At 67.0% G+C, this 55,275-nt stretch carries 54 protein-coding genes (1 of these 54 cut by a window edge); 28 read left to right on the top strand and 26 right to left on the bottom strand.

Features of this window, described 5'->3' with window-relative positions; all coding sequences use genetic code 11:
- Window positions 1-192: the 5' portion of a Grx4 family monothiol glutaredoxin gene (gene grxD / locus ACZK5G_RS07765; protein ID WP_005408852.1), read on the bottom strand. 129 nt of this gene lie to the left of the window's left edge; the window shows 192 of its 321 coding nt (coding positions 1-192); the start codon lies at window positions 190-192; its stop codon lies beyond the left edge, outside the window.
- Window positions 193-313: 121 nt separating this feature from the next.
- Here grxD and ACZK5G_RS07760 point away from each other — a divergent pair, with 121 nt between their 5' ends.
- Window positions 314-892: a superoxide dismutase gene (locus tag ACZK5G_RS07760; RefSeq protein WP_164079887.1), complete on the top strand. Its 579-nt coding sequence runs from the start codon at window positions 314-316 to the stop codon at window positions 890-892.
- Window positions 893-1,006: 114 nt separating this feature from the next.
- Here ACZK5G_RS07760 and ACZK5G_RS07755 read toward each other — a convergent pair whose 3' ends face one another.
- From ACZK5G_RS07755 to purE, 3 genes are all read right to left on the bottom strand, one after another.
- Window positions 1,007-1,348, bottom strand: a complete 342-nt coding sequence (locus ACZK5G_RS07755; protein ID WP_004152082.1) for a carboxymuconolactone decarboxylase family protein — start codon at window positions 1,346-1,348, stop codon at window positions 1,007-1,009.
- 112 nt (window positions 1,349-1,460) lie between these two features.
- Window positions 1,461-2,609: a 5-(carboxyamino)imidazole ribonucleotide synthase gene (locus ACZK5G_RS07750; RefSeq protein ID WP_478465919.1), complete on the bottom strand. Its 1,149-nt coding sequence runs from the start codon at window positions 2,607-2,609 to the stop codon at window positions 1,461-1,463.
- On the bottom strand, window positions 2,606-3,109 hold the full coding sequence (gene purE, locus ACZK5G_RS07745) for a 5-(carboxyamino)imidazole ribonucleotide mutase (protein WP_005412808.1): 504 nt from the start codon (window positions 3,107-3,109) through the stop codon (window positions 2,606-2,608). Before purE ends, ACZK5G_RS07750 begins: the two co-directional genes overlap by 4 nt.
- 58 nt (window positions 3,110-3,167) lie before the next feature.
- Between purE and ACZK5G_RS07740 the strand changes: the two genes are divergently transcribed.
- The 4 genes from ACZK5G_RS07740 (at window position 3,168) to ACZK5G_RS07725 (ending at window position 5,780) form a co-directional block, all read left to right on the top strand.
- On the top strand, window positions 3,168-3,437 hold the full coding sequence (locus ACZK5G_RS07740; protein ID WP_032128883.1) for a Trm112 family protein: 270 nt from the start codon (window positions 3,168-3,170) through the stop codon (window positions 3,435-3,437).
- A complete protein-coding gene (gene nadC, locus ACZK5G_RS07735) occupies window positions 3,434-4,285 on the top strand; it encodes a carboxylating nicotinate-nucleotide diphosphorylase (protein ID WP_049463565.1) in 852 nt (283 codons plus the stop codon). Before ACZK5G_RS07740 ends, nadC begins: the two co-directional genes overlap by 4 nt.
- 75 nt (window positions 4,286-4,360) lie before the next feature.
- Window positions 4,361-5,362, top strand: a complete 1,002-nt coding sequence (locus tag ACZK5G_RS07730) for a DUF2272 domain-containing protein (RefSeq protein ID WP_478465918.1) — start codon at window positions 4,361-4,363, stop codon at window positions 5,360-5,362.
- Window positions 5,363-5,429: 67 nt separating this feature from the next.
- Window positions 5,430-5,780 (top strand): DUF3301 domain-containing protein, encoded by a 351-nt coding sequence (locus tag ACZK5G_RS07725; protein WP_478465916.1) that lies wholly within the window; start codon window positions 5,430-5,432, stop codon window positions 5,778-5,780.
- An 85-nt stretch (window positions 5,781-5,865) separates the two neighbouring features.
- Here ACZK5G_RS07725 and ACZK5G_RS07720 read toward each other — a convergent pair whose 3' ends face one another.
- The 7 genes from ACZK5G_RS07720 to ACZK5G_RS07690 form a co-directional block, all read right to left on the bottom strand.
- On the bottom strand, window positions 5,866-6,318 hold the full coding sequence (locus tag ACZK5G_RS07720; RefSeq protein WP_019659028.1) for a ClpXP protease specificity-enhancing factor: 453 nt from the start codon (window positions 6,316-6,318) through the stop codon (window positions 5,866-5,868).
- An 84-nt stretch (window positions 6,319-6,402) separates the two neighbouring features.
- Window positions 6,403-7,038, bottom strand: coding sequence for a glutathione S-transferase N-terminal domain-containing protein (locus tag ACZK5G_RS07715; RefSeq protein WP_032128879.1), 636 nt, complete (start codon window positions 7,036-7,038; stop codon window positions 6,403-6,405).
- Window positions 7,039-7,172: 134 nt separating this feature from the next.
- A complete protein-coding gene (locus ACZK5G_RS07710; protein ID WP_478465915.1) occupies window positions 7,173-7,922 on the bottom strand; it encodes a cytochrome c1 in 750 nt (249 codons plus the stop codon).
- Window positions 7,915-9,174 carry a cytochrome b gene (locus ACZK5G_RS07705; protein ID WP_032128877.1) on the bottom strand — a complete coding sequence of 420 codons (1,260 nt, stop codon included), beginning with the start codon at window positions 9,172-9,174 and terminating at the stop codon, window positions 7,915-7,917. Before ACZK5G_RS07705 ends, ACZK5G_RS07710 begins: the two co-directional genes overlap by 8 nt.
- Entirely contained in the window at window positions 9,174-9,794 is a 621-nt protein-coding gene (gene petA / locus ACZK5G_RS07700) for a ubiquinol-cytochrome c reductase iron-sulfur subunit (RefSeq protein ID WP_010486121.1), read from the bottom strand. The genes ACZK5G_RS07705 and petA overlap by 1 nt, the downstream gene beginning before the upstream one ends.
- Before the next feature lie 200 nt (window positions 9,795-9,994).
- Entirely contained in the window at window positions 9,995-10,921 is a 927-nt protein-coding gene (locus ACZK5G_RS07695) for a lytic transglycosylase domain-containing protein (protein ID WP_478465913.1), read from the bottom strand.
- Window positions 10,922-10,967: 46 nt separating this feature from the next.
- Window positions 10,968-11,936: a helix-turn-helix transcriptional regulator gene (locus ACZK5G_RS07690; protein WP_478465911.1), complete on the bottom strand. Its 969-nt coding sequence runs from the start codon at window positions 11,934-11,936 to the stop codon at window positions 10,968-10,970.
- A gap of 80 nt (window positions 11,937-12,016) precedes the next feature.
- Here ACZK5G_RS07690 and ACZK5G_RS07685 point away from each other — a divergent pair, with 80 nt between their 5' ends.
- Together ACZK5G_RS07685 and miaB are read left to right on the top strand one after the other, a co-directional pair.
- Entirely contained in the window at window positions 12,017-12,637 is a 621-nt protein-coding gene (locus ACZK5G_RS07685; RefSeq protein WP_012510589.1) for a glutathione S-transferase family protein, read from the top strand.
- A gap of 202 nt (window positions 12,638-12,839) precedes the next feature.
- Window positions 12,840-14,258 (top strand): tRNA (N6-isopentenyl adenosine(37)-C2)-methylthiotransferase MiaB, encoded by a 1,419-nt coding sequence (miaB, locus tag ACZK5G_RS07680; protein ID WP_049463570.1) that lies wholly within the window; start codon window positions 12,840-12,842, stop codon window positions 14,256-14,258.
- A gap of 79 nt (window positions 14,259-14,337) precedes the next feature.
- On the opposite strand, the gene ACZK5G_RS07675 is transcribed toward miaB, so the two are convergent.
- From ACZK5G_RS07675 to ACZK5G_RS07665, 3 genes are read right to left on the bottom strand one after another with little or no spacing between them, the layout of a single operon-like run.
- Window positions 14,338-15,450: an ABC transporter permease gene (locus ACZK5G_RS07675; protein WP_478465909.1), complete on the bottom strand. Its 1,113-nt coding sequence runs from the start codon at window positions 15,448-15,450 to the stop codon at window positions 14,338-14,340.
- Complete coding sequence (locus ACZK5G_RS07670; protein ID WP_049399907.1) at window positions 15,447-16,370, bottom strand: ABC transporter ATP-binding protein; 924 nt, start codon at window positions 16,368-16,370, stop codon at window positions 15,447-15,449. The genes ACZK5G_RS07675 and ACZK5G_RS07670 overlap by 4 nt, the downstream gene beginning before the upstream one ends.
- Window positions 16,371-16,390: 20 nt before the next feature.
- Window positions 16,391-17,347 (bottom strand): HlyD family secretion protein, encoded by a 957-nt coding sequence (locus ACZK5G_RS07665; protein WP_032130231.1) that lies wholly within the window; start codon window positions 17,345-17,347, stop codon window positions 16,391-16,393.
- Between the two features lie 483 nt (window positions 17,348-17,830).
- Here ACZK5G_RS07665 and ACZK5G_RS07660 point away from each other — a divergent pair, with 483 nt between their 5' ends.
- From ACZK5G_RS07660 to ACZK5G_RS07630, 7 genes are all read left to right on the top strand, one after another.
- Window positions 17,831-18,817 carry a PhoH family protein gene (locus ACZK5G_RS07660; RefSeq protein WP_019337148.1) on the top strand — a complete coding sequence of 329 codons (987 nt, stop codon included), beginning with the start codon at window positions 17,831-17,833 and terminating at the stop codon, window positions 18,815-18,817.
- Window positions 18,814-19,299 (top strand): rRNA maturation RNase YbeY, encoded by a 486-nt coding sequence (ybeY, locus tag ACZK5G_RS07655; protein WP_049399905.1) that lies wholly within the window; start codon window positions 18,814-18,816, stop codon window positions 19,297-19,299. Before ACZK5G_RS07660 ends, ybeY begins: the two co-directional genes overlap by 4 nt.
- Before the next feature lie 41 nt (window positions 19,300-19,340).
- Complete coding sequence (locus tag ACZK5G_RS07650) at window positions 19,341-19,949, top strand: hypothetical protein (RefSeq protein WP_478465907.1); 609 nt, start codon at window positions 19,341-19,343, stop codon at window positions 19,947-19,949.
- Window positions 19,949-20,536: a hypothetical protein gene (locus ACZK5G_RS07645; protein ID WP_478465905.1), complete on the top strand. Its 588-nt coding sequence runs from the start codon at window positions 19,949-19,951 to the stop codon at window positions 20,534-20,536. The genes ACZK5G_RS07650 and ACZK5G_RS07645 overlap by 1 nt, the downstream gene beginning before the upstream one ends.
- A 64-nt stretch (window positions 20,537-20,600) precedes the next feature.
- Window positions 20,601-21,482, top strand: coding sequence for an HlyC/CorC family transporter (locus tag ACZK5G_RS07640; RefSeq protein WP_005408827.1), 882 nt, complete (start codon window positions 20,601-20,603; stop codon window positions 21,480-21,482).
- Window positions 21,479-22,735, top strand: coding sequence for a lipoprotein N-acyltransferase Lnb domain-containing protein (locus ACZK5G_RS07635; RefSeq protein ID WP_478465904.1), 1,257 nt, complete (start codon window positions 21,479-21,481; stop codon window positions 22,733-22,735). Before ACZK5G_RS07640 ends, ACZK5G_RS07635 begins: the two co-directional genes overlap by 4 nt.
- 6 nt (window positions 22,736-22,741) lie before the next feature.
- A complete protein-coding gene (locus ACZK5G_RS07630; RefSeq protein ID WP_012510579.1) occupies window positions 22,742-23,764 on the top strand; it encodes a magnesium and cobalt transport protein CorA in 1,023 nt (340 codons plus the stop codon).
- 74 nt (window positions 23,765-23,838) lie between these two features.
- Here the strand turns inward: ACZK5G_RS07630 and ACZK5G_RS07625 are convergent, their stop codons facing one another.
- The 4 genes from ACZK5G_RS07625 to ACZK5G_RS07610 form a co-directional block, all read right to left on the bottom strand.
- Complete coding sequence (locus ACZK5G_RS07625; protein ID WP_478465903.1) at window positions 23,839-25,203, bottom strand: NAD-dependent succinate-semialdehyde dehydrogenase; 1,365 nt, start codon at window positions 25,201-25,203, stop codon at window positions 23,839-23,841.
- Window positions 25,204-25,286: 83 nt separating this feature from the next.
- Window positions 25,287-26,129: an ABC transporter permease subunit gene (locus ACZK5G_RS07620; RefSeq protein WP_008267688.1), complete on the bottom strand. Its 843-nt coding sequence runs from the start codon at window positions 26,127-26,129 to the stop codon at window positions 25,287-25,289.
- Window positions 26,126-27,058 (bottom strand): ABC transporter permease subunit, encoded by a 933-nt coding sequence (locus ACZK5G_RS07615; RefSeq protein WP_032130238.1) that lies wholly within the window; start codon window positions 27,056-27,058, stop codon window positions 26,126-26,128. Before ACZK5G_RS07615 ends, ACZK5G_RS07620 begins: the two co-directional genes overlap by 4 nt.
- A complete protein-coding gene (locus ACZK5G_RS07610; protein ID WP_132809742.1) occupies window positions 27,055-28,191 on the bottom strand; it encodes an ABC transporter ATP-binding protein in 1,137 nt (378 codons plus the stop codon). The genes ACZK5G_RS07615 and ACZK5G_RS07610 overlap by 4 nt, the downstream gene beginning before the upstream one ends.
- 273 nt (window positions 28,192-28,464) lie before the next feature.
- On the opposite strand from ACZK5G_RS07610, the gene ACZK5G_RS07605 reads away from it, so the two are divergent.
- Window positions 28,465-29,865 (top strand): flavin-containing monooxygenase, encoded by a 1,401-nt coding sequence (locus ACZK5G_RS07605; protein WP_478465901.1) that lies wholly within the window; start codon window positions 28,465-28,467, stop codon window positions 29,863-29,865.
- Window positions 29,866-29,904: 39 nt separating this feature from the next.
- Here ACZK5G_RS07605 and ACZK5G_RS07600 read toward each other — a convergent pair whose 3' ends face one another.
- The 3 genes from ACZK5G_RS07600 to ACZK5G_RS07590 form a co-directional block, all read right to left on the bottom strand.
- Window positions 29,905-31,014 carry a polyamine ABC transporter substrate-binding protein gene (locus ACZK5G_RS07600; protein ID WP_004151739.1) on the bottom strand — a complete coding sequence of 370 codons (1,110 nt, stop codon included), beginning with the start codon at window positions 31,012-31,014 and terminating at the stop codon, window positions 29,905-29,907.
- A gap of 91 nt (window positions 31,015-31,105) precedes the next feature.
- On the bottom strand, window positions 31,106-32,503 hold the full coding sequence (locus ACZK5G_RS07595; RefSeq protein WP_478465899.1) for a glutamine synthetase family protein: 1,398 nt from the start codon (window positions 32,501-32,503) through the stop codon (window positions 31,106-31,108).
- Window positions 32,500-33,261, bottom strand: coding sequence for a gamma-glutamyl-gamma-aminobutyrate hydrolase family protein (locus ACZK5G_RS07590; protein ID WP_478465897.1), 762 nt, complete (start codon window positions 33,259-33,261; stop codon window positions 32,500-32,502). Before ACZK5G_RS07590 ends, ACZK5G_RS07595 begins: the two co-directional genes overlap by 4 nt.
- A 161-nt stretch (window positions 33,262-33,422) precedes the next feature.
- Here ACZK5G_RS07590 and ACZK5G_RS07585 point away from each other — a divergent pair, with 161 nt between their 5' ends.
- Entirely contained in the window at window positions 33,423-34,700 is a 1,278-nt protein-coding gene (locus ACZK5G_RS07585) for an NAD(P)/FAD-dependent oxidoreductase (RefSeq protein ID WP_329810192.1), read from the top strand.
- Between the two features lie 213 nt (window positions 34,701-34,913).
- Complete coding sequence (locus ACZK5G_RS07580; protein WP_343205448.1) at window positions 34,914-36,524, top strand: MASE1 domain-containing protein; 1,611 nt, start codon at window positions 34,914-34,916, stop codon at window positions 36,522-36,524.
- 112 nt (window positions 36,525-36,636) lie between these two features.
- Here ACZK5G_RS07580 and ACZK5G_RS07575 read toward each other — a convergent pair whose 3' ends face one another.
- The gene (locus ACZK5G_RS07575) at window positions 36,637-37,023 is read right to left on the bottom strand and encodes a hypothetical protein (protein WP_258015752.1); all 387 of its coding nucleotides are present in this window, start codon (window positions 37,021-37,023) and stop codon (window positions 36,637-36,639) included.
- 201 nt (window positions 37,024-37,224) lie between these two features.
- Between ACZK5G_RS07575 and ACZK5G_RS07570 the strand changes: the two genes are divergently transcribed.
- Window positions 37,225-38,568: a diguanylate cyclase gene (locus tag ACZK5G_RS07570; RefSeq protein WP_032127881.1), complete on the top strand. Its 1,344-nt coding sequence runs from the start codon at window positions 37,225-37,227 to the stop codon at window positions 38,566-38,568.
- A gap of 85 nt (window positions 38,569-38,653) precedes the next feature.
- Window positions 38,654-39,115: a bacteriohemerythrin gene (locus ACZK5G_RS07565; RefSeq protein ID WP_004151683.1), complete on the top strand. Its 462-nt coding sequence runs from the start codon at window positions 38,654-38,656 to the stop codon at window positions 39,113-39,115.
- Here the strand turns inward: ACZK5G_RS07565 and ACZK5G_RS07560 are convergent.
- On the bottom strand, window positions 39,096-40,397 hold the full coding sequence (locus tag ACZK5G_RS07560; RefSeq protein ID WP_032127882.1) for an MFS transporter: 1,302 nt from the start codon (window positions 40,395-40,397) through the stop codon (window positions 39,096-39,098). The two genes, ACZK5G_RS07565 and ACZK5G_RS07560, sit on opposite strands and share 20 nt — an antisense overlap.
- A gap of 147 nt (window positions 40,398-40,544) precedes the next feature.
- Between ACZK5G_RS07560 and ACZK5G_RS07555 the strand changes: the two genes are divergently transcribed.
- Window positions 40,545-41,186, top strand: coding sequence for a hypothetical protein (locus ACZK5G_RS07555; RefSeq protein WP_478465895.1), 642 nt, complete (start codon window positions 40,545-40,547; stop codon window positions 41,184-41,186).
- A gap of 153 nt (window positions 41,187-41,339) precedes the next feature.
- Here the strand turns inward: ACZK5G_RS07555 and ACZK5G_RS07550 are convergent, their stop codons facing one another.
- Window positions 41,340-42,836, bottom strand: coding sequence for an aldehyde dehydrogenase (locus tag ACZK5G_RS07550; RefSeq protein WP_478465893.1), 1,497 nt, complete (start codon window positions 42,834-42,836; stop codon window positions 41,340-41,342).
- Window positions 42,837-42,940: 104 nt separating this feature from the next.
- Here ACZK5G_RS07550 and aptA point away from each other — a divergent pair, with 104 nt between their 5' ends.
- From aptA to ACZK5G_RS07515, 7 genes are all read left to right on the top strand, one after another.
- The gene (gene aptA / locus ACZK5G_RS07545) at window positions 42,941-44,293 is read left to right on the top strand and encodes an omega-aminotransferase AptA (RefSeq protein ID WP_478465891.1); all 1,353 of its coding nucleotides are present in this window, start codon (window positions 42,941-42,943) and stop codon (window positions 44,291-44,293) included.
- A 63-nt stretch (window positions 44,294-44,356) separates the two neighbouring features.
- Window positions 44,357-45,235, top strand: a complete 879-nt coding sequence (locus ACZK5G_RS07540) for a ParB N-terminal domain-containing protein (protein WP_478465890.1) — start codon at window positions 44,357-44,359, stop codon at window positions 45,233-45,235.
- A 118-nt stretch (window positions 45,236-45,353) separates the two neighbouring features.
- Window positions 45,354-46,640, top strand: coding sequence for a DUF445 domain-containing protein (locus ACZK5G_RS07535; RefSeq protein ID WP_478465888.1), 1,287 nt, complete (start codon window positions 45,354-45,356; stop codon window positions 46,638-46,640).
- A 291-nt stretch (window positions 46,641-46,931) separates the two neighbouring features.
- The gene (locus ACZK5G_RS07530; protein WP_478465886.1) at window positions 46,932-49,157 is read left to right on the top strand and encodes a TonB-dependent siderophore receptor; all 2,226 of its coding nucleotides are present in this window, start codon (window positions 46,932-46,934) and stop codon (window positions 49,155-49,157) included.
- Window positions 49,158-49,264: 107 nt separating this feature from the next.
- Entirely contained in the window at window positions 49,265-49,579 is a 315-nt protein-coding gene (locus ACZK5G_RS07525; protein ID WP_478465884.1) for a DUF3649 domain-containing protein, read from the top strand.
- Window positions 49,576-51,216, top strand: coding sequence for a PepSY-associated TM helix domain-containing protein (locus ACZK5G_RS07520; RefSeq protein WP_478465883.1), 1,641 nt, complete (start codon window positions 49,576-49,578; stop codon window positions 51,214-51,216). The genes ACZK5G_RS07525 and ACZK5G_RS07520 overlap by 4 nt, the downstream gene beginning before the upstream one ends.
- On the top strand, window positions 51,213-51,542 hold the full coding sequence (locus ACZK5G_RS07515; protein ID WP_049399886.1) for a DUF3325 domain-containing protein: 330 nt from the start codon (window positions 51,213-51,215) through the stop codon (window positions 51,540-51,542). Before ACZK5G_RS07520 ends, ACZK5G_RS07515 begins: the two co-directional genes overlap by 4 nt.
- Window positions 51,543-51,761: 219 nt before the next feature.
- On the opposite strand, the gene rlmKL is transcribed toward ACZK5G_RS07515, so the two are convergent.
- Window positions 51,762-53,900, bottom strand: coding sequence for a bifunctional 23S rRNA (guanine(2069)-N(7))-methyltransferase RlmK/23S rRNA (guanine(2445)-N(2))-methyltransferase RlmL (rlmKL, locus tag ACZK5G_RS07510; RefSeq protein WP_049423319.1), 2,139 nt, complete (start codon window positions 53,898-53,900; stop codon window positions 51,762-51,764).
- 145 nt (window positions 53,901-54,045) lie between these two features.
- Window positions 54,046-54,573 carry an alpha/beta hydrolase gene (locus ACZK5G_RS07505; RefSeq protein WP_014036558.1) on the bottom strand — a complete coding sequence of 176 codons (528 nt, stop codon included), beginning with the start codon at window positions 54,571-54,573 and terminating at the stop codon, window positions 54,046-54,048.
- Window positions 54,574-54,645: 72 nt separating this feature from the next.
- Here ACZK5G_RS07505 and ACZK5G_RS07500 point away from each other — a divergent pair, with 72 nt between their 5' ends.
- Window positions 54,646-55,212 (top strand): N-acetylmuramoyl-L-alanine amidase, encoded by a 567-nt coding sequence (locus ACZK5G_RS07500; protein WP_478465881.1) that lies wholly within the window; start codon window positions 54,646-54,648, stop codon window positions 55,210-55,212.
- Window positions 55,213-55,275: the final 63 nt, after the last annotated feature.

Genomic DNA, 55,275 nt, shown 5'->3' with positions numbered 1-55,275 from the left:
GCGCGGCAGGTTGGCACGGATCTCGGGCTCTTCCAGCACGTTGACGGTGCGCAGGGTGACCGCGCCGGCCGCCATCAACGCCTGTACGGCGCGGCTGGAGAAGCCGCACATCGGGTATTGCGGGGTGCCCTTCATGAACAGCACGAGCGGGTAACGATCGACCTCGGCCTGGATTTGCTGCATTACCGCCACAACCACACTCCTTGCTTCGCCGGACAAACCGACCGTGATGGTCGGCTAGACTGCCCACGGTAGCCGCCATTGTAAGCGGATGGAACCGGCTGCCGCCGCCCCCCTGGCCACGAACCTGTCCATGCCTGTCGAATTGCCTGCCCTGCCCTACCTCTCCGGCTCCCTGCAGCCGCACCTGTCCGCACAGACCGTGGAACTGCATCACGGCCGCCACCATCGCGCCTATGTGGATGCGGTCAATGCCGGCATCCTCGGCACCGAGTGGGAGGAAGCGTCGCTGGAGGAGATCGTCCGCCACGCCCAGGGCACGCTGTTCGATGCCGCTGCACAGGCCTGGAATCACAGCTTCTACTGGCAGTGCCTGCGCCCGCGCGGCGGCGGTGAGCCGCAGGGGCGGCTGGGCGAGCTGGTCAAGCGCCAGTTCGGCGACGTGCAGCGCCTGCGCGAGGAATTCAACCGCACCGCACTGGGCTTGTTCGGCTCGGGCTGGGTGTGGCTGGTGCAGCATCCGGGCGGGCAGCTGGGCCTGCAGGCCACCCGAAACGCCGGCACGCCATTGACCGGCGAAAGTACGCCGCTGCTGTGCTGCGACGTATGGGAGCACGCTTACTACACCGACTACCAGAATGATCGCGCGCGCTATCTGGACGCGTTCTGGCAGATGGTCAACTGGGAATTCGCCGAGAGCCAGCTGCGCTGAGGCAGCGGCTCCGCCACGGGGTAGTGCCGGCCGCTGGCCGGCATCCCCATACGCGCACGACCATACCCGATCCGCCCGCCAGCGGCCGGCACTACCGGGAAACAGTACGGAGCTTCACGCGCTCTCGTGCGCGGCCACCGCGTCCATCACCCGTGCCGAGTACACCAGCGCGGCGCCTGCATTGAGCGACACTGCCACGCCCAGCGCCTCGGCGATTTCCTCGCGGCTGGCGCCGTGCTTCAGCGCTGCATCCACATGCACGGTGATGCAGCCGTCGCAGCGGGTGGTCACTGCCACCGCCAGCGCGATCAGCTCGCGGGTCTTGGCATCCAGGTGGTTGGTCTGCGCGCCGGCATTGGCCAGGGTGGCATAGCCCTTGACCGTATCCGGCGAGAGCTTGCCGATCTCGCCGATGCGGCCCTTCAGTTCCTTGCGGTAGGCATTCCAGTCGAGCATGGTCGTGACTCCTGTGAAAGGAGCTCCACGCTATCACCGGGAATGTTGCGCCGATGCCTGCACCGGCGCGCCACATCGTTGCATTGCCGGCCAGCGGCCGGCGCTACCGGGTTCAGCGGTTGCGCAGCGCGTGTACCGCCGGCGCCACCTGGGCCTGGCGACCCAGCTCCAGACCCACCTGGTCCAGTGCATCGGCCAGTGCATCAGCAGCATCATCGCGCAGCGTGGCATGACCGACCTTGCGGCCCTCACGCGGCTCCTTGCCGTAGTCGTGCCAGTGGCCGCTGGCCTGGGCCAGCACCGGCGCGGGGTCCGGCATCGCGCCCAGCCAGTTCAGCATGCAGGCATGGCCGAGCATGCGGGTGCTGCCCAGCGGCAGGCCCAGCACAGCGCGCAGGTGATTCTCGAACTGCGAGGTCTCGCTGCCTTCGATGGTCCAGTGGCCGGAGTTGTGCACGCGCGGCGCCATCTCGTTGGCCAACAGCTCGCCATCGCGGCAGAACAGCTCCAGCGCGAACACGCCGACATACTGCAGGTGCTCGGCGACGCGACGGGCATAGCCGATCGCGGCCTCGTGCTCGGCGGCCGACAACACGGCCGGCGCCACGCTGGCCGACAGCACGCCGTCGACGTGCCAGTTGCCGGTGACCGGCCAGGCCTCGAAGCTGCCATCGCGGCCACGCACGGCAACCACGCTGACCTCGCGCTGGAAGGCCACGAAGCCTTCCAGGATCAGACCAGTACGCTCGACCTGCGCACCCAGCGCATCCCATGCGGCATCGATGTCGGCCTCGCTGCGCAGGCGGAACTGCCCCTTGCCATCGTAACCGAGGCGGCGGGTCTTGAGGATGCACGGCAGACCGAACTCGGCAGCCTTCGCGGCCAACTCGTCACGGCTGCGGATGTCAGCGAAGGCCGGCAGCGGAATGCCCAGCTGCTGGAACAGGGTCTTCTCGCTCAACCGGTCCTGGGCCACGGCCAGTGCGGCCGGCGGCGGGTAGACCGGCACGCGGTCGGCCAGGAACTGCGCGCTGTCGGCCGGCACGTTCTCGAAATCGAACGTGACCACGTCGACCTTGGCCGCGAAATCCGCCAGCGCCTGGCGGTCATCGAAGGCACCGACGGTGAGCGACGCCAGCGGGCCGCTGCAGGCGTCGGCTGCGGGGTCGTACAGTTCGAAGCGCAATCCCAGCGGCGCACCGGCCAGTACCATCATGCGGGCGAGCTGGCCGCCGCCCAGAATGCCGACGGTCAGGCTCATTGGCGCGGATCGTCGTGGGCCATCACGTCTTCGGTCTGGCGTGCGCGGAACGCGTCGAGCGCCTGGCCGATCGCCGGCTGGTCACTGGCCAGCATCGCGGCGGCGAACAGCGCGGCGTTGGAGGCGCCAGCATTGCCGATGGCGAAGGTGGCGACCGGGATGCCGGCTGGCATCTGCACGATCGACAGCAGCGAATCCATGCCGTTGAGGGCCTTGGACTGCACCGGCACGCCCAGCACCGGCACGGCGGTCTTGGCGGCGATCATGCCCGGCAGGTGCGCGGCCCCGCCGGCACCGGCGATGATCGCGCGCAGGCCACGCGGGCCCGCCTGCTCGGCGTAACTGAACAACACATCCGGCGTCCGATGCGCGGACACTACCTTCACTTCGAACGGAACACCCAGAGCTTCAAGCTTCTGGGCGGCGTGCTGCATGGTTTCCCAGTCGGAACGGGAACCCATGACGATGCCGACAAGCGGCGCGATCGGGTTGGGGGTCATTGGCCGTCACCTGCCTTAAAGACGTATTCTAGCCATCTTCCACGCAAGACGAAGAACCATGGATCGCAAGCTGCTCGACCTGCTGGTGTCACCGGACACCCGCCAGCCCCTGTCCCTGCTGGATGGCAAGGGCCTGGAAGCCCTCAACAAGGCCATTTCCACCGGCGCGGTGAACAAGGCCGATGGCAACCCGCTGGCGCAGCCGCTGCGCGAAGCGCTGGTCACCCGCGACCGCAAGCAGGTGTTCCGCGTTGACGACGGCATCCCGGTGCTGCTGGCCGAGGAAGCCATCCCGACCGCCCAGATCGCCGACTTCCCGGCCGCATGAGCGCGCTGCCGACGCCGGATGCGGCCGTTGTCGCCGCCGATGTCGCGCGTGCGCTGGCCGAGGACCTGGGCAGCGGCGACGTCACCGCCGCCCTGCTGCCCGACCAGGCCGACAGCGCCTACCTGCTGTGCAAGCAGGACGGGGTGATCGCCGGCCGCCCCTGGTTCGACGCCACCCATCGCGCGCTCGACCCGGACGTGCGCATCGAATGGCATGTCTCCGAGGGCGACACGGTCACCGCCGGCACCGTACTGGCGCTGCTGCACGGGCGCAGCCGCAGCCTGGTGAGCGCCGAGCGCACTTCGCTGAACTTCCTGCAGACGCTGTCCGGCACCGCCACGACCACCGCGCGCTACGTGGCGGCTGTGGCCGGCACCGGCACGCGCATCCTCGACACCCGCAAGACCCTGCCCGGCCTGCGCCTGGCGCAGAAGTACGCGGTGCGCTGCGGCGGTGGAGAGAACCATCGTTTCGGCCTGTACGACACGGTGATGCTGAAGGAAAACCACATCCGCGCTGCCGGTTCACTGGCCGCAGCCGTGGCTGCCGCACGCCGGCAATGGCCTGGGTTGCCGCTGGTGGTCGAGGTCGAGGATCTTGCGCAGCTGCGCCAGGCGCTGGAGGCTGGTTGCGAACGCATCCTGCTGGATGACTTCAGCCCCGACCTGCGCCGCGAGGCGGTGCGCATCACGGCGGGCCGCATTCCGCTGGAAGTGTCCGGCAGCGTGGGCCTGGGTGGCCTGCGTTCGATCGCCGAGGACGGCGTCGATTGCATCTCCATTGGCGGCCTGACCAAGCACGTGCAGGCGATTGATCTGTCGCTGAAGCTGGGCCCGCCGCCGGGCTGAGGCCTGACCCGGTTCTCACACCCGGCGTTCACGACAGCGCTGCGACGCTGCGGTCATCCCCCACAGGAGCCGCGCATGCGCCGGATGCTCTTGCCTGCCTGCCTGCTGCTGGCAGCCGCCCCCTTGTCCGCGGCTGCCGCCGAAGCCTGCGATGTACCCCCACGCTTTGGCCTGAGCCCCTTGGCGGTGGCCATCCGCAACACCGCCTGCAACGAGCATCGGCTCTGGTATCGGCCTTTCATCGACCGCGATGGGCGCGCCGCCAGCCTCAGCGTCACCGAAGCAGAAAGCGACCACCTTGCCGACAACGGTCTGATCGCCTGGCGGCGCGTGGCCGGCTACTGGCGTGACAGCGGCACGCTCAACGCGATGGGCAGCATCGCGGGCGCCAGCAGCTGTCTGGCACCTCTGGGCACGCGCTACACCGACAGCGACTGCCGCGCCTTCCTGGTCGACAATCCGTGGTCGGCGGCGTTCATTTCCTGGGTGATGGTGCGTGCCGGCGTCCCTGGCTTCAACACCTCGCCGCGCCATATCGACTACATCCGTACCGCCTACCAGGGCGGCCCGTCAGGCGTGCCCTACCGGCTGGTCGACCCGGCCACGGCCAAGCCAGCGCCGGGCGACCTTCTGTGCTTCCTGCGCGACCGCAGCAGCACGCTCAGCTACAGCGGGCTGGTACAGGCACTGGGCAATGGCTCGGTCGGCCACTGGAAGTCGCATTGCGAAGTGGTGGTCGCGGCCAATCTCGGCGGCGACCAGACGCTGTACCTGGTCGGCGGCAATGTGATGAACACCGTGGCGATGCGCCTGCTGCCGCTGGACCGCACCGGACTGATCAAGCTGCCGCCCGCGCGCGAACGCAACAGCACCGGCATCGACCCCAGCTGCACGCCGGGCCGCGAGGACGAATGCAGCTTCAACCGCCAGGACTGGGCAGCACTGCTGCAGTTGACCGCCACATCACCGCTGGTGATGCCCTCGCCCACTGCGACGCCGATGCAGCCCGCCCCGACACCGCAACCGGTCATCGTGCCCGCGCAACCGGTATCCAGCGAACCGCAGCCGCGGCGGTGAATCCAGCGCTTGATCCAGCGCTCGTTCGCCGCCATCTTTGCGGAATCGACCTCTGACGGCTGACGCCATGCCCACCCTGCTGCTGTTGCTGATTGCCGGCGGAATCATCTACTTCTTCTGGAACGCTGCGCGTTCGGCCGCCGAGCGCGCGGTCGAGCTGGGACGCAATGCCTGCTGCGCAGCCGACGTGCAATGGCTGGACCAGGCGGTGCATGCCACCGGCCTGCGCCTGTCGCGCGGCGAGGATGGCCGGCTCGGTTTCGAGCGCACGTTCAAGTTCGAGTATTCCTACGATGGCATCGATCGCCACGTGGGCCGCATGGTGCTGCGCGGCGACCAGTTGATCTCGTTCACTGGCCCGGGCGCGGCGCGGATCAGCCAGATCCGGCCGGATGCGGAGGATGCCGAGGATGTCTAAGGGCTTTGAGTGCCGACCAACGGTCGGCACCCACCGGTAAATCCTGTAAAGGAAAACGCCGCCCATCGGGGCGGCGCCAGAGGGATTACTTGACCACGCGCAGGTTCGGGCGACCCTTGGGCGGCGGACTGGCCGGCGGGGTATCGTCCGGCGGCGTGCCTTCCTCATGCAGCAGTTCGTCGCTGGTCGGCGCAGTTTCGCTGCCTGGAATGTCATCCGGCAGTGCCATGCCCTGCCCGGTCTCGCGGGCGTAGACGGCCAGCACGGCGCTGATCGGCACCTGCACCGGGTAGCTGGTGCCGGAGAAGCGCGCCGAGAAGCTCACCATCTCGTTGTCGATCATCAGCCGCACGACAGCGCGTTCGGCGATGTTGAGCACAACCCGGCCATCCTTGACCGCCGAAGGCGGGACCTGCACGCCGGGGACGCCGGCGTCGACCAGGATGTGCGGGGTCAGCTGGTTGTCGTTGATCCATTCCACCAGCGCCCGCAGCAGGTACGGGCGGTGGCTGGTCATGTGGAAGAAGTCTTCGGTCATGCGTGAAGTGTACGCGCCCGGCGCCCCGCCGGGGCGGATCGCCTGCACGCCGGTCGGCGTGCAGACGGGTAAAGCAAGACGGGATCAGCCCGGCAGATCGCGCAGCTTCTTTTCCTGGTCGGTCAGGCTGCGGACAAAACCCGGGTGGCGGAAGATGCGGTTGCCGTAGTCTTCAATCGCCTTGCCGTCCTTCGGCAGCGGCACATCCAGCGACTGCAGGCGCCAGATGATCGGCGCCATCGCGCAGTCGGCCAGGCTCATTTCCGGGTTGAGGAAGAACTTGCTGGCCTTGAACAGTGGCAACGAGGCCGTCAGCAGTTCTTTCAGGCGCTTGCGACCGGCCTCGGCCTGGGTCTTGTTGCCCAGCTGGATGGCCTGCACCTGCGGTACCCAGTCGTGCTCGATGCGCAGCATGGCCAGGCGGATCCGTGCACGCGACAGCGGATCGACCGGCATCAGTGGCGGATGCGGATAGCGCTCGTCCAGGTATTCGCTGACCACCGACGCCGCGTACAGCACCAGCTCGCGCTCGACCAGGGTCGGCACCGAGTGGTACGGATTGAGATCGATCAGGTCTTCAGGCGGGTTCTGCGGATCGACCGGAACGAAGTCGAACGTGACCCCTTTCGCCGCCAGCACCAGACGTACACGGTGGCACAGCACATCGTCGTTCGAGGAAAACAGCGTCAGTGTATTGCGCATGCGTACGCTCGCCGCCATCAAAGGCTCTCCCACGACAGGAGACCGCCTGCCGCATCGGCGCCGCCGGCACCGTGCCAGCGGTCGACTCCTCCCCGAGTGTGCAACCGACCATCACAAAAGCCAATAGGCCCGTGTGATGGTCGGCGGCAGAATCAGTGAACGTCCTTCCAGTATTCCTTCTTCAGCAGGTACAGCAGGAAGGTCAACAGGGCCAGGAACAGGATCACCCACACGCCCAACTGCTGGCGCTTGAGCGCGGCCGGTTCACCGGCGTATTCGAGGAAGTTGGTGATGTCCCGCACGGCCTGGTCGTACTGGCCGGCATCCACCGAACCGGGCGTTTCGATGCGCAGGCCGGTCACCGGCGGGTCCATGCCGGGGGCCTCGGGCTTGCCATGCACGGCATGCTGCAGGCCCTGCATTTCCCACAGCGGGTTGGGCATGGAGGCGTTCGCGAACAACGCGTTGTTCCAGCCCAGCGGCCGGCTGGTATCAAGGTAGAACGACTTGAGATAGGTGTAGACCCAGTCACTGCCGCGCACGCGCGCGATCAGGCTGAGGTCCGGCGGCATCTTGCCGAACCACTTCTCGGCGTTCTCCTTGGGCATCGCCACCGGGATCGGGTCGCCGATCGCCGAGCCGGTGAAGTTGAGGTTGTTCATCACCTCTTCCTCGGTCAGGCCCAGGTCCTGCGCCATCCGCGAATAGCGCAGGTACTTCAGCGCATGGCAGCCGGAGCAGTAGTTCATGTACAGCTGCGCGCCGCGCTGCAGCGAGGCGCGGTCACCGAGATCGTTGCCGGCCTGCAGCAGCTTGGTGCCGCCCTCGGCGGCGGAGGCCAGGAAACTGCCCAGCATCAGGGCGGCCGTCAGGGCCAGCCGGACCATCCAGCGTTCAGTCATGGGTGGTCACCCTCTCCGGTACCGGCTTGGTCCTGTCCAACCTTGTCCATAGCGGCATGGTGATGAAGAACGCGAAGTACAGGAAGGTCAGCACCCGCCCGATGTAGGTCTCGTGCACATCGGTGCCGGGGCCGGAACCGATCACGCCCAGCCAGACGAAGCACACCGCCAGTACGCCCAGCATCACCTTCGAGATCCAGCCGCGGTAGCGCACCGATTTCACCTTCGCCTTGTCCAGCCACGGCACCAGGAACAGGATCGCGATGGCCGAGAACATCACCAGCACGCCGCCCAGCTTGTTCGGCACCACGCGCAACATCGCGTAGTACGGCGTGTAGTACCAGACCGGCTTGATGTGCTCCGGGGTCACCAGGCGGTTGGCCTCGGTGAAGTTGTCGTGCTCCAGGAACAGGCCGCCGAAACCGGGCGCGAAGAAGATGATGAAGGCGGCGATGATCAGCAGGAAGCCGGCACCGACGCCGTCCTTGAGCGTGTAGTACGGGTGGAACGGAATGCCGTCGGCCGGCGCGTTCGGCGACCAGCGGTTGCCCTTCGGCCCCTTCTTGATCTCCACGCCGTCTGGGTTGTTCGACCCCACTTCGTGCAGCGCGCCCAGGTGCAGCACCACCAGCAGCAACAGCACCAGCGGCAAAGCGATGACATGCAGCGCGAAGAAGCGGTTGAGCGTGGCGTCACTGGGCAGGTAGTCGCCCATGATCCACTCGGTCAGGCCGTTGCCGATCACCGGTATTGCGCCGAACAGCGAGATGATCACCTTGGCGCCCCAGAACGACATCTGGCCCCACGGCAGCACGTAGCCCATGAACGCTTCGGCCATCAGCACCAGGTAGATCAGCATGCCCAGGATCCACACCAGCTCGCGCGGCTTCTGGTAACTGCCGTACAGCAGGCCGCGGAACATGTGCAGGTAGACCACGATGAAGAACAGCGAGGCCCCGGTGGAGTGCATGTAGCGGATCAGCCAGCCCCACTCCACATCACGCATGATGTATTCGATGGAACCGAACGCCTCGGCGGCGTTGGTCTTGTAGTGCATCGTCAGGAAGATGCCGGTGACGATCTGGTTGACCAGCACCAGCAGCGCCAGCGAACCGAAGTAGTACCAGATGTTGAAGTTCTTCGGCGCGTAGTACTCGCTGACGTGCTTGCGGTACACCGGCATCAGGCCCGGTGCCCGGGCATTGACCCAGTCGGCCACGCCGCTGGCGGTACGGCTGAGGATATTGGCCATCAGGCAGCCCCCTGCGGATCGACACCGATGATGATGGTGTTGTCGTCCTGGTAGTGGTGCGCGGGCACCTTCAGGTTGATCGGCGCCGGCACGTCCTTGAAGACGCGGCCGGACATGTCGAAGCGCGACTTGTGGCAGGGGCAGAAGTAGCCGCCCTTCCACTGCGGGTCGTAGGGTTCAGGCCGGATCTCGGCGACCATTTCCGGCGAGCAGCCCAGGTGCGTGCACAGGCCGACCAGCACGGAGATGTCCGGCTTGATCGAGCGCAGCTCGGGGTTCTGCTTCAGCACGTACTCCGGCTGCTGGTCCTTCTCGCCGGACTCGGGGTCCTTGAGACGGCCGTCCAGCCCGTGCAGCGCATCGAGGATCGCCTTGGACCGTTTGACGATCCAGATCGGCTGGCCACGCCATTCCACGATCAGGCGTTGGCCTTCCTGCAGGGCGCTGATGTCGGCCACCACCGGTGCGCCGGCAAGCTTGGCGCGGGCACTGGGGTTCCAGGATTTGATGAAAGGAACTGCGGTGAATCCGACGCCGACGGCGCCCACCACGGCTGTGGTGGCAGAAAGAAAACGCCGACGTCCGGTGTTGACTGGATCGTGTACCCCATCGTTGGCCATCCGGCACTCCGATATTGATTAGGTAGCTTTAAGGCTGCCAGCGGATCCGGTGGGGGCCAGAGCCGCATTGAATCACGGTCGAGTGTAGCGGAACCGTCGCGCGCCACACAACGCATTGCAACAACATTGATTGCGGGGTTGCCGGCCAGCGGCCGGTCGGTACCGGCCATTGCCCAGGGGTTGCCGGCCAGCGGCCGGCACTACTGGTGCGTCAATGCGGTGCGGTAACGCTCGGCCAGCTGCCCGACCCGGCGCACGTAGTACTGGGTTTCGCTGTAGGGCGGCACGCCACCGTGGCGGTCGACCGCGCCTTCGCCGGCGTTGTAGCCCGCCGCCGCCAGAGTCAGGTCGCCATTGAAGCGCTTCAACAACCACGCAAGATACTGCACGCCGCCACGGATGTTCTGCCCGGCATCGTAGGAATCACTGACCCCGAAGCGCGCGGCGGTCGGCGGCATCAGCTGCATCAGGCCCTGTGCACCGGCACGGCTGAGCGCGGTCGGGTTGTAGGCCGACTCGGCATGGATGATCGCGCGCACCACCGCCTCCTCCACGCCGAACTCGCGCGCAGCCGAAGTGATCTCGGCCTGGAAGGCCGAGGTGTTCAGCCGCACCGTGCCGAAGTCCACGCGCGGATTGACCCCGCAGGCGTAGCAGCGCTCGATGAAGCTGTAGCGGATGGTCCGCACCGGGCCAAGATTGGCCACCTGGGTTGGGCGCGCACTGGTGTAGTGGCGCACGCCGTCCTTCATGAAGGAATAGACCTGGCCACTGACCATGCGCCCGGCGCGCGGGGCGACCGGCTGTGCTGGAGCAGCTGCGGGCGCGGATGCAGGTGTCGGCGCGGCCGCTGCCGGCGTTGCGGCGCTGGCGGCAACGGCCACCGGATTGCGTTCGATGCTGGCCACCGCGGTCGGCGCCGACCTTGGCGCGGCCACCACGGGGCGCGGCGCCGGACGGGGGTCGCGGCTGTAGCTGATGGTGCTGCAGCGCGCACCCGCCACCCGCTTGCTCACATAACTGGTGACGCCGTCAGGGCCCTGGCACTTGTACAGGGTTCCGGCGCTGGCCGGCGCAGCGGTCAGCGCAGCGATGATGATCGCCGTTGTCCCCAGTATCCCCTTCATGGCGGCGAGTGTCCCAGCTTCGCCGGGGCTTGCCAAGCGATGTGGCTCAGCCTGTGACCGGCGGCACAGCCAGCACCTGGCCCAGCCCGGCCAGGCGCTGGGCCAGTTCGTCGCGCAGGCCTGGCGGAGTGGTCCACAGCGCCACCGGCACGCGGTCCAGGCTCAGGATCTGCGCCAGCATCATGCCCCGGCTCTCAGCACCCATGCGCAGCAGGCAGTGCTCGGTGCCGTCCGCCTCCAGCACCCCGCACCAGGGCGGAATGCGACCTTCCAGCTCGGCGCGGCTGCCGGCCAGGCGCAGGATCGCCTGCAGCGCGAACGGGGCCTGGCTGACTGCCTGCCGCACCATCACGTCCGGCGGCGCCGGGGTGCGCCGGTGCATGCCCGGCTCGGAGCACTCACGCACCTCGCCCATCCGGTCCACGCGCAGGGTGCGCCAGTCCTGCCGGCCCAGATCCCAGGCCAGCAGGTACCAGCGCCGCCCGTAATTGACCAGATGCTGGGCCTCGACCTCGCGCTGGGTCACCGCGTCCTGCGCACTGCGGTACTCGAAGGCCAGCCGCGCCGCCTGCCGGCAATGCAGGGCCAGCCGGCCCAGCAGGCGTGCATCGGTTGACGGAAGATCGGACAGGGTGGCCGTCGCTGCATGCACCTCGCCTGCCTGCTGGCGGCGACGGGTCGGCACCAGCGGATCGAGCTTGGACAGCAGGCCACGCGCGGTGTCGTCAATGCCGGCGACGGTGGCCGAGGCCGCGCGCAGGGCGATAGCCAGGGTGGTCGCCTCTTCCTCGTCCAGCAGCATCGGCAGCACCGGCGCCCCTGCCCCCAGCTGGTAGCCGCCGCCGACCCCGGATGAGGCCTGCACCGGATAGCCCAGTTCGCGCAGGCGCTCGATGTCACGACGGATGCTGCGCCGGTCCACGCCCATGCGCTCGGCCAACTCGGCCCCGGACCACTGGCGACGGGCCTGCAGCAGGGCGATCAGGCGCAACAGTCGATGGGCGGTATGGCGCATGAAGGATCGAGGACAGAATTCGTCCGCAATAGTGCCCCAGGATGAGCTCCAGTTCACCACCCACCGCAAGGAGCAATGCCATGACATCCCGCCAGATCACCCTGTACCACGCCGCCCGTTCACGCTCGAGCGGCGCCGTGGCCCTGCTCGAAGCGCTGGGTGCCGACTACCGCATGCAGGTGCTGGACCTGAAGGCCGGCGCCAACCTGGCCCCGGCCTACCTGGCCATCAACCCGATGGGCAAGGTGCCGGCCATCGTCCACAACGGCGCACTGGTGACCGAACAGGTGGCGATCTACCTGTACCTGGCCGACCTGTACCCGGAAGCCGGGCTGGCCCCGCCGATCGGCGACGCCCTGCGCGGCCCCTACCTGCGCTGGATGGCCTTCTACGGCGCCTGTTTCGAGCCGGCGATGATCGACAAGGCAATGCACCGCGAGCCGCCGCCGCGCCTGATGTCGCCCTACAACGACGCGGAGACGGTGCTGCAGGTGATCGAAGCCCAGCTGGCACAGGGGCCGTACCTGCTCGGCGAGACGATGAGCGCCGCCGACGTGCTGTGGGGCAATGCGCTGGCCTGGACCACCGCCTTTGGCCTGGTGCAGCCGGCGCCGGCAACGGCTGATTACATTGCACGGATGAGTGCGATGACCGCTTTCGACCGTTCGCGGCAGATCGATGCGGAGCTGGCAGCGGCCTGAGGCATGCCGACGGGCGCGGCCGGGCGCTACCGGGGGGGCGGACCCGGAATTCCAGTAGATCCACGCCATGCGTGGATGACCCGCCCGCCGTGCCTGCGGGACGGAAAGCAGCCAGGCATGGCCTGGCTCTACTGGGCCGGCGCACGCGCTGGGATGCGGGTAGAATTGCCCGCTTTCCCGCCACCCGAATGGATTAAGCGCCATGACCGGGACGCCAGACGTCTTTCCGCCCGCCACGCCGGGCGGTACCCCGCTCGTTGCCCTGCCCACCGGTCCGCGCAAGCCCGACCAGGTGAAAGGCAAGCTGTACATCAAGACCCACGGTTGCCAGATGAACGAGTACGACTCGGCCAAGATGGCCGACGTGCTTGCCGCCAGCGATGGCCTGGAACTGACCGACAGCCCGGACGACGCCGACGTCATCCTGGTCAATACCTGCTCCATCCGCGAGAAAGCGCAGGAGAAGGTATTCAGCCAGCTGGGCGTATGGAAGGGCCTGAAGAACAAGGGCCGCGAGGTCATCATCGGCGTGGGCGGCTGCGTCGCTTCGCAGGAAGGCGAGGCAATCATCAAGCGCGCGCCGTTCGTCGACCTGGTGTTCGGCCCGCAGACCCTGCACCGCCTGCCGGAACTGATCCGTGCACGGCGCGAGCAGAAGCGCCCGCAGGTGGACATCAGCTTCCCCGAGATCGAGAAGTTCGACCGCCTGCCCGAGCCACGCGCCGAAGGTGCTTCGGCCTTCGTCTCGATCATGGAAGGTTGTTCCAAGTACTGCTCGTTCTGCGTGGTGCCCTACACCCGAGGTACCGAAGTCAGCCGCCCGTTCGAGGACGTGGTGGTGGAGGTGGCGCAGCTGGCTGCACAGGGCGTGCGTGAGATCAACCTGCTCGGCCAGAACGTCAACGCCTACCGTGGGCCCTATGGGGACGGCGAGTTCGCCGACCTCGGCCTGCTGATCCGCACCATCGCCGAGATCGATGGCGTCGGCCGCATCCGCTTCACCACCTCGCACCCGCTGGAGTTCAGCGATTCGCTGATCGATGCGTTCCGCGACGTGCCGCAGCTGGCCAACTTCCTGCACCTGCCGGTGCAGGCCGGCAGCGACCGCGTGCTGTCGGCGATGAAGCGCGGCTACACCGCACTGGAATTCAAGTCGAAGATCCGCAAGCTGCGCGCGGTGCGCCCGGACATCTCGATCAGCTCGGACTTCATCGTCGGTTTCCCCGGCGAGACCGATGCCGATTTCGAGAAGACCATGAAGCTGATCGAGGACATCGGCTTCGACCACAGCTTCTCCTTCATCTATTCGCGTCGCCCGGGTACACCGGCTGCGGATCTGGAGGACACGATCAGCGATGCCGAGAAGCACGCGCGCCTGTCGCGCCTGCAGGAACGCATCAATGCGCACGCTGCCGGCATTTCCGAAAAGATGGTCGGTACCGTGCAGACGGTGCTGGTGGAAGGGCCCTCGCGGAAGAACCCGAACGAACTGACCGGCAAGACCGAGAACATGCGTTCGGTGAATTTCCCGGCGCCGGCACGATTGATCGGCCAGTTCGTGGACGTGGTGATCACCGAAGCGCTGACCAATTCGCTGCGCGCGCGGGTGGTGGCGGAATAAGGTTAGGGTGTGCCGACCAACGGTCGGCACCCACCGGAGTTGATGCCGGCCAGCGGCCGGCACTACCGGATGGCATGCCTCAATCCAATCGCTTGCGGAAACGCAGGATGGCCAGGGTCATCATCACCACGATGAAGGCCAGCAACGCCAGCGCATCGTGCCACAGCTCCCACAGCGAGGCGCCGCGCAGCATGATGCCGCGCACCAAGCGCAGGAAGTGGGTCAGCGGCAGCACTTCGGCCAGCCACTGCACCGGCCGTGGCATGCCGGCGAACGGGAACATGAAGCCCGACAACAGGATCGACGGCAGGAACAGGAACAACGTCATCTGCATCGCCTGGAACTGCGAGCGCGCGCGCGTTGAGATCAGCAGGCCCAGCGCCAGGTTGGCCAGCACCAGCAGCACCGCGCCCAGATAGATGTCCAGCAGGCTGCCGCGGATCGGCACCTGGAACAGCCAGGTGCCCAGCACCAATACCAGCGTGGTCTGCAGCAGACCGATGGCCGCATAGGGCAGCACCTTGCCGACCATCAGTTCGCTGCGCGACACCGGTGTGGCGATCAGCAGTTCCATGTTGCCGCGCTCGCGTTCGCGCACCACCGCTACGGCCGTGAACATCACCAGGGTCATGGTCAGGATCACCCCGATCAGGCCCGGCACGATGTTCACCGCCGAGCGCCGCTGCGGGTTGTAGAAACTGGTCACGCTGATCGGACCACCAGCGATGCTGCCTTCGCGCAGCGGCCGCGTGTTGCTGGCCGGTCGCGTATCCAGCGGCACCTGTGCCAGCTGGATCGCTGCGCTCTGTACCACGGTGTCGCTGCCGTCGACCAGCACCTGTACCGCCTCGCGTCCATCGAAGCGACGACGCTCGAAGTCGGCCGGCACCACGATACCGACACTGATTTCGCCACGGCGCAGCGCCTGCATCAGCTGATCGGGCGTATAGGCTTCGCTGCGCGGCGTGATCACGCCGGTGGCAACCATGTCCTGCACCAGCGCGCGTGACGCCGCACTGTTGGCCTGGTCGGCGACACCGGCGTTGAGATGGCGCAGGTTGAGATTGATCGCGTAGCCGAACAGCAGCAGCTGCATTACCGGGATGCCGACGATCATCGCCAGCGTGATGCGGTCGCGGCGCAGCTGCCGCAGTTCCTTGAGCATGATCGCCCACAGGCGGCGCAGGTTCATGCCGCCGGCTCCCGGCCACGGCCGCGGGTGGCCGCCACGAACACGTCTTCCAGGTTCGGTGCCACCGCCTCGATGCGGGCCTGCGGATCGGCGCTGGCCAGCGCGCGCCGCAATGCGGCGGCGTCCGCGACATCCTCGCTGCACAATACCCGCAGCTGGGTGCCGATCTGCGCCACGCTCAGCACGCCGGGCAGCTCAGACAGTGCGCGGCTGGCCTGGCGCGGCTGCGTCGAGGTGACCTGCAGCGTGCGGCCGTCCAGCCGTGCACACAGTTCGGCCGGCGTGCCATCGGCCACCAGTGCGCCACGATCAAGGATTGCCAGGCGATGGCAGCGCTCGGCCTCGTCCATGTAGTGGGTCGACACCAGCACCGTGGTGCCGGCATCAGCCAGCTCGAACAGGGCTTCCCAGAAATCGCGGCGCGATTCGGGATCGACCGCACTGGTCGGCTCGTCCAGGAACAGCAGTTCGGGCGAATGCACCACGGCACCGGCCAGGGCCAGGCGCTGCTTCTGGCCACCACTGAGCGTGCCAGCCAGTTGTGGCTGGCGGTCCTGCAGCCGGTATTGCTGCAGCAGTTCGTCGACCCGCTGCCGGGCCTGTGCGCGCGGCAGGTCCTGGATGGCGGCGAGGAACTCCAGGTTCTCGCGCACCGACAGATCTTCGTACAACGAGAAGCGCTGGGTCATGTAGCCGATGCGTCGGCGCAGCGCTTCGGCCTGCTCGGGAACCGCCAACCCCAGCACCTCGATCTGCCCTGCGCTGGGTTCCAGCAGGCCGCACAGCATGCGGATGGTGGTCGACTTGCCAGACCCGTTCGGGCCCAGAAAACCGTATACCTGTCCGCGCGGTACGGTCAGGTCGACGTTGTCCACGGCCAGCAGCTCGCCGAAGCGGCGGGTCAGGCCCTGCGCATGCACCGCGATGTCCGCACCGGTGTTCAGAAGCGCACCTGTACCGGAAGACCCGCTGGCAGTTTCTGCATGTCGCTGTTCCCGTCCACTTCAATCTCGGCCAGATAGCTCAGCCGTTCGACGTCATCGCCGGTCAGTGCGTAGTACGGCGTGAACGATGGTTCGCTACGGATCGCACGTACATGCCCCTTCAGCACGGTGTTGCCGCCTTCCAGCTGTATCTGCGCGGCCTGCCCGACCTTGACCTGCAGACGCAGCGGTTGCGGCAGGTAGACGCGCGCATAGGGGCGCTCGCCGACCAGCATCACTGCCAGCGGCGCACCGATCGGTGCCTGGTCACCCTGCCGGTAGGGCAATGCATCGACTACCCCGTCGCGCGGTGCACGCAACTGCAGCTTCTGCAGGTTCACGCTCTGTACCACCTGCTGTGCCCGTGCGGCATCGGCGGCCGCCTGGCCCTGGGCGATATCCTGCACACGGCTGCCGTGCACCCGCTCCAGCCAGGCCTGCTCGGCAGCACGCACGCTAGCTTCGGCATTGCCGGCGGCGGCGCGTGCTCGATCCAGTTCAGCGGCGGCAATCAAGCGCTGCTGTGCCAACGGCTGGACCCGTCGGTAATAGGCACTTGCTTCGGCAGCCTGTGCGCGCAACGCGGCCAGTTGTGCCTGGGCCTGAGCGATCTGCTCCTGGCGTGGGCCGATCTGCAGTTCTTCCAGCTGCGCCTGCGCACGCGCCGTATCAGCCTGCGCTGCGGCGAACTGCGCGTCTCCCCGCGCCGGGTCCAGCTGCATCAGCACGGTCCCGGCCTTGACCTGCTGGCCCTCGCGCACCTCCACCGTGGCGATCACTTCGGCCGCCGGTGCCGGCACCGTGATCCGGTCCCACTCCAGCGTGCCCAGCGCAGTCGGCGTTGACTGCCCACACCCCACCAGCAGGCCGATGCCCGCCAGTCCGATTCCACGCATCCCGTTGCCGATGCCCATGCCATCCCCTCCTGCGACGGCGACACGGTGCCATGTGCCCCGTGCACCCTCAATGATTCCAATCAGCCCTGACGGTTTTTTCACCACGCGTGGGCAAGCCTTTTGCTGCAAGGCTCCGCACCACCTATCCACAGGTTGATTCGGCATCATTCCACAACCATTGTGGAAATCCGGCACGACCTGGCGCTGTTGCTCGCCGGGCAACGAAACCTGCACTGCCATCACGATGAATGCCCCCCGCGCAGGCCACCCGTGGCAGTGCTGCCGTAGCGACCGGAGACCATGACGCTTTTTTCACCAGGACCTCATGGGCCTTGTGGCACAAGCATTGCGAAGGTCTATCCACAGGTTTCCGCGTGCCCCGTCCACACCGGGTGTGGAAAACGCTGTATCGACCGTCTGCTGGCCGTGTGCCCCGCACGCGCGCTACCCTTGTCCTCCCTGAATACACTGCGGTGGAAGGCGTCCGCCCCACCCCAAGCAATGAAAAGCATCGATCATCGAGACTTCACCCTGTCGCCGGAAGACAACGAGCGACTGGCCAACCTGTGCGGCCCCTTCGACGGGCACCTGCGCCAGATCGAGCTGAAGCTCGGCGTGGAGATCGCAAATCGTGGCTTCGTGTTCCGCATCAGCGGCCCCAACGAAGCCATCGTCGAGGCGCAGAAGCTGGTTGAAGCGCTGTACGCCGAAGCCGGCGAAACGACCTTCGACAACCACGCCATCCACCTGCGCCTGGCGCAGGCCAATGTCGAGCAGATCGCCGAGCGCTCCTACGAAGCGCAGGAGGTTGCGATCAAGGTCAAGCGCGGCACGGTGCGCGGCCGCGGCGCCAACCAGGGCCGCTACCTGCACCAGATCGCCACCCACGACATCAACTTCGGCATCGGCCCGGCCGGCACCGGCAAGACTTTCCTGGCCGTGGCCAGCGCGGTCGAGGCCCTGAATGAATCGCGGGTGCAGCGCCTGATCCTGGTGCGCCCGGCGGTGGAGGCCGGCGAGAAGCTGGGCTTCCTGCCCGGCGACCTGAGCCAGAAGGTCGATCCCTACCTGCGACCGCTGTACGACGCCCTGTACGAGATGATGGGCGTGGAAAAGGTGGTCAAGCTGCTGGAGAAGAACGTCATCGAGATCGCGCCGCTGGCCTACATGCGCGGCCGCACGCTCAACGATGCGTTCGTGATCCTGGACGAAGCACAGAACACCACCATCGAGCAGATGAAGATGTTCCTGACCCGCCTGGGCTACGGCTCCACTGCGGTGGTCACCGGTGACCTGACCCAGACCGACCTGCCCAAGCATGTGAAGTCCGGCCTGCGCGACGCCATCGACGTGCTGCGTGAGGTCGAGGGCGTCAGCTTCACCTTCTTCGAATCCCGTGACGTGGTCCGCCACCCGCTGGTCGCGCGCATCGTGAGCGCGTACGACCGCCGCGACCTGCATCAGATCCAACCTGGAGCAACTCCATGACCCGTGGTCCCGTGCGATTGGACGTCGCCGTCAGCTATGCCCTGCCGCGCGCCGGCCTGCCGGCGGCAGTGAGCTTCCGCAAGTGGGTGGCCGCCGCGTTGAAGGGCCGCATCCGCGAGGCCGATCTGGCCATCCGCGTGGTCGATGCCAAGGAAGGACAGTCGCTGAACCGCCATTACCGCGGCAAGGACTACGCCACCAACGTGCTCAGCTTCCCGGCCGAAGTGCCCGAAGGCCTGCCCAAGGGCGTCAAATTCCCGCTGCTGGGTGACCTGGTGATCTGTGCTCCGGTCGTGGCACGGGAGGCCGACGAACAGAGCAAGGCGCTCAATGCCCATTACGCGCATCTGACCGTGCACGGCGTGCTGCACCTGCTCGGCTGGGACCACGAGGACGACAAGGAAGCCGAGGCGATGGAGCAGCTGGAGCGGGAGATCCTGGCCGAGCTGGGCATCGACGATCCATACGCGGGCGAGCGCTGAGCGGGCCACCGCCCGTCGCCAGGAACACGAGAGGAACAAGGATGACCTCGGGAAACGGCTCAATGATGTTTGTGATCGGCGCCACCTTGTTCGCCATGCTGCTGGTGCTGGGCGCGTATGCCGTGCGCCGCATCAGCGCCCACGAACCCAGCGGCAGGCACTGGCTGCTGCGCAGCCTGGCCCTGCTCTCGCCCGTGTGCCTGCTGGCCGGGCTGGCGATCGGCATGATCGGCCCGCACCTCAGCGGACGGTTGGAACCGGCCCATCTCCCCGGTCTGCTTGAAACGTCGATGGTGCTGACGCTGGTGGGTGCACTGACCCTTCCGCTCCTGTGGCGGATGATCGTGCACCGCCGCCTGGGCCGCCCCGTGAACTCACTCCCGTTCTTCCACGCCGGCCGTACCTCGCTGCTGGTGCTGTTCGTGCTGGCTGTGATCTACATGAAAGTGGCCAGGACCGCCGCAGCGGAACTGATGCCCTGGCTGACCAGCCCGGGCCTGTGGCCGGCGGTGGCGCGCATTGCGGGGCAATCGATGCAGGTCGCCATGCTTGCGGTCGTGCTGACCCTCTCACTGATGGTCGTGCGGCGGGCGATGACCGGTTTCCTGCGCCTTCTCACCGGGCTGTTCCGGCGCTCGCCGGGGCTATGATGGCGGCCCTTCGCCTGCGGAAACCGACCGTGTCACTGCGCTGCTGCCTGCCCCTGCTCTGTGCCCTCGCCGCTCCCTCCACCTTCGCCACCAGCCTGGACCTGCCGGCCCTGATCGAATGCCGCCAGGGCGTGGCCGAGCAGGCCGCGCTGGCGCCGCTGCTGGCCGATCCGCTGAAGGCCGTGGCCCAGGGCCTGCAACCGCTGCCGCAGGGCAACCAGTTCATGAGCGAGTTCCGGCTGGCCAGCCCGATCACCGTCTTCGGCCAACAGACCGAGCGGGTGGCGGTGGCCGGCGCCAGCATCATGGCGGTGCTCGACCAGGCCGACCCACGCCCGCTGGCCAAACGGCTGGAATTGGAGACCGGCTACGACCAGGACGGCAAGTTCATGGCCGGCCGCGAACTGGTCAGCCGCGACGTGACCGACCCGAAGACCGGCGAGGCCCAGATCGAGTCGATCATCCTCAGCGTCTCCACCGTGGCCTCCCACCCCGGCAAGACCCTGGCCGGCTGCACCTACAGCCTGGACCTGCCCGAGGAGGAGCCGGCACCGGCCGCCCCAACCCCGGCCACCGGCAGTCACTGACAGGCCGTCACATCCTGCTAGACTTGGGTCAACGCCCGGCCTGCCGGGTGCCTTTTTTCCAGAGATGTCAGAAGACGACAGTAGTAGCTCCCCTGCGGAGCACAGTGAAAAGAAGCGCGGCTGGCTTGAACGCCTGACCTCCGCCTTCTCCGGCGAACCCCATACCCGCGACGAGCTGGTCGCTGTCCTGCACACCGCGCAGGAAGAGGGTCTGATCGCCGCCGATACCCTGAAGATGATGGAAGGCGCCATTTCGGTGGCCGAGCTGACCGTGGGCGACGTGATGATTTCGCGCTCGCAGATGGTCTCGCTGCCGGTTGAAGCGCCCTTCCTGGAACTGATGAAGCAGGTGGTCGAATCCGGCCATTCGCGCTTCCCGGTGCACGGTGAGAACAAGGACGACATCCTTGGCATCCTGCTGGCCAAGGACCTGCTGCGCGGCGTGGTTGCCGACAACGGCCCGGCCAACGTGCGCGAGCTGCTGCGCCCGGCGGTGCTGATCCCGGAAGCGAAGAAGCTCAACGTGCTGCTGAAGGAATTCCGCCTGTCGCGCAACCACATGGCCATCGTGGTGGACGAGTACGGCGGTGTCGCCGGCCTGGTCACCATCGAGGACGTGCTGGAACAGATCGTCGGCGAGATCGACGATGAGCATGACGAGGCTGAAGATCCCTCGGCGCAGATCGCCATCCAGTCCGACGGCCAGTACGTGGTCGACGCGCTGACCCCGATCGGCGACTTCAACGAGCGCTTCGGCGCGACGTTCTCCGACGAGGACTACGACACCATCGGCGGCCTGGTCACCGAGGCCGTGGGCCATCTGCCGGAAGTCGGTGACGAGCTGGCGCTGGATCGCTTCATGTTCCGCGTGGCCCGCGCCGATGCGCGCCGGGTACAGGCCTTCCACGTGACCGTGCTGCCGCCGGACGCGCAGGACGACGCTTGAAGCGCCGCGGCCTGATCCTCATGGTGTGGCTGGCACTGTGCGTGCTGGCCATGGCCCTGCCGCTGGCCGCCTTCGCGCAGCCTGCGGCAGCCACACCCACGCCTGCGGCGCCTGCCGCCAGCGCAGAAGCCCCTGCCCCGCGCATCGGCGTGGTGACCATGCAGCCGGGCACCGTGTTCTTCGAACGCTTCGGCCACGACGCCATCGTCGTGGTCGATCCGGTCAGCGGCGAGGCAACCTCGTACAACTTCGGCTACTTCGATCCGTCCGAGGACGATTTCATCAGCCGCTTCGCACGCGGCGACATGATGTATTACCTGGTGGCGCTGCCGTTGCAGCAGGACCTGTCGTACTACGACGAGACCGGCCGTGGCGCCAGCGTGCAGTGGCTGGACCTGCGCCCGGACCAGGCGCGTGCGCTGGCCGCCGACCTGGCCGAGCGGGCCAAGCCGGAAAACGCGCGCTACCACTACGATTACTACACCGCCAACTGCGCCACGATGGTGCGCGACACGGTGGACAAGGCACTGGGCGGCGGCCTGCAGTCACAGCTGTCGGGGCGCTCGCGCGGCAACACCTACCGCAGTGAATCGGTCCGCCTGGCGTCGCCGGCACCGTGGATGTGGCTGGGCTTCGATGTCGGCCTTGGGCCATTTGCCGACCAGCCGCTGTCGCGCTGGCAGGAAGCCTTCGTGCCGATGCGCCTGGCCGATGCGCTGCGCCAGGCACGCAACAGCGATGGCCGTCCGCTGGTGCAGTCCGAACAGGAACTGCTGCCGCATCGTATCGATCCGGAGCCGAAGGAATTCGCGCGCCGCTGGTGGCCGTGGCTGCTGCTCGGGCTGATCGTGGCCGGCGGCGTGCTGGCGCTGCGCAACCGCCCGCGCCTGCTGGCCGGGCTGGCCCTGCCGTTCTGGCTGCTGTGCGCCCTGTTTGGTGGCGTGCTGGTGTTCCTGTGGGGCTTCAGCATCCACTACGCCGCATGGGCCAACCGCAACCTGCTGTTGCTCTCGCCGCTGGCCGTGCTGCTGTTGCCGGGTGCAATCGCCCTGCTGCGCCGTCGCGTGCCAGGCCGCATGTTCAGGATCGTGTTGTGGCTGCTGGCGGTACAGGCGGTGGCCGCGCTGGTACTGCACTGGCTGAGCCTGCAGGCACAGTACAACGTGCAGTGGATCGTGCTGCTGCTGCCCGTCCACGTCGCGCTGGCATGGGTGCTGGGGCGTACTCCTCACTTGTCCAAAACACAGCCCTGACGCACGATGGCGGGCATGTCATTGCCCGCCTCTGCTGCCGCGCCCGCCTCGGCCAACCCCGCCTGCGTCATCAACTGCGTCCACTACGATGACGAGGGCAAACGCCACGACATCACCCTGGACGCCATCAGCGATGTCATTGCCAGTGGCAACGGCTTCGTCTGGGTCGGCCTGTACGACCCCAATGATGATGTGCTGTTGAAACTGCAGGAAGAGTTCTGCCTGCACGACCTGGCCATCGAGGATGCGCGCAACGCGCACCAGCGGCCCAAGGTCGAGACCTACGGCAATTCGATGTTCGTGGTGGTGACCACCGCGCAGATGGTCGACGAGCGCATCCAGTACGGCGAAACCCATGCCTTCCTCGGCCCGCGCTTCCTGGTGACGGTACGCCATGGCGCGTCGCTGTCCTATGCCCCGGTGCGTGCGCGGGTGGAACGCGAGCCGCAGCTGCTGAAGATGGGCCCGTCGTACTGCCTGTACGCGGTGACCGACTTCGTGGTCGACAACTACCTGCCCATCGTGCACCGCTTCCGCGACACCCTGGAGCTGCTGGAGAAGGACATCTTCGCCGACACCTACAAGCGCAGCACGGTGGTGCGGCTGTACGAGCTCAAGCGCGAGCTGAACAAGATGCGGATGGCGGTGGCGCCGCTGCAGGATGTGCTGGCGCAGCTGCGCCGCTACCAGGGCGAGCTGATCCCCGACGAAGTGAAGCTGTACATCCGCGACGTCCACGACCACGCAGTACGCATCAGCGATGTGATCGACACCCTGCGTGAGATGCTGGGCACCGCGCTGAGCGTGAACCTGTCGCTGGTGACGCTGGCGCAGGGCGAGACGGTCAAGCGGCTGGGTGCATGGGCCGCGCTGCTGGCGGCGCCGACACTGATCACCAGCTGGTACGGCATGAACTTCAGCCACATGCCGGAGCTGAGCGAGCCGTGGTCGTACCCGCTGATGATCGTGGGCGTGGGCGGTGTGTGCGTGGGGCTGTACCGGTTGTTCAAGCGCGCGAAGTGGTTGTAGCCCGCTTTGGGTAGTGCCGGCCGCTGGCCGGCAACCAGGCAATGCCGGCCAGCGGCCGGCTCTACCGTTCGGCATCAAGCCACGTAGACGGTCTTGATGTTCATGAACTCATGGATGCCGTGGTCGGCCAGCTCCCGACCGAAACCGGACTGTTTGCTGCCGCCGAACGGCAACCGCGCGTCGCTCTTGACGATGGCGTTGACGAACGCTGCACCACACTCCATGCGCTGCGCGAAACGTTCGCCGCGCACTGGATCGCGCGTCCACACGCTGCCGCCCAGGCCGAAGCGGGTGTCGTTGGCCACGCGCAGTGCCTCGGCCTCGTCAGCGACACGGATCACCGCAGCCACCGGCCCGAACAGCTCCTCGTCGTAGGCCGGCATGCCCGGGCCGACCTGATCGAGCACGGTGGCCGGATAGCCGGCATGTGTACCCGCAATCGGCTCACCACCCAGCAGTACCCGCGCACCCTTGGCCACGCTGGCCTGCACCTGCTTGTGCAGTTCGTCACGCAGATCGGCACGGGCCATCGGCGCCAGCGTGGTACCGCGCTCGTCCGGATCACCGTACTGGCGCTCGGCCGCGGCTTCCACGAAGCGGCGCGTGAACTCATCGGCCACCGCGTCGACCACGATGAAGCGCTTGGCCGCGATGCAGGTCTGCCCGCTGTTGTCGAAGCGCGACTTCACCGCCGCCGCCACGGTCTTGTCGAGGTCGGCATCGTCGAGCACCACGAAGGCATCGCTGCCACCCAGCTCCATCACCGACTTCTTCAGCTGGCTGCCCGCGTTGGACGCGATCGAGCGCCCTGCCCGCTCGCTGCCGGTCAGCGTCACCGCCTTCACCCGTGCGTCGCGCAGCACCTCGGCCGCCTGGTCGTTGTCGATGTGCAGTACATCGAACACGCCGTCAGGCAGGCCACCGTCACGGCATACCGCCAGGATCAGGTCGGCGCACTGCGGCACGTTGCTGGCGTGTTTGAGCAGGGCCACGTTGCCTGCCATGAACGCCGGGGCGAGGAAACGGAACACCTGCCAGATCGGGAAATTCCACGGCATCACCGCGAACACGCAGCCGATCGGCTCGTAGCGCACATAGCTGCGCTGGGCTTCGGTGTCGATCAGCTGCGGCTTGAGATAATCAGCTGCGTGGTCGGCGTAGAACTCGCAGGCCGCCGCGCACTTGTCGACCTCGGCCAGCGCTTCGGCCTTGAGCTTGCCCATCTCATGGGTCATCGCCTGCTGCAGATCGTCACGGCGCGCGCGTAGTTGCGCGGCGATCCGGCGCAGGATGGCACCGCGATCCTGCAACGAGTGATCAGCCCAGCCGGGGAAGGCATCGGCGGCGGCCTGCAGGCGCTGCTCGACGTCGGCAGCACCCATCAGTTCATGGCGGTAGGTCACCTGGCCGGTGGCCGGGTCGACAATCTCGACGGTCATGCGGGGTCTCCATCTGGTAGACCCCCATTGTGCGCCGCCGGCCGTGAGCCGGATGTTGCCGACGCTGTCGACAGACCGTGTGCTCAGCCGTTGTCCTGGCGTGCCAGCTGCAGGTCGCGCTGGCGCCGTTTCTCGGCACGCGCGTTGATGTACCAGCCGATCACGGCGGCGATCGATACCGCCGACACCAGCAGCGTGGCCAGTGCATTGATCTTCGGGCTGATGCCCATGCGCACCGAGGCGAACACCTTCATCGGCAGCGTGGTCGAGCCCGGCGTGGCGACGAAGCTGGCCACCACCACGTCATCCAGCGACAGGGTGAACGCCAGCAGCCAACCGGCCACCAGCGCCGGCGCGATGATCGGCAGGGTGATGCGCCCGAACACGGTCAGCCGGCTCGCGCCCAGGTCCATCGCCGCTTCCTCCAGCGACAGGTCCATTTCCTGCAGGCGCGAGGACACCACCACGGTGACGAAGCACAGGGTGAAGGTGACGTGGGCGATCCAGATGGTGGTCAGGCCACGCGCCGGGAAGCCGGGAATCGCACCCATCGAGGCCAGCAGCGCCATCAGCGAGAAGCCGAGGATCACGTCCGGCATCACCAGCGGCGCGGTCACCAGTGCGCCGAACAGCGGCTTGCCACGGAAGCGCTTGAAGCGCGTCATCACCATCGCCGCCAGCGTGCCCAGCACGGTGGCGGTACAGGCGGTCCAGAACGCCACCACCAGGCTGGTCCACATCGCATCCATCAGCGCGCGGTCGGCGAACAGGTCGCTGTAGGCGCGGGTGGAGAACCCGGCCCAGACCATCGCCAACCGCGAGCTGTTGAACGAATAGAACATCAACAACAGGATCGGCAGGTACAGGAAGGCGAAGCCGAGCAGCAGCACGCCCAGCCCGAGGCCCTTTGCGCTACGCGGGCTCATGCCTGCTTCCCTTCCAGCAGGCGCTGCTGGGAACGGTTGAACAGCAGGATCGGCACCAGCAGCAACAGGATCATCGCCACCGCCATCGCCGAGGCGCCCGGCCAGTTGCGGTTGTTGAAGAACTCGTTCCACAGCTGGCGGCCCACCATCAGCGTCTCCGAGCCACCCAGCATTTCCGGGATCACGAATTCACCAATGGCCGGAATCATCACCAGCATGCAACCGGCGATGATGCCGGCCTTGGACAGCGGCAGGGTGATGCGCAGGAACGCCTGCCACGGCTTGGCACCGAGGTCGTAGGCAGCTTCCAGCAGGCGGTGGTCATGCTTGACCAGGTTGGCGTACAGCGGCAGCACCATGAACGGCAGGTAGCAGTAGACGATGCCGATATAGGCGGCGGTCGGGGTGTCGATCAGCTGGAGCTTGGGCAGGCCCATGCTGGTCATCAGCGATTGCAGGCCGGTGAACTGCAGGAACTGGTCGAGCAGGCCGTTGCGGTCCAGGATCGCCTTCCATGCATACACGCGGATCAGGAACGAGGTCCACGACGGCAGCACCACCAGCATCATCGCCACGTTGCGCGCGGCCGGCGACAGGCGGGCGATGGCATAGGCCATCGGGTAGCCGATCAGCAGGGTCAGGAAAGTAGAGATCGCCGCGATCTTGATCGAGCTCAGGAACGCCTGCGCATAGATCGAGTCGCGGAACAGCGCCAGGTAGTTTTCCAGGTTCAGCTTCAGCGAGAAGCCGCCGTCCGCATACTGCAGCAGCCAGGTGTACGGCGGCGAGCCGACCCGGCTGAGCGAGAAGCTGATCATCAGCACGATCAGGAACGGCACTGCGAAGAACAGCAGCAGCCACAGGTACGGAATGCCGATCACCGTGGCACGCAGCCCCGGCAGCCAGCGCTTCAGGCCGGCGACGCTCATGAGGTCAGCACCACGCCGTCGTTGTCGCGCCAGTGCACCCACACGCTGTCACCCCAGGTCAGGCCATCGCTGGCCCAGCGCTGCGAGTTGGCGAAGTTGGCCAGCACCTTGGCACCGCTGGGCAGGCGCACGTGGTAGACCGAATGGCTGCCGAAGTAGGCAATGTCCTCGATCACGCCCTGCGCCTTGTTGGTGTGCCCTTCCGGCTCGTCCTTGCCGATCATCACCTTCTCCGGGCGCAGCGCGAACGCGACCGGCTGCCCTTCATAGCCGGTGATGCCATGGGCGATGTAGATCGGCGCCGGGAACAGCGGCGAGCGCACGGTCACGTACTCGGGAAGGTCCTCGTCGATCACCCCGTCGAACAGGTTGACCGAACCGATGAACTCGGCGACGAAGCGGTTGGCCGGCTGCTCGTAGACCTCGTCCGGCTTGCCGACCTGCTGGATCCAGCCGGCATCCATCACCGCGATGCGGGTGGCCATGGTCATCGCTTCTTCCTGGTCGTGGGTGACCATCACGCAGGTCACACCCGACGATTCGATGATGCTGACCAGTTCCAGCTGCATCTGCGAGCGCAGTTTCTTGTCCAGCGCGCCCATCGGCTCGTCCAGCAACAGCAGCTTCGGCCCTTTGGCCAGCGACCGCGCCAGCGCCACGCGCTGCTGTTGGCCGCCGGACAGCTGATGCGGCTTGCGCTTGCCCAGGTGCCCCATCTGCACCAGGTCCAGCATCTCGCCGACGCGCTTGCTGATCGCATCCTTGCCCAGGCCATCCTGCTTCAGGCCGAAGGCAATGTTCTGCTCGACCGTCATGTGCGGGAACAGGGCATAGGACTGGAACATCATGTTGACCGGCCGCTGGTACGGCGGCAGCGCGTCCAGGCGCTGGCCGTCGAGGGTGATGCTGCCCTTGGTGGGCGTCTCGAAGCCACCCAGGCAGCGCAGCAGGGTCGATTTGCCACTGCCGGAGCCACCGAGCAGGGCAAAGATCTCGCCCTTGCGCACGTCCAGATTGACGTCGTCAACGGCGACGAAACCGTCGAATTCCTTGCGCAGGTCACGAATGGAGAGATAGCCGGGCACACCGGTCGTGTCGACGACGGTGGCTACCGGCTGGGCTTCAACGGGCATGGGGGCTCCGGGAGCGGGCGGTGGACAGCGGCCGCCATTCTAACGGCCGGGGGGCCCAGGGGATATGACGGCGGCAGGCGGAAGCGGCCGCTGGCCAGCCCCGGGGGCCCTGGGGGTGTCGGTTTTCCCCCGCCATGGTGGCCTGTCCGCGCAAAGGCCCGGGCTCCCCTGGACGCCCCTGCGGTCGTCCCGGCCAGACACCACAGGCGACGCCTCCATCTGCAACGTTTTTCAGAACCGGATCTGTTGAAGGCCCGGGGCATTCCCCGCGCAATGGCCCGGATCAAGCCCTTGCATGGACCCACCCTGGTGACTTCCCCGGACAGCCCCTCCCGTTTCCCGCCCCGCCTGCCGGGCTCCCTGCCTGCAACGCTGCCGCTGGTCATCATCGGCGCCGGCCAGGCCGGGCTGTCCCTCAGCGCGCTCCTGCAGGAAGCCGGCGTCGAGCATCGCGTGCTGGAGGCCGAAACCGTGGGCGCCAGCTGGCAGCGGCGCTGGGATTCGTTCCAGACCAACACAGCCAACGCGACGATGGCCCTGCACGACCATGCCTATGCGGGCGACGACCCGGAAGGTTTCATGGGGGCCCCCGAGGTGATCCGGCGGCTGCGCGACTATGCCGACGAACGTTCGTTGCCGATCAGCGAAGGTTGTGCGGTTCAGCGGGTCACGCCCGAATTGGGCGGCTATGCCATCGAAACCAGCCACGGATTGATCCGGGCTGGGGCGGTTGTGGTCGCTACCGGTGAATACCGCCGCGCGCGGATGCCCCGGGTCCCCTTCGCGCCCGCGCCGGGTCTGACGGTGCTGCACTCCGGCGACTACCGCAGCCCCCGCCAGCTGCCCGACGGCGGCGTGCTGGTCATCGGTGGCGGCCAGTCCGGCGCGCAGATCGCCCAGGACCTGCGCGACAGCGGTCGCAGCGTGCACTGGTCACTGGCCCAGCGGCATTCGCATACCCGCCGGCTGCGCGGCAAGGACTCGATGACCTGGTGGGACATGGCCGGGCGTATCCACCAGCATGTGAGTGAAGCGGCCGCCGTCCTGGCCGGAGAACCGGATGCGCTGCGCAAGGCCCGTACCGCCGAATTTCCGCTGATTTCCGGCAAGGGGCGTGCCGGCCTGGGCAGCTCGATCAGCCTGCTGGCGATGCACCGCGCGGGCATCAGGCTGCTGGGCCGGTTGCAGGGCTTCGATGGAAATGTCGCCCGCTTCGCCGATGTGCGCCCGCAGCTGCGCACCGCGATCGAGGCGACACGGACCGAATATGCCTATCTCGATTCGCTGGCCAGCGCGTACTACGCCACGCGGCCCGAACCGCGCACCGACGATGCCCGCTACATTCCCGACGAGGTCTATCTGCATTGGGAGCCGGACGCCGCCCCGCGTGAACTGGATCTGCGGACGGAAGGCATCCGTTCGGTGGTGCTGGCCACCGGCTTCGTCGCCGAATGGCCGTGGCTCGACGTGCAGGGCGTGCTGGACGCACATGGCTATCCGCTCGGCGAGTTCGGCGTTTCACCGCATCCGGGGCTGTTCTTCATCGGCATGCACAACCTGCAGCGGATGAGTTCGTCGTTCCTGTGCAACGGCGGTCGCGATGCACGTGACCTGTTGCCGGCGATCCTGCGGCACCTTGACCAGGGCGGCGGTACCGCGCCCGGCCAAGGATGAAGCAATCCGCCGGGCATGGCCCGGCGGCGCCAGACCGGCTTAACGGCCGGTCTTCACCTCGGTCCACAGCCGGGTGTAGAGCTTGTCGGTTTCCGGCGTGTTGATCGAATAGGTGAACATCTTCTCGGCCACGTCGGCCGGCGGGTAGATGGTCGGGTCGGTACGGATCGCCTCATCCACCAGCGGGGTCGCGGTCGGCACCGGGTTGGCGTAGTGGATGAAGTTGGTGTTGGCCGCGGCAACCTTCGGCTGCAGCAGGTAGTTGATGAACGCGTACGCGGCTTCCGGATGCTTGGCATCCTTCGGGATCGCCAGCATGTCGAACCACTGCGGGGCGCCTTCCTTCGGGATCGAGTAGGCCACGTGCACGCCATTGCTGGCTTCCTCGGCGCGGTCGCGGGCCTGGATGATGTCACCCGACCAGCCCACCACCAGGCAGGTGCCGCCATTGGCCAGCGAGCCCACGTACTGCGAGGAGTGGAAATTCTGCACGTAGGGGCGGATCGACTTCAGCAGGTCGGCCGCCTTCTGCAGCTCGGCCGGGTCGCCACTGTGCGGGTCCAGGCCCAGGTAATGCAGCGCGATCGGGATCATGTCCGCCGGCGTGTCCAGGATGGTCACGCCGCAGTCCTTCATCTTGCTGATGTTCTCCGGCTTGAACACCAGGTCCCAGCTGTTGGCGATGTCGGTGCTGCCGCCGAAGCGCTGCTTCAGCATCTCCACGTTGTAGCCGATGCCGGTAGTGCCGATCATGTACGGCACGCCGTACTGGTTGCCCGGATCCTGGGTGGCGATGCGCTTCATCACCGCCGGGTCCAGATTGGCCAGGTTCGGGATCTTGCTCTTGTCCAGCGGCAGGAACACGCCGGCCTGAATCTGGCGGCCGAAGAAGTTCAGGGTCGGCACCACCACGTCGTAGCCGCTGTTGCCAGCCAGCAGCTTGGTCTCAACCATCTCGTCGCTGTCGAACACATCGTAGGTCACCTTGATGCCGCTCTCCTTCTCGAAGGTCGGGATGGTGTCCTCGGCGATGTAATCGCTGTAGTTGTAGACGTTCAGGACCTGGCTGTCCTGCGCGCCGCCGTTGCCACCGCTGCAGGCGGCAAGCATGGCGGAGGCCAGGCCGAGCGTGAGGATACGCAGCTTCATCGGGTGCTCCAGAATGCGGAAAGGGGGGCCGGCGGGGCCGGCGACGGGTGCCAGCCTACCCCCCGGCGGCGGATTTTTCTATTCCAGATGCTCAGACGTTCAGCAGCAGGAACTCGCGCTCCCACGAGCTGATGACGCGGAAGAAGGTCTCATATTCCTTGCGCTTGACCGAGATGTAGGCGCGGCAGAAGCGCTCGCCCAGCAGCGCCTGCAGCTCGCTGCACTGCTCCAGCCCGTCCAGCGCTTCGCCCAGCGAGCGCGGCAGGTTGTAGCCCAGTTCCTTGGCGCTGCCGGTCACCGGCGCATCCGGTGCCAGCCGCTCGCGGATGCCGAGCAGGCCGCAGGCCAGGGTCGCCGCCATCGCCAGATAGGGATTGGCGTCAGACCCGGCGAAACGGCTTTCCACGCGCATGTTTTCCGGCGTGTCCAGCGGCACACGCAGCCCGCAGGTGCGGTTGTCATAGCCCCAGTGCACGTTGCTCGGCGAGACCTCGCCGAACACCAGCCGGCGATAGGAATTCACGTTCGGCGCAAAGAAGGCCATCGCCTGCGGCACGTATTTCTGCAGGCCGCCCAGGTAGTGGCCGAACACCGGGCTGAACTCGCCTTCGGCATGGGTCTCGCCGGCGAACACGTTGCTGCCATCGCTCACCCGCACCAGGCTCTGGTGGATGTGCATGGCGCTGCCCGGCTCGTTTTCCATCGGCTTGGCCAGGAACGTGGCATACACCCCGTGGCGCATCGCCGCTTCGCGCATGGTGCGCTTGAACAGGAATACCTGGTCGGCCAGGTCCATCGCATCGGCATGGGTGAAGTTGACCTCCAGCTGTGCCGCGCCGGACTCGTGGATCAGCGTGTCCACGTCCAGCTTCATCGCATCGGCGTAGTCGTACATCAGGTCGAGGATCGGGTCGAATTCGTTGACCGCATCGATCGAGTACGACTGCCGCGCGGTTTCCGGACGCCCGGAGCGGCCGGCCGGTGGCAGCAGCGGGAAGTCCGGGTCGGTGTTCTTCTGCACCAGGAAGAACTCCAGCTCCGGCGCCACCACTGGGCGCAGGCCCAGCTCGGCGTAGGCGGCCAGCACGCGGCGCAGCACGTTGCGCGGTGCCAGCTCGTGCGGCTCACCGCTCTTGGTGTAGCAATCGTGGATGACCTGCGCGGTGGCATCGGCCGCCCACGGCACCATGCGCACCGTGTCCGGATCGGGGCGCAGCATCATGTCCGAGTCCGACGGCGAGGTCAGGTCGTAGTAATCGTCAGGGAATTCGCCAGTGACGGTGGTGGCGAAGATGCCCTCGGGCAGCCGCGTGCCGTAGTCGTGCGAGAACTTGTCAGCCGGAATGATCTTGCCGCGCGCGTTGCCGGTGATGTCCGGCACCAGGCACTCGACCTCGGTGATGCGCCGCTCCTTCAGCCAACGCAGCAGACTGCTTTCCTGCGGTGCGGGGGGCGTAGCCGTCTTGCGCGGGCGCGTTCGGGTACTCATCGGGAATCCAGTCGGTTCTGTTGGTGCTGCCGGCAAGCTTGGCCGAACGCACGGAAAATAGCGTGATAGAACGGCGAATCCATGACACGCCACTCCGGGTGCCACTGTACGCCGAGCACGAAATCATGGTGCAGGCTGCGTGCCGCCTCGACCAGGCCATCATCGGCCACGGCTTCGACCTGCAGCCCCTGCGCCAGACGAGCGATACCCTGCCCGTGTACCGAATTGACCTGCGTCCGGCCACTGCCGCTCCACCGCGCTAACCAGCCATCAGCGGCCAGGGTGACCGCGTGGGCCGGCCCATACTGCACCTCCACCGGCGCCTGCGGGTCTTCGCGGTGGTCGGCCAGGCCAGGCACCGCATGCACCTGCGGATGCAGGCTGCCACCCAGCGCGACGTTCAATTCCTGGAAGCCGCGGCAGATCGCCAGCACCGGCAGGTCCAACGCCAGCGCTTCGCGCAGCAGCGCAAAGGCGTTGGCATCCCGGGCCGGGTCGTGCGGATTGCCTGGCCAGCTGCGGCCGCCCTCGTAGTGCTGCGGTTCGATGTTGCTGACCGCGCCGGTCAACAGCAGGCCATCGAGCCCCTGCAGCCAGTGGCCAGCCGGCAAGGGCGGCTGCAGGCTTGGCAGTACCACCGGGGTCACCTCGGCCGCCTCGGCCAGCGCGCGCACGTACTTCTCGCCGGCCACCGCAAAGCGGTGATGGCCGAGCACGGTGCTGTCGGTGGGCAGGCCCACCCAGGGCAGGCGGCGCATGGGAAAACTCCTTGGCGTGCCGACACGTTACCCGTCGCCCGGCGAACGCGGCAAGTCGTCGCCGTCACACCATGGCCGTCACGCATCGGCGAAACTAAGCGCGTGAACGCTGATCGCCCTCCCCCGCTCCGCCCGTCCGTACTGCGCCCGCAAGGCCTGCGATGAGCGCCGCCTTCCCGCCCAGCTGGTACGCCGCCAGCTTGCCCGAGCCGCCCGCACTTCCCTCGCTGCAGGGGAATGTGCAGGCCGATGTCGCAGTGCTTGGCGCGGGCTACACCGGCCTGACCGCAGCACTGGAACTGGCTACGCGTGGCCAGCGCGTGGTGGTGCTGGACGCGCAGCGGATCGGTTGGGGCGCGTCCGGTCGCAACGGTGGCCAGGCGCTGGTGGGCTATGGCTGCGAGGTGGACGAGCTGGAGCGCCAGCTCGGCCGCGACGATGCGCGCCACCTGTTCGACTGGTCGCGTGACGCGGTGCAGGCGATGCGCACGCGCATCGATCGCCACGGCATCGACTGCCATTGGGTGGAAGGCCATGCCAGCGTCGCCATCCGTGAACGCCATGAGCGTGAACTACTGGCCAACTGCGAGCACCTGCAGCGCCACTACGACTACCCGATGCAATGGTGGGACCGTGATGCCCTGCGCGCGCAGCTGGACAGCCCGCGCTACCGCGCCGCGATGTTCGACCCGCTCAGCGCGCACCTGCAACCGCTGGCGTATGCACGCGGGTTGGCCGATGCGGCGCGCGCGGCCGGCGTGGTGATCCACGAGAACTCCGCGGTGACCCGCGTGCAGCGGGGACCACAGCCTTCCCTGCATACCGCTCAGGGCAGCGTGCGCGCTGCGCATCTGGTGGTGGCCGGCAACGCCTGGCTGCAGGGCCTGCTGCCCGAGCTGGAACGGCGGATCATGCCGGTGGGCACCTATATCGGCGCCAGCCAGCCGCTGGGTGCTGAACGCGCCCGGGCCCTGATCGGCAACAACATGGCCGTGGCCGACACCGCATGGGCTCTGGACTACTTCCGCCTCAGCCACGACCACCGCCTGCTGTTCGGCGGCCGCGCCAGCTACTCGGCCCTGCCCCCACCCGGCCTGCGCGGGGTGATGCAGCGGCGCATGCACCAGGTGTTCCCACAGCTGGCCGACGTGGCACTGGACCAGGTCTGGGGTGGTTATGTGGACATCACCCGCAACCGCGCCCCGCACTGGGGCCGGCTGGACGGCAACCTGTACTTCGCGCAGGGGTTCTCCGGCCATGGGGTGGCCGCCGCCGGGCTGGCCGGCGAGGTGATCGCCGCCGCCATTGCCGGCCAGAGCGAGCGTCTGGACGTGTTCCAGCGCCTGCGGCATGCGCCCTTCCCCGGTGGCCGGCTGCTGCGCACGCCGCTGCTGGTGGCGGCGATGTCGTGGTACAAGCTGCGGGATGCGTTGTGGTGAGGCAGTGAGCTGACACGGAGAGATTCCGAAGAACCGGCAATTCCTGGTCCTCCACGGCATGTGAAGAGCACTCATCCAGGAGGGCGTGACGGAATTCTCATTTGATCGGCAGATCGCATCGGCAATTGCATTATCTATTTCATGCCGATACCGTCCCTCAGAACCGGGTCCCGCGGCGAATGGATACTGACAGGGAACGTACTAGAGGGAGATGTGCGATTGAACTGGTGGAATGAAGGCCTGCAGTTGAAGTTGCGTATCCGCCCGGCGGGGCTGGTCCTTGCGCTGTTGTACGCCATCGCATGCTGGGCGTCTCGTCAGTTGTCGCTCGACCAGTTCTACCTGCCCGCCGGCGTCCGCGTGGCTGCGGTGCTGTTGTTCCCCCCCCGATGGTGGCCGTATCTGCTGCTGGGCGAATACGCCTACTTTGCACAGATGCGCGTGCCAATGATCGAGAAGTATGGACTGGCCTGGATAGTGCTTGGTTCGGCACTGCTGATGCCTGCAGTGATGCTGATCGTGCATCTGCACCGGAAAATGATGGTGACCACGAAGAATGCGTGGCTGATTTCAGTCGCGGCGGCTTCGGCCATGGTCGTCACAGCGCTCAATCTGATGTTGGCGCACCTTCTGTGGCCGACACCGCCGGAGATGCCGGTGCTTGCCAGCATCGCGCGCTTGGTCGTTGGCGACTTCATCGGCATACTAACCCTTGCACCGCTTGCGTTGCTGTGGACACGCCGGACCGGCAACGCCCGTTGGACATCAGGTTTCGCCCCGCCTGCACTCGCTGCCCTGACGCTGATGGCGATGATTGGCCTGTATGCCGCACAGCTCCCCCTGGACGAAGCCAACGCCAAGACATCGATGCAGCTGCTGATGGCTCTGCCTGTCGTCGTGCTCACCTGTCTGTATGGCTGGCGAGGTGCGGCGATCGGAGTACCGTCGCTCAACCTGATCATTGGCCTGACCACCCCAAGCCCCTACACGGGTGCATTCGATCCAGCTGCGTTCGCGACCCAGCAGATCATGGCGGTCACCGGCGCTGCACTGCTGGTGTTAGGGTCGCGCATCACCCACTATTACCACCGTTCGCGATTGGGCGAAGTGGGTGAAAGAGATGCGCTCAAGCACGCGCGGAATTCACTGGTCGCAAGCGAGCTTGATCTCCGTGAGCGCGCGCGGCACCTGAGGAAGCTGGGGGACGGCATCGACACCTCGCTCGGCGAGGTAGTGAATTGGCTCAATGCGCATGGCCATCCCACGATAGCGAACAGTCTCCTGCATATGGCTTCGGTCCATTCGCGACAATTCCGCGAACAAACCAGCATGGTCTACCCCGCAGCATTGGAACATCTTGGGCTCTACGTCGCCTTACAGGCCGGCGGCGTACGCGAAACCTGGGACCTGAGCCATCGCGTGATGCGCCCTCGATTGCTCGGCGATCCCTGTCAGCTCAGTGTCGGCCTGCAGCTGGCCGCCTATCGCGCCCTCACCGATGCCGTTTCGCTGTTGATCAACAGTGAATCCGGCCAGATCAGCATCCGCGTGCGTTGCGGCAGGAGAGGAGGACGCCGCGGCATCCTGATGACGGTCGCACTGCTGGATTCATACCGCAGCCTGTCGCCGTCCACTGTCACCGCCACTGTCGAGCGCTTGGCTGGCCGAACGATTGCCTATGGCGGAACAGTGCAGTGCCATCGGAATCGGATACGAATGGCGATGGTGGAAACGGGGGACTCCGCCGCCATCGGCATTGCGTCGTTCAACGCTATGGATCACGTGACGACCTCCGGACAAGGAAACTCGCAGACCCAGATCTGATGGCCGGTGTCCGCCAAAAGGCCGGCCTTACCATAATCGCCCTCTGCCCGCGTTCATCGCGGCAAGCGCAGCGGCGCAGAAGATCCCGACGCCGCTGCGCACTTCTGCGCCTTTACGGTGTTTCAACCGACCAGATGACTTCGCCGCCACTACGATAACGCACCAGCGAAAAATCGCTGCCGCTGTAGATCTGCGAGCGGCTGGCGCCTGCCGGTATCTGGATCTTCTGCTGGGGCAGCGAAACCCTGGCCACATTGTTGCCTGCCGGCAGCACCCAGTAGGCCCCACCTGCGTTGCCGATGATCAACTGCACGTTTCCGAGGAGGTCGTTCACCTGCAAATAGGTGATGCCGTCACGCTGGAATCCATACAGCTGCCAGCTGGGATCCTGGCTGAGATTGACTGCAGCCGGACTGGCCTGCCCCAACCCAGCCGTAGCCAATGGCTTTCCATGAAAATCCGAGGGACCGCCCGCGATTGCCGGGGCAGCGGCAAGCATCAGAAATCCAGTGGCCGCACCAAAACATGAAAATCGCACAGTGACCTCCAGGTCGAAGTTGAAGTCGAGAACCTCCAGCTGATACTAACCGCTTCCCATCTGAGCAATAGGCCAAACGACGAGCACGGACGTTTTCGTCCTAAAGTTACACCCGAAACCGCCGCTATCCGTGCCGAGCCCTCCTTCGTGAGCCACCGCATCATGCCCGTCCTGCCGCAGGCCGCCGTCGATGGCGACCTGGCCGATCCGCTGCCGCAGCGGATCCTGCTGGTCGAAAATTCCCGTGCCTTTACCGGCATGCTGCGCGAAGCCATCGAGCAGCGCCTGGAACTGCCGGTGGTGATCGCCTCCACCCTGGCCGAGGCCGATCGCCTGCTGAGCGAGGGTGGCGGCTGGTTCCTGGTGCTGACCGGGTTGGTGCTGGCCGACGGCGACCGCGATGCGGTGGTCGAGTTCTTCCTCAAGCGCGACCTGCCGACCGTGGTGGTCAGCGGCGTGTACGACGAGGACCTGCGCAAGCGCGTGCTGCAGCAGCAGATCATCGACTACGTACTGAAGAATACCCCCGGCAGCATCGACTACCTGGTGTGGCTGGTGCAGCGGCTGGAACGCAACCGCCGCATCGCGGCGCTGGTGGTGGACGATTCCCCGTCCGCGCGCGGCTATGCCGCCGCCCTGCTGCGCATGTATGGCCATGAGGTGCACGAAGCGGCCGATGGCAACGAGGGCCTGGCCGCGATCGAGGCGCATCCGGCGATCCGCCTGGCGGTGGTCGACCAGGAAATGCCCGGCATGCAGGGCGTGGAATTCACCCGCCGCCTGCGCACCCTGCGCTCACGCGACAAGGTGGCGGTGATCGGCATCTCCGGCAACACCGACGCATCGCTGATCCCGCGCTTCCTGAAGAACGGTGCCAATGACTTCCTGCGCAAGCCATTCTCGCGCGAGGAATTCTTCTGCCGTGTCTCGCAGAACGTGGACCAGCTGGAACTGATCGGCACCCTGCAGGACCTGGCCACCCGCGACTTCCTCACCGGCCTGCCCAACCGCCGCTGCTTCCTGGAACAGAGCCAGCGCCAGTTGCCGCAGCTGCAGCTGCATGGCCAGTGCGTGGCGGTGGCGATGATCGACATCGATCACTTCAAGCACATCAACGACACTCACGGCCACGAGGCCGGCGATGATGCGCTGCGCGCGGTGGCCGGTGCGGTGGCCGCGCATGCACGCAGCCAGGACCTGATCGCACGCTTCGGTGGCGAGGAGTTCTGCCTGCTGGTGCCGGACATGGAACAGGACGAGGCACTGCAGTACTTCGAGGAGCTGCGCCAGCGCATCGCCGCACTGGAAGTGGACATTGGCACCGCGACGCTTCGCATGACGGTCAGCATCGGCCTGTGCTGCCTGCGCCCGCAGCGTGATGCGCTGCACCGGCTGATCTCCGAGGCCGACCGCCAGCTGTACCTGGCCAAGGCCGGTGGCCGCAACCGGGTCAGCTGCACCACGGTGGCCAGCCCGCTGCGCCCGCGCGAGCCGGCCCTGCCCTGACCGGCCCGCTTTGATCCAGATCAACGCCGCACCCGCGCGGCGGCTCTACAGTCGGCCCCGACATACGCATGAAGGGGAGCCGGGGATGGCACTACTGGTCTGGCAGGACGATCTGAACATCGGCATCGATGTGATCGACCAACAACACCGCCGCATCATCGAAATGCTCAACCACCTGCACGTGGCCCAGGCCAGCATGCAGCGTGCGGCGGTGGGTGAAGTGATCGACGAGGTGGTGGACTACACCATGTCGCACTTCGCGTTCGAAGAAGAGTTGATGGAAGAAGCGGGCTACCCGTTCTGTGCCGCGCACAAGCGCGTGCATGAGGTCTTCATCAAGCGGGTATCGGAATACCGCATGCGCTTCCAGGCCGGCGAGGACATCAGCGACGAACTGCGCACCATGCTCTCGCGCTGGCTGTTCAACCACATCCGCGGTGATGACCAGGCCTATGCCGAACAGGTCAAGGCGCACCTGAACCAGTTCGCCCGCGAGCACCAAGGGGGCGGTTGGCTGGGGCGTACGCTCAAGCGCTTCTTTGGTTGAGCCTCAGGGCGCGCCGGTGCAGTGCCACCAGCGCGCACAGGGTCGCCACCGCAGTCAGGCACAGGTAGTAACCCACCGCGACCAGGCCGAAGCGTTCGGCCAGCCAGGTGGCCAGGTACGGCGCCGGTGCCGCGCCAAGGATGCCGGCCAGGTTGAATGACAGCGACGCGCCGGTATAGCGCACCTCCACCGGGTAGATCTCGGCCAGGAAGGTGCCGCAGGGGCCGTAGGTCAGGCCCATCAGGAACAGGCCCAGGCACAGGAAGCCAGTGACCAGCCACGGGCTGTGCGGCTGGAACAGCGGCGCGAACAGCACACCGAAACCGACGATCAGTACGCTTGCGACGATCATCGTGCGTCGCGTGCCCCAACGGTCGCCATAGCGCGCCGACAGCGGGATACCCAGCGCGAAGAACAGCATGCCGGCCATCTGCATCAGCAGGAACTGCTCGCGGCTGTAGCCCAGCACTGCGGTGCCATGTCCCAGACTGAACACCGTCATCAGGTAGAACAGCACGAAGGTGGCGAACGCACCCAGCGTGCCCAGCAGCATCGGCACCGGATGGTCACGCAGTACCGTCCACATCGGCAGCCGCACCGGCGCCTTGCGCTCCAGCGCTTTCTTGAAATCGGGCGTCTCGTGGATGTTCAGGCGCACCCACAGGCCAAGGCCGACCAGCAGAGCGCTGGCCACGAACGGGATACGCCAGCCCCACTGCAGGAAGTCATCCTGGCTCAGGCAGCGGCCGAGCACCAGGAAAATGCCGGCCGACAGCAGGAAGCCGAGCGGCGCACCCAGCTGCGGGAACATGCCGTACCAGGCACGTTTGCCCGGCGGTGCGTTCTCGGTGGCCAGCAGCACTGCCCCACCCCACTCGCCGCCCAGCCCCAGGCCCTGGCCGAAGCGGCACAGCGCCAGCAACGCGGGGGCCCATAAGCCAATCTGCGCGTGGGTCGGCAGCAAACCGATCAGCACCGTGGACAGGCCCATGGTCAGCAGCGCGGCCACCAGCGTGGCCTTGCGGCCGATACGGTCACCGAAGTGGCCGAACACTGCCGAGCCCACCGGACGCGCGATGAACGCGACCGCGAACGTTGCCAGTGACTGCAGCAGCGCCGCCTGTTCGCTGCTGTCGGGGAAGAACAGGTGCGGGAACACCAGCACCGCGGCCGTGGCGTAGATGTAGAAATCGAAGAACTCGATGGTGGTGCCGATCAGGCTGGCCAGCAGGACTCGACTGGGGGAATTCACGGACGGCGCGGCAGCGGTGATCGTCGACATCGGCAACACGGGTAACGGCGGATCGCCCGATTCTGCCACGGGCCGGTGGCCGCACGGGGCGATGGTTTCAGCCGACACCGACGCCAACGGAATTTTTCGGGCCACCCGCTAGGCTGCGCCACCGGTCCCTGCATGGATGCTTTGCCGATGACTGCAGTCGCGCTGTCGTGGTCCGATTCGCCGAAGCTGCCGCGCATGGCGGCATGGCTGGTGGTGCTGCTGGTACATGGGTTGATGGCAGTGTGGCTGCTGGGCAGTGGCAGGATGACGCTGCGCAGCGACGAAGGCGCCAGGATGACGTTGTACTGGCTGCCACCGAAGCAGCCCGTGCCGGCGCAACCGCACCCGGCGCAGCCCAACGCAGAGGCAGCGCGCCCGGCCGCATCGACAGCGCCACGCCCGCCCCCGGCGGCACCTACGGATGCCAGCACACCCGCGTCCGAGGAACCGCCTGCAACGGCGCCACTGATGCTGGACCTGCCTGCGGGCAGCATCGATGGCGGTGACGGCATCAGCGCAGCGGGCGTGGCCCCGCGCCTGATCGGTCGGCGCGAGGTCCATCCGGCGTTTGGGCCGCGCCGCAACTACTTCCCGATCCGTCGGCAGATGACACCCGAGCAGATCGTGCATGGCGTGGCGCAACTGCTGGGTTTGTGGCCACCGGGGTACATCGTCGACCCCTGCGAGCTGGGCAAGCAGGACATGGATTACTTCCAGAATGCCGTCGAAGAAGCCGACCGGGATCTGCTGCGTGCAGCGGTGCTGCAGGTGAGTACCCGCTGCCGGTAGCTCGACAGCTGTCTGCCTTCTGTAGAGTCGAGCCATGCTCGACTGCTCTTCGCGAGAAGCAGCCGAGCATGGCTCGGCTCCACCGAAGAACGAAAAGCAGTCGAGCAAGGCTCGACTCTACAAAGAGCGAACAGCGGTCAAGCAGCCACGTCGTTACAACTGGATCCAGGTGGCCTTGATCTCGCAGTATTTGTCGAAGGCGTGCAGCGATTTGTCGCGGCCGTTGCCGGACTGCTTGTAACCACCAAACGGTGCGGTCATGTCACCGCCATCCCAGCCGTTCACCCAGACGCTGCCGGCGCGCAGCTGGCGCGCAACCCGATGCGCGCGGCCCAGATCGCGTGTCCAGAGACCGGCGGCCAGTCCGTAGCGGCTGTCGTTGGCCACGCGCACGGCTTCGGCCTCGTCGTCGAAACCGAGCACCGCCAGCACCGGCCCGAACACTTCCTCGCGTGCCAAGGCCTGCTCCGGGCGCACCTGGTCGAACACCGTGGGCTGCACATAGCTGCCACCCGCCTCCACCTCGGCACGATGCCCGCCCAACAGCAGGCGGGCACCTTCAGCTTCGGCGAGTGCGATATCCCGCATCACCTTGTCCAGATGCGCGGCGTCCACCAGCGCGCCCATCGGCGCGTCGGCGTCCAGCGGATGCTGCGGCTGCATGTGCTGGCCATAAGCAACCACCTGGTGCACGAAATCCTCACGGATCGAGCGCTGCACCAGCAAGCGCGACCCGGCGGTACAGACTTCGCCCTGGTTGAAGAAGATGCCCTGCGCCACGGCCTTGGCCGCCGCGTCCAGATCGGGAGCGTCGGCGAACACCACGTGCGGGCTCTTGCCGCCGCATTCCAGCCAGACCCGCTTGAGGTTGGATCGCCCGGAATACTCCAGCAGCTTCGCGCCGGTGGCAGTGGAACCGGTGAACGCCAACACATCCACGTCCATGTGCAGGGCCAGCGGTTCGCCAACGCGCGCGCCATGGCCCGGCAGCACGTTCAGCACGCCCTCCGGCAGGCCCGCCTCGGCGGCCAGCGCCGCCAGCCGCAGCGCACTCAGCGGCGACCGCTCCGAAGGCTTGAGCACCACCGAGTTGCCCATCGCCAGCGCCGGTGCGATCTTCCAACAGGCCATCAGCAACGGGAAATTCCACGGCACGATGGCCGCCACCACGCCCGCGGCTTCGCGGGTGACCAGTCCGAGTTCGTGCGGGCCAGTCGGCGCGATCTCGCCATACAGTTTGTCCACCGCTTCGGCGGTCCAGGTCAGGCAGCGCACCACGCCGGGCAGGTCGATACGGCGTGCGTCACGCACCGGCTTGCCCATGTCCAGGGTTTCCAGCAGCGCCAGCTCATCGGCGTGCTTCTCCACCAGCGCGGCCAGCGCCAGCAACACGCGCTTGCGATGCGCCGGGCTCGCCTGCGACCAGTGGCCCGCCTCGAAGCTGCGCCGCGCGGCCAGCACCGCGCGCTCGACATCCTGCGCGTCACAGTCGGCAACCGCGCCCAGCACGCGACCGTCGATTGGGCTGATGCAGTCGAAGCGGACGCCGCTGGCGGCATCGACATAGCGGCCGTCGATGAAGGCCTGGCCCGGCATCGACAGCTGGAGGGCCAGCGCCTGCCAATGGCTGCGGTCGGGGAAATCGGCCATGGGAAGCTCCAACATTCAACGAGCCCTGGTTATACCGGGGCCGCCGCGACTCCGCCGTGACGCGGCTGCGCTACATTCGTCGCATCGGACCCGATGGAGCTGGCATGAAGCGTCCCGAAAGCGACCTGCACGACCTGGCCACCCAGCGTCCCGAGTCACTGGACGCGTACTGGATGCCGTTCACCGCCAACCGCCAGTACAAGGCCGCGCCGCGCATGCTGGTACGCGCCGAAGGCATGCACTACGAGGACGTTGACGGCCGCCAGATCCTCGACGGCACCGCCGGCCTGTGGTGCTGCAACGCCGGCCACGCCCGCCCGCGCATCGTCGAGGCCATCGTCGAGCAGGCACGCACGCTCGACTATTCGCCGGCCTTCCAGATGGGCTCGCCGCCGGCCTTCGCACTGGCGCAGCGGCTGGCCGCACTGGCGCCTGCCCCGCTCAACCATGTGTTCTTCACCAGCTCCGGCTCCGAGGCGGTGGATACCGCGATGAAGATCGCGCTGGCCTATCACCGCCAGCGTGGCGAGGGCCAGCGCACCCGCTTCATCAGCCGCGAGAAGGCTTACCACGGGGTCGGTTTCGGCGGCATGGCGCTGGGTGGGCTGCCCAACAACCGCAGGGCGTTCGGCCTGCAGCTGGGCGGCGTGGACTACCTGCGGCATACCCTGGACCTGCCGCGCAATGCTTTCAGCAAGGGCCTGCCACGCCAGGGCGCGGAGCTGGCCGACGACCTGGAACGGCTGATCGCGCTGCACGATGCCTCGACCATAGCGGCGGTGTTCGTCGAGCCCATTGCCGGTTCGGCCGGGGTGATCCTGCCCGCGCCGGGCTACCTGCAGCGCCTGCGCGAGCTGTGCGACCACCACGGCATCCTGCTGGTGTTCGACGAGGTCATCACCGGCTTCGGCCGGGTCGGCATGCCCTTCGCCGCGCAGCGCTTCGGGGTCACCCCGGACCTGCTGACCTTCGCCAAGGCGGTCAGCAACGGCGCGGTACCGCTGGGTGGCGTGCTGGCCAGCGACGCCGTGCATGCAACCCTGATGCAGGCACCGCCGCAGGCCATCGAGCTGTTCCATGGCTATACCCATTCCGGCCATCCGCTGGCCTGCGCCGCAGCGCTGGCCACGCTGGAGGTCTATGCCGAGGAGCGCCTGTTCGAGCGTGCCATCGAGCTGGGCGAATACTGGCAGGAACGGCTGCATGCGCTGCAGGGCCTGCCCAACGTGATCGATATCCGCAACTTCGGGCTGGTCGGCGCGGTCGAGCTGGCGCCGCGCCGCGATGCCCCCGGCAGCCGTGGCTACGAGGTGTTCCGGCGCTGCTTCCAGGACGGCCGGCTGCTGGTGCGCTGTACCGGCGACATCGTCGCGCTGTCGCCACCTCTGATCGTGGACAAGGCGCAGATCGACCAGATCACCAGCACCCTGGGCGAGATGATCCGGGCCACCGCCTGAGCCCGGGCCGGCGGTGGCGAGCGGGTACAATGGGCGGTTCCGCTCCTGCTCGCTGCCGTGCCCATGGATATCGTCGTCAAAGAAGAACTCAAGGCCTACATCGACCCGCTGACCGCGGACGAACATGACGCGCTGGAGCGCAGCATCCTGGCCGAAGGCTGCCGCGATGCACTGGTGCTGTGGGGCGATGTGCTGGTCGATGGCCATAACCGCTTCGGCATCTGCCAGAAGCACGGCCTGCCCTTCAACACCGTGCAGAACACCCGCTTCCAGAGCATGGAAGACGTGCACCTGTGGATGATCGAGCAGCACCTGGGGCGCCGTAGCGTGTCCGACTTCCAGCGCGGCGTGCTGGCGCTGCGCAAGCGTGACATCCTGGCCGCCCGCAAGCAGGTCGAGCAGGCCCAGCTGCAGCGCGAGAGCGATGGCACCGCAGAGATGGCCGATGAAGCCGGTGAAGACAGCCCGCCGTGGGAGCCGGCACCGAAGGTCAGCCGCGCCGAGCTGGCCCGCGAAGCCAAGCTGAGCACCAGCCAGGTCGGCATGATCGAACGCATCCACGCCCAGGCCGCGGCCGAGGTGGTGGAAGCGGTGAAGGCCAGCATGATCTCGATCAGCGCCGCCGCGGCCGTGGCAGACCTGCCCGAAGAAGAACAGCGCGCCGCCGCCGCCGGTGGCAAGGACGAGCTGAAGCAGGCCGCCAAGCGCGTGCGCGAGTCCAAGCGCAAGCCGCGTGCACCGAAGCCGGAAGCAGCCGAGATGGACTTCGGGGAAGCGGACGAAGAGCAGATCGCCAGCCGCGACGCCGAGGTGCTGTCGGCACTGGAGCAGCTGGGCGAGGATGCCCCGGCGCTGCGCCGCCGCGTGGTCGCGCTGACCCGCGAGAACGACACCCTGCGCGCGCAGCTGGCTGCGTTGCGCAAGCAGCTCGAAGCGCTCTGAACCACCGGGTAGTGCAGGCCGCTGGCCGGCAACCCCATGAACGTTCCGGGTGCGTTGCGGATGCCGGCCAGCGGCCGGCACTACCAGATGATCATGCCGTGCCGGTTAGACTTCCGCCATGACGTCTGCCAACGATCCGCGCCGCGCACAGCTGCGGCGCCTGAAAGCCCTCGCGCTGGGACTGCTGCTGTTGATGCTCGCCGGTTTCGCGGTCAGCCACTGGCAGGGCGAGCGCGGCATCTGGGCCTGGGTCTCGGCCTTCTGCGAAGCAGCGGCCGTAGGCGCACTGGCCGACTGGTTCGCGGTCGTCGCGCTGTTCCGGCGGCCGATGGGCCTGCCGATCCCGCATACGGCAATCATCCCACGCAGCAAGGAACGCATCGGCGACAGCCTGGCGCTGTTCGTGCGCGACCAGTTCCTGGAGCCGGGTGTGCTGCTGGCCAAGCTGCAGGTGTTCGATCCGGCCAGCCGCCTCGGCAGTTGGCTGGCCGATCCGGCGCGCTCACGGATGCTGGCCGACATGGCCCGCGGCTGGGCCTTGCAGGCACTGGACTTCTTCGACGAAACCGCGGTGCGCCGGCAGCTGCACGCCTTCGTGGTGCAGCAACTGCGGCAGTGGAATGCCGCCGCCACCGCCGGTGAGCTGCTGGCCCTGCTGACCGCCGACGGACGCCACCAGCGCGTGCTGGACGAAGGCCTGCAGCGGCTGGGCCGCTGGCTGGAGCAGCCGGAGGTGAAGGAACGCGCCTCGCAGCTGATCGTGCGTTACATCCAGCGCGAGTGGCCGACGCTGTCGAGCACGGTGAACTGGGTCAAGCCGATCGACGAGATCGGCGACAGCCTGGCCGAGCGACTGGCGCGGGCGGTGCTGGAAGAACTGCAGCAGGTGCTGGCCGAGCCGCAGCATCCGCTGCGCCAGGACTACGAGAGCTGGCTGCAGAATTACGTGCAGCGCCTGCGCGAGGACCCGGCCCTGGCCGAGCGCATCGAACAGCTCAAACAGGAAATGATCGACCACCCTGCCCTGCAGGACTACGTGCAGGGGCTGTGGGCGCGCATCCATGCCAGCCTGCGTGCCGACCTGCAGCGTGAGGATTCGGCGCTGGTCGGGCACCTGCAGCGCAGCCTCGCGTCACTGGGCAGCAGCCTGCAGGCCGACCCGGCCCTGCGCGACGCGCTGAACCAGCATCTTCTGGAGGGCGCCCAGCGCCTCACCGGCCGCCTGCGCGAAGGCGTGACCACGCATATCGCGCAGACCGTGAAGAGCTGGGACGAACGGCATCTGGTCGAACAGCTGGAACTGAGCGTGGGCCGCGACCTGCAGTTCATCCGCTTCAACGGCACCCTGGTGGGCGGCCTGATCGGCCTGCTGCTGCACGCCGCGACGGTGGTGTTCAGGTTCTAGGACCCCATCCGGCAGTCGATCCACGTCCTGCGTGGAGACAGAATTCGTCACGCTTGATTAACGAAATGCGAATGCCTATCATTTGCCGATCGGTTGTACGCTTAGCCAAGCGGGGCACGGAAGCACGCACCCACCCGCCCCTTCGCCCGTGTACATCCCCCGACTACCGGGTCGCCCGCATTACACGGGTGGCGCACCGTCGATGGGACTTGCTGGGCGACGTGCGCGAAGCGCACGGCTGCTGCGTCTGCGCATTCCATCGCTTGTTTCGTCCTGCATGGAATCGCACTGATGGCAATGCCGCTGAACCACCCTCGTCCCACTCTGCTGGCCCTGGCCGTGACCGCACTGATGATCGCCCCGCTGGCCCACGCCGACGGCACTGCCGATCCTTCCGCGCGCACGCTGGATACGGTCCAGGTCACCGCTGACGGCGATATCGTCGACAGCTATACGGTCAAGCGTGCCAGCACGGCCACCAAGCTCGGCCTGTCGCTGCGCCAGACGCCGCAGTCGATGACCGTGGTCACCCGCCAGCGCCTGGATGACATGGGCCTGTTCTCGCTGTCCGATGTGATGGGCCAGGTCACCGGCGTGGCGGTATCGGTTACCGACAGTGAGCGCATCAACTACGTCTCGCGCGGCTACAACATCACCAATTTCCAGGTCGATGGGATGCTCAACACCTTCGGTGGGTACATCAAGACCAACACCGACAGCGTGATCTATGACCGCATCGAAGTGGTGCGCGGCGCAACCGGCCTGACCACCGGTGCCGGCGATCCCTCGGGCACCATCAACTTCGTGCGCAAGCGTCCTACCGACAGCTTCCAGATGAGCGCCAACCTGACCCTCGGGCGTTGGGGCAACCAGCGCCTGGAGGCCGACCTCGGTGGCCCGGTTGCGCTCGACGGCCGCATCCGCGCGCGCGTGGTGGCGGCCAAACAACAGAGTGACTCGTTCCGCGATGTCTACAAACTGGACAAGGACGTGTTCTACGGCATCGTCCAGGCCGACATCACCGACACGACCCTGCTCGAGGCCGGTTACGAGTACCAGTCGCCGCGCACCACGGGCGTGACCTGGGGCGTGGTGCCGTACTGGGGGGCCGACGGCCAGCCCGCCAACCTGCCGCGCTCGACCAACCTGTCCGCCCGCTGGAGCAGTTGGCCGATCATCGAAAAGAGCGCATTCGCACGCCTTGAGCAGCAGTTGGGCAACGGCTGGACCGCCAAGGCCGCCTATACCCGCTCCAAACGCGAAACCGACGGTGCGGTGTGGTACGGGGCCTCCGGCTACCCGAATGCCGATGGCAGCGGCATCAGCGCCTTCGTCGGCAGCTTCGGCGAGAACGGCGATATGCAGGTGTTCGACTTCAACGTTGGCGGTCCGTTCCGGCTGTTCGGCCGGGAACACGAGCTGGTGCTCGGTTTCGGCCAATCGGTGCGCAAGGGTGACGTGCCTGCCACCGACACCGCTGCCTACCCGGACAGCTACACCCGTGTACCGGATTGGCACCGCTGGAACGGCGACATCGCGCCGCTGCAGGTCACCCGCCTGGGCTATCTGGCTTCTGAGGACGAACTGCGCCAGCGCGCGGCCTATCTGGCGACGCGCCTGCAGCTGGCCGATCCGTTGACCGCGGTGCTCGGCGCGCGCTACGGCAGCTGGGAAACGCGCACCTGGAACTACACCCATGACGCCGCCGGTCGCCTGACCGATACGCGTCGCGGCGGCTACAAGCCGGACGACTCGCTCACTCCGTATGCCGGCTTCATCTACGACTTCAACCGCTACTTCAGCGGCTACGTCAGCTACACCGATATCTTCCAGCCGCAGAACTACCGTGACCGGAACAACAACTACCTCGAACCGGTGGTCGGTGACATGTGGGAGGCCGGCGTCAAGGCCGAGTTCTTCGACGGTCTGCTGAATGCGTCCGCGGCCGTGTTCAAGGGCCAGAAGGACAACGTTGCCGAGCTCGATGACTCGGTGCCGGAAAACTCGCTGCCGGGTGGGGTCAGTGCCTACCGCTCCACCGGCAAGGGCAACAAGGTCAAGGGCTGGGAGATCGAAGCACAAGGCAGCCTTGGTGAGAACTGGAACCTGGCGGCCGGCTTCACCCACACCGTCAGCCGCAATGCGCAGGGCGTGCGCCAGAACACCGTCGTCCCGGTCGATCTGTTCCGCCTCAACGCCAGCTGGCGACCGGGCGGTGCTGAAGGCCGCTTCTGGCTGGGTGGTGGCGCCACCTGGCAGAGCGGAATCTGGAGCCTGAGCAACAAGCCGCGTGCGGATTTCCTGACCAGCGGCAAGCGCGACCGCGTGGCAATCGAACAGGGCGACATCTACCTGCTCAACCTGTCGGCGGGCTATCGCTTCAACGAGAACTTCACCGCGCAGGTAAACGTGAACAACCTGCTGGACAAGAAGTATTACAACCGCGTCGGTTTCTATGACGGCGTGTTCTGGGGCGAACCGCGCAATGTGACGATGACACTGCGCTGGAAGCTCTGACCCTCGATGGATGGCACCGGTTCTGCGACCGGTGCCCGGCCACGGATGGCCAACCCCGGCGCGCTGCGGTGCGCCGGTTCCTTTTCACTGAAACCTGCAGGAACGCCGTGGACCGCTCGCCCGCAACCGCCAGCCCCCGCACCTTCTTCTCCAACCCGCGCTGGGGCGTGCTGTCACGCTCGCTGGCGGCGATCTTCGGCGGCTACACGCTGGCTTCCGTGACCAGCGTATTCTGCGCGGTGGCGCTGCCCGGCGCACGTGGCCAGACCGTGCTGACCGGCATGCTGCTGGCCATTCTGGTGGCCGCCTGCGCGGCGCTGTGGGCGTTCGCCACCCGCAGTGCGCTGCGTGCGTGGGTCGGCATCCTCGCCCCCACCCTGCTGATGGCAGCCATCGCGCGCATGCTGGGGGCTTGGGCATGAAGAACGGATTCCGCCAGTCGATGGCCTGGCTGCACACCTGGACCGGCCTGCTGGTCGGCTGGTTGCTGCTGCTGATCTTCATGGCCGGCACGGCCAGTTACTACCGCGAGGAAATCAGCCGCTGGATGCGTCCTGAGCTGCCCTCCAGCAACGTCAGCATCGATGTGGCCGCGCAGCGTGCCGTGGATTACCTGCAGGCCAATGCCGCGCAGGCCGAGAACTGGTTCGTAACGTTGCCGCAGCCGCGCAATCCCGCCATGCAGATGTTCTGGCGGCTGCCGCCGGAGCTGGCCGATCCCAGCCGTGGCCGTCGAGGGGGCTTTGGCGACGCAACACTGGACCCGAACACCGGGCAGGCACTGAAGGCCCGCGAGACCCGCGGCGGTGATTTCTTCTACCGCCTGCATTTCGACCTGCACTACATCCCGGTGCTGTGGGCGCGCTATCTGGTCGGCTTCTGTGCGATGTTCATGCTGGTGGCAATCATCACCGGCGTCATCACCCACAAGAAAATCTTCAAGGACTTCTTCACCTTCCGCAAGGACAAGGGCCTGCGTTCCTGGCTCGATTTCCACAACGTCAGCGCGGTGATGGCCCTGCCCTATCACGCGATGATCACCTACACCGGCATCGTCACCCTGATGATCATGTACCTGCCGTGGGGCGTGAAGGTGGCCTACCCTCAGGACGAGGACAAGTTCTTCAGCGAAGCTTTCGGCGGCATGCCGGAGGTGACCGCGCCGGCCGAAGGCCGCGCCACGCCGCTGCCGATCGCGCAGCTGCTGGACAGCGCGCGAGCGCATTGGCACGGCGTGGAAGTGGCCGGCTTCACCGTGTCCAACCCGGGCGCGGCCAATGCAGTGATCGACATCCGCCAGCGCGACGGCAAGCGCCTGTCCACCGACACCCCGGCCGTGCGCTACGACATGGTCAACGGCACGCTGCTGGAAGAAACACCGCCTTCCGGTGGCGCCACCGCCACCCGCGGCGTGCTGTACGGCCTGCATCTGGCGCGCTTCGCCGACTGGGGCCTGCGTGCACTGTTCTTCCTGTCCGGACTGGTCGGCTGCCTGATGGTGGCCAGCGGCGTGGTGCTGTGGGCGGTGAAGGAACGGCCCAAGCACGCCAAGAGTGGCCGCACAGGCTTCGGCCTGCGCCTGGTCGATGCGTTGAACATCGGTACCGTGGCCGGCCTGCCGATCGCCTTTGCAGCGTACTTCTGGGGCAACCGCCTGCTGCCGCTGGACATCGCCGAACGCTCCAGCGCCGAGGCCAACGTGTTCTTCTACGCCTGGGGCGCGGCACTGCTGGCCGCCTTCATCTGGCCGAAGCGGATGATGTGGGCCTGGCAGCTGTACCTGGGCGCAGCCGCGTTCGCGCTGGTGCCGGTGGTCAATGCGCTGACCACGCATGCGCACCTGGGCAACACCCTGCGCAACGGGGACTGGGTGCTGGCTGGCTTTGATCTGTCGATGATCGCGTTCGGCGCGATGCTGGCGCTGTGCGGCTGGCGCATGCAGCGCTGGACACCACCGCTGAGCGCGGCCGAGAAGAAGAAGCGTGCAGCGGCGGCGGCGGCGGCGCCCAAGGCCCCGGTGGACGCTGCAGAAACCGCCGAAGCGGAGGCCAGCGCATGATGCTGCTGGCGTTGACCCTGTCGTTCTCTGCGTTCACCGCGCTGTCGCTGGCGATGGAGAAGCACCAGCACGACCTGCACGGCAAGGCTGCAGCCACCCCGGCACGGCGCACGCAGTGGCGGGTGCTGGGTTGGGTGCTGCTGACGGTAGCGTTCGCATTGTGCGTGGTCGACCACGGCTGGGCGATGGGCCCGGTGCTGTGGCTGGGCGTGATGACCGTGGGCGGCGTGGTGCTGTCGTTCGGGTTGTACCCGTACCGGCCGAAATGGATCGCGCCGCTGGCGATCGCGCTGCCTGTGGCCGGGCTGCTGGTGGCGTTGCTGTAACCGCCATCCACGCATGGCGTGGATCTACTGAACAGCCATCCACGCATGGCGTGGATCTACTGAACAGCCATCCACGCATGGCGTGGATCTACTGAACAGCCATCCACGCATGGCGTGGATGTACCGGCCAGATATGGGGAGTGCCGGCCGCTGGCCGGCATCCCATGAACCCTCTGCGGATCTGACACCGTTGCCGGCCAGCGGCCGGCATTACCGGACTTACCCCAACCGCTTCAGTTCCCACGCGCGGTGGATGCGCGCGTTGCGCTCGAAATCCGGGCCGATGGTGCGCGCGGTGATTTCGCGGCACTGGGCGAATTCGGCGATGGCGTTCTCTTCCAGCTTGAAGCGGCGGAAGTTGTTGGAGAAGTACAGCACGCCACCCGGCGCCAGCCGCGCCACCGCCGCGCGCAGCAGCTTCAACTGCTCGCGCTGCACGTCGAAGTCATCGGCGCGTGCGGAGTTGGAGAAGGTCGGCGGATCGCAGAAAATCACGTCGTACTGGCCACGGTCGCCTTCCAGCCAGGCCATCGCATCGGCCTGCACCAGCAGGTGCTGGTTGCCGCCCTGCCCGTTCAACGCCAGGTTGTCGTAGCACCACTGCAGGTAAGTCGCCGAAAGATCGACGCTGGTGGTGCTGGCCGCACCGGCCACGGCGGCCTGCACGCTGGCCACGCCGGTGTAGCAGAACAGGTTGAGGAAACGCTTGCCACGCGCCTGCTCGGCCATCATCCGGCGCAGCGGGCGGTGGTCGAGGAACAGGCCGGTGTCCAGGTAGTCGAACAGATTCACCTGCAGCAGCGCGTTGTTCTCGCGCACCACGATGAATTCGTCACGCTGCTCGAAGCGGCCGTACTTGCTGCCGCCCTTGCCGCGCTCGCGCGACTTCATCGACACCTGTTCCGGCGGCACGCCGAATACTTCGCGCGCGGCCGCCAGCAGCTCGTTGCGGCGGCGGCGCACGTCGTTCTCCGGAATCGCCGCCGGTGCGGCGTATTCCTGCACATGCAGGAAGGTACGGCGCTTGCCACCGTCTTCCTCGTAGACATCGATGGCCGCCGCGTACTCCGGCAGATCGGCATCGTAGGCGCGGAAGCAGGTGATGTCCTCGCGGGCACGCCAGCTCTTGAACTTCTTCAGGTTCTTGCGCAGGCGGTTGGCCACCATCTGCGCACCTTCGCTCAGCTCGCGCGGCTGCGCCGGGTCACGGCCCGGCACGGCGATCGGGTCGCAGACGATCAGCGCGCATTCCAGCGCACCGTTGAACATCTGGTATTTCTTGCCCGCACGCAGGCCGGTGGCAAAAGCCAGTTCGTCGTTGCCGCACAGCAGGCTGGCGCGCCACTGCGGCACCGCCTTCTGCAGGGCATTGCCCAGTGCGCGGTACAGCGCCGGGTCGGCGGCCAGGCGTTCGTCATACGGCGGGTTGCAGACCACCGCACCGATCTCCTGCTCCGGTGCGGCCAGGTCGGCCACATCGGCGCGGGTGAAGCGGATCGCGTGGGCGACACCGGCCACCTCGGCATTCTCGCGTGCCGCCTGGATCGCGGTCGGGTCGATGTCGCTGCCGTGGATGACCGGCTTCAGCGCGGCCAGGCCAGCCGCTTCGCGGTCACGCGCCTCGCTCTGGATGCTCTTCCAGGCGGCCTTGTCGAAGCCCAGCCAGCGGCTCGGCGGCAAGCTGCCGTGGCGCATCAGGCCGGGCGCGACGTCGGCGGCCATCAGCGCACCTTCGATCAGCAGCGTGCCGCTGCCGCACATCGGGTCCAGCAGGCCGCCACCGGCGGCGTGCAGTCGCGGCCACTGCGCGCGCAGCAGCAGCGCGGCGGCCAGATTTTCCTTCAGCGGTGCCTCGTGAGCGGCGCCGCGCCAGCCACGGCGATGCAACGGGCCGCCGCCGAGGTCGATCGACAGCGAGGCACGGCCTTTGCGCAGTGACAGATTGACGCGCACATCCGGCAGGTCGGTGTTGACCGACGGGCGCTCCAGGCCTTCATCACGCATGCGGTCGACGATGGCGTCCTTGATCCGCTGCGCGGCAAAGCGGGCATGGGTGATCTTGTCGCCCGACACGTGCGCGTCCACCGCCAGGGTCATCTCCGGCTTGATGTGCTCGTGCCACGGCAGCGCACGCACGCCGTCATACAGGGCCTGCTCGTCCGGGCAGTCGAACTCGTCGATCGGCCACAGCACGCGGCTGGCCAGGCGCGACCACATCACGATCCGCAGCGCCTGCTCCAGTTCGCCTTCGGCGTTGACGCCGGCAATGGTGGCAGTGGCCTTGCCAAGGCCCAGGGCCGACAGTTCATCGGCAAGCAGGTATTCCAGGCCCTTGGCGCAGGAGACGAAGAATTTCACAGGATCGGTTCGCAGGTGGTCGGGCGCGGCACAGGGGCCGGGCCAGTCGGAAAGGAGGGCCGTAGGCACGGCCGGCAGGCCCGCGCCGGGGGCGGCGGGGCTGCCATTGTAGTCAATGCGGGCGGGCGCGCCGTGCGCCCGGGCTTCACAGTTGCCGCAGCAGGCGCTCGAAGGCCTGCGCGGAGGCCTCCACGTGGTGCTCCAGGCGGTGGCCATCGTCGACCAGCAGCAGCTGCGCGGAGCGCGCCTGGGCCCAGGCGATCACTCCGGCGGCCGGGACCACGTCGTCATGCCAGGCCTGGACCACGGTGGTCGGCACGGCGGCGGCGTCCAGCGCCGGCATCGGGCCCATGGTGGTCGGCGGCACCATCAGGAACAGGCCGGCCACCGGCACCTGCAGCGAGGCGATGGCAGAGATGTAGGCGCCCAGGCTGGAACCGGCCAGCACCACCGGACCCTGCCGGGCGGCGATGGCGGTGCGTTCAACCAGGCGGCGCAGGCGGGTCGGCACGTCACCTACGCGGCTGACCTCGCTCATCGCGTCCAGGTCTGTATAGTCCGGGCGCTCATGGGTCCAGCCCAGGCGCTGCGCCACGTCGGCCAGCGCGGTGACCTTGGTCGCCTCCGGGCCGCTCTCGAAGCCATGGGACAGGATGCAGTGGCCGCGGCTCATGCGCGTGCTCCGTGGGCGCGGGCCAACGAGGAAAGGGAAGGCAGGTTCATGCCGCAATGCTAGCATCGCCGGATGCCCAACCCGCTCCTGCCCGGCCTGCAACTGCAGCCCCTGCCCTACGAAGACCGTCTGCCACTGCGCGACCCGGCCACGCTGGAGATGGTGGTGATCCACTGCACCGAGCTGCCCGACCTGGCAATGGCCCGTGAGTACGGCGAGCGCGTGCTGTATGACAGCGGCGCCGGCAACAGCGGCCACTTCTACATCGACCGCGACGGCAGCGTGGTGCAGTACGTGGCGCCGGAGCGCGTGGCGCATCACGTGCGCGGCATGAACGCGCATACGCTGGGCATCGAGCTGGTCAACACCGGGCGCTACCCGCACTGGTTCGACAGCCGCCAGCAGGCGATGGACGAGCCCTACACCGAGGCGCAGCTGCAGGCGCTGGAACGGCTGCTGCAGGCGCTGGTGGTGCGCTATCCGTCGCTGCGGCGGATTGCCGGGCATGACCAGCTGGACCTGGAGCAGGTGCCGGCCAGCGATGACCCGGCGCTGATGGTGGCGCGCAAGCGTGATCCGGGGCCGTTGTTCCCGTGGGCGCGGGTGCTGGCGAAGGTGCCGTTGCAGGGGTTGGGGTGAGGGTTTGCAGGGCTGCGCCCTGCACCCGCAGAAGCAACATCAACGTCAAGAGCTGGCATTCCG

The sequence above is a fragment of the Stenotrophomonas sp. 62841_Sma genome (genome assembly GCF_056482945.1).
This window is presented reverse-complemented; position numbering and strand designations above follow the sequence as displayed.

Coding starts and splice junctions, on each gene's coding strand:
- ACZK5G_RS07760 (WP_164079887.1), top strand. CDS start 314: ATGCCTGTCGAATTGCCTGCCCTGCCCTACCTCTCCGGCTCCCTGCAG.
- ACZK5G_RS07755 (WP_004152082.1), bottom strand. CDS start 1,348: ATGCTCGACTGGAATGCCTACCGCAAGGAACTGAAGGGCCGCATCGGC.
- ACZK5G_RS07750 (WP_478465919.1), bottom strand. CDS start 2,609: ATGAGCCTGACCGTCGGCATTCTGGGCGGCGGCCAGCTCGCCCGCATG.
- purE (WP_005412808.1), bottom strand. CDS start 3,109: ATGACCCCCAACCCGATCGCGCCGCTTGTCGGCATCGTCATGGGTTCC.
- ACZK5G_RS07740 (WP_032128883.1), top strand. CDS start 3,168: ATGGATCGCAAGCTGCTCGACCTGCTGGTGTCACCGGACACCCGCCAG.
- nadC (WP_049463565.1), top strand. CDS start 3,434: ATGAGCGCGCTGCCGACGCCGGATGCGGCCGTTGTCGCCGCCGATGTC.
- ACZK5G_RS07730 (WP_478465918.1), top strand. CDS start 4,361: ATGCGCCGGATGCTCTTGCCTGCCTGCCTGCTGCTGGCAGCCGCCCCC.
- ACZK5G_RS07725 (WP_478465916.1), top strand. CDS start 5,430: ATGCCCACCCTGCTGCTGTTGCTGATTGCCGGCGGAATCATCTACTTC.
- ACZK5G_RS07720 (WP_019659028.1), bottom strand. CDS start 6,318: ATGACCGAAGACTTCTTCCACATGACCAGCCACCGCCCGTACCTGCTG.
- ACZK5G_RS07715 (WP_032128879.1), bottom strand. CDS start 7,038: ATGGCGGCGAGCGTACGCATGCGCAATACACTGACGCTGTTTTCCTCG.
- ACZK5G_RS07710 (WP_478465915.1), bottom strand. CDS start 7,922: ATGACTGAACGCTGGATGGTCCGGCTGGCCCTGACGGCCGCCCTGATG.
- ACZK5G_RS07705 (WP_032128877.1), bottom strand. CDS start 9,174: ATGGCCAATATCCTCAGCCGTACCGCCAGCGGCGTGGCCGACTGGGTC.
- petA (WP_010486121.1), bottom strand. CDS start 9,794: ATGGCCAACGATGGGGTACACGATCCAGTCAACACCGGACGTCGGCGT.
- ACZK5G_RS07695 (WP_478465913.1), bottom strand. CDS start 10,921: ATGAAGGGGATACTGGGGACAACGGCGATCATCATCGCTGCGCTGACC.
- ACZK5G_RS07690 (WP_478465911.1), bottom strand. CDS start 11,936: ATGCGCCATACCGCCCATCGACTGTTGCGCCTGATCGCCCTGCTGCAG.
- ACZK5G_RS07685 (WP_012510589.1), top strand. CDS start 12,017: ATGACATCCCGCCAGATCACCCTGTACCACGCCGCCCGTTCACGCTCG.
- miaB (WP_049463570.1), top strand. CDS start 12,840: ATGACCGGGACGCCAGACGTCTTTCCGCCCGCCACGCCGGGCGGTACC.
- ACZK5G_RS07675 (WP_478465909.1), bottom strand. CDS start 15,450: ATGAACCTGCGCCGCCTGTGGGCGATCATGCTCAAGGAACTGCGGCAG.
- ACZK5G_RS07665 (WP_032130231.1), bottom strand. CDS start 17,347: ATGGGCATCGGCAACGGGATGCGTGGAATCGGACTGGCGGGCATCGGC.
- ACZK5G_RS07660 (WP_019337148.1), top strand. CDS start 17,831: ATGAAAAGCATCGATCATCGAGACTTCACCCTGTCGCCGGAAGACAAC.
- ybeY (WP_049399905.1), top strand. CDS start 18,814: ATGACCCGTGGTCCCGTGCGATTGGACGTCGCCGTCAGCTATGCCCTG.
- ACZK5G_RS07650 (WP_478465907.1), top strand. CDS start 19,341: ATGACCTCGGGAAACGGCTCAATGATGTTTGTGATCGGCGCCACCTTG.
- ACZK5G_RS07645 (WP_478465905.1), top strand. CDS start 19,949: ATGGCGGCCCTTCGCCTGCGGAAACCGACCGTGTCACTGCGCTGCTGC.
- ACZK5G_RS07640 (WP_005408827.1), top strand. CDS start 20,601: ATGTCAGAAGACGACAGTAGTAGCTCCCCTGCGGAGCACAGTGAAAAG.
- ACZK5G_RS07630 (WP_012510579.1), top strand. CDS start 22,742: ATGGCGGGCATGTCATTGCCCGCCTCTGCTGCCGCGCCCGCCTCGGCC.
- ACZK5G_RS07625 (WP_478465903.1), bottom strand. CDS start 25,203: ATGACCGTCGAGATTGTCGACCCGGCCACCGGCCAGGTGACCTACCGC.
- ACZK5G_RS07620 (WP_008267688.1), bottom strand. CDS start 26,129: ATGAGCCCGCGTAGCGCAAAGGGCCTCGGGCTGGGCGTGCTGCTGCTC.
- ACZK5G_RS07615 (WP_032130238.1), bottom strand. CDS start 27,058: ATGAGCGTCGCCGGCCTGAAGCGCTGGCTGCCGGGGCTGCGTGCCACG.
- ACZK5G_RS07610 (WP_132809742.1), bottom strand. CDS start 28,191: ATGCCCGTTGAAGCCCAGCCGGTAGCCACCGTCGTCGACACGACCGGT.
- ACZK5G_RS07605 (WP_478465901.1), top strand. CDS start 28,465: ATGGCCCGGATCAAGCCCTTGCATGGACCCACCCTGGTGACTTCCCCG.
- ACZK5G_RS07600 (WP_004151739.1), bottom strand. CDS start 31,014: ATGAAGCTGCGTATCCTCACGCTCGGCCTGGCCTCCGCCATGCTTGCC.
- ACZK5G_RS07595 (WP_478465899.1), bottom strand. CDS start 32,503: ATGAGTACCCGAACGCGCCCGCGCAAGACGGCTACGCCCCCCGCACCG.
- ACZK5G_RS07590 (WP_478465897.1), bottom strand. CDS start 33,261: ATGCGCCGCCTGCCCTGGGTGGGCCTGCCCACCGACAGCACCGTGCTC.
- ACZK5G_RS07585 (WP_329810192.1), top strand. CDS start 33,423: ATGAGCGCCGCCTTCCCGCCCAGCTGGTACGCCGCCAGCTTGCCCGAG.
- ACZK5G_RS07575 (WP_258015752.1), bottom strand. CDS start 37,023: ATGCTTGCCGCTGCCCCGGCAATCGCGGGCGGTCCCTCGGATTTTCAT.
- ACZK5G_RS07570 (WP_032127881.1), top strand. CDS start 37,225: ATGCCCGTCCTGCCGCAGGCCGCCGTCGATGGCGACCTGGCCGATCCG.
- ACZK5G_RS07565 (WP_004151683.1), top strand. CDS start 38,654: ATGGCACTACTGGTCTGGCAGGACGATCTGAACATCGGCATCGATGTG.
- ACZK5G_RS07560 (WP_032127882.1), bottom strand. CDS start 40,397: ATGTCGACGATCACCGCTGCCGCGCCGTCCGTGAATTCCCCCAGTCGA.
- ACZK5G_RS07555 (WP_478465895.1), top strand. CDS start 40,545: ATGACTGCAGTCGCGCTGTCGTGGTCCGATTCGCCGAAGCTGCCGCGC.
- ACZK5G_RS07550 (WP_478465893.1), bottom strand. CDS start 42,836: ATGGCCGATTTCCCCGACCGCAGCCATTGGCAGGCGCTGGCCCTCCAG.
- aptA (WP_478465891.1), top strand. CDS start 42,941: ATGAAGCGTCCCGAAAGCGACCTGCACGACCTGGCCACCCAGCGTCCC.
- ACZK5G_RS07540 (WP_478465890.1), top strand. CDS start 44,357: ATGGATATCGTCGTCAAAGAAGAACTCAAGGCCTACATCGACCCGCTG.
- ACZK5G_RS07535 (WP_478465888.1), top strand. CDS start 45,354: ATGACGTCTGCCAACGATCCGCGCCGCGCACAGCTGCGGCGCCTGAAA.
- ACZK5G_RS07530 (WP_478465886.1), top strand. CDS start 46,932: ATGGCAATGCCGCTGAACCACCCTCGTCCCACTCTGCTGGCCCTGGCC.
- ACZK5G_RS07520 (WP_478465883.1), top strand. CDS start 49,576: ATGAAGAACGGATTCCGCCAGTCGATGGCCTGGCTGCACACCTGGACC.
- ACZK5G_RS07515 (WP_049399886.1), top strand. CDS start 51,213: ATGATGCTGCTGGCGTTGACCCTGTCGTTCTCTGCGTTCACCGCGCTG.
- ACZK5G_RS07505 (WP_014036558.1), bottom strand. CDS start 54,573: ATGAGCCGCGGCCACTGCATCCTGTCCCATGGCTTCGAGAGCGGCCCG.
- ACZK5G_RS07500 (WP_478465881.1), top strand. CDS start 54,646: ATGCCCAACCCGCTCCTGCCCGGCCTGCAACTGCAGCCCCTGCCCTAC.